Source organism: Nodularia sp. UHCC 0506 (assembly GCF_034931045.1).
Taxonomy (GTDB): domain Bacteria; phylum Cyanobacteriota; class Cyanobacteriia; order Cyanobacteriales; family Nostocaceae; genus Nodularia.
This window is the reverse complement of sequence record NZ_JAYGHH010000013.1, coordinates 32,379-81,005: the sequence shown is the minus strand read 5'-3', so window position 1 is coordinate 81,005 and position 48,627 is coordinate 32,379. Positions and strand designations below refer to the sequence as shown.

The following is a 48,627-nucleotide window of genomic DNA, read 5'->3' as shown; positions in this document are numbered from 1 at the left end:
CAACGTCATATTGTTAACCGCTATTTCCAATCTTTGGGCTGGGAGGAAATGGAGACAATTAATGTCTGTCAGAAAACTTGGGGTGATGGCCCTTATGGCAGGGAACGGGCATTTTATGGGGAAATGCTCGATAATCGCAATATGTTAACCACCAATGCGATCGCTAAGTTACTTCATAGTATTGTGGGTGGGGTGGCAGTGTCTAGCACGCGATCGCAAGCCATGATGAATTTGCTCAAACGTAGTCTCAACTCCGATGATTTACCCACTGATGTCGAAGAAGACCAAGTAACAGGTTTTTTGGGTGGTGGACTCAGCCAAGATGCTCAAATTTGGTCAAAAGCCGGATGGACAAGTCAAGTTCGCCATGACGCAGCGTATATTGAGTTACCAGAACAGCGTCCCTACATTTTAGTAGTATTTACTGAAGGTAAAGCCAACGCTAAAAGCCGAGATATCTTACCTTTTATTTCTCAGCAATTTGCCAAAGAAATGAGTAGCCTGTAATTCGTAATGCTCCCTTTCCTGCGGAACGCTACGCGAACGGGAGAGCTACGCTAACGTAATTCGTAATTCTCTCCTACTGATTTATCTATGGCGAATCAAAAAATTACAGAATTAATTAATGTGTTTTTAATTACGAATTACGATTTATTTTCACTGAGTCTTGCAAGCGCAAATGTGGGCAGAATGGCCAGTCCCCCAAGTCCTGTTTTCGCTATTACTTCATAATTTAAATTTATCATGCACCTTTAGATAGATTTAAGGATAATTCATTCAACAGTATATTTTAGATGTGTAACATATCATGATCATGTTCTACAAAGTTTTCATCTGAAGCAATTATTTGCATGGCAAAATACCAAATCCTGATTTAGTATTAATTAATTTGTTTTTAGGTTTCCTATGACATCCCCTGAGCCGCAAACTGATTTTGGAGACAATCTTTCACAAACCTCAGACGAGTCACCCTTTAAACAACGACGGTGGCTAAGATTATTGTTAGCTTTTATACTAATAATTGGGGGCGGAATGGCTACGATTTGGCGTGTATTAACTCCTACACATCAAGCACCATCTACTAATATTAAAACTCCAGGAGTAAGAGTCAAGATATCATCAGTAAAACTTGGTACAGTTGAAGAAAGTTCAGACTTTGTTGCTAGTTTAGAGCCTCAGCGTTCAATACAGATACCATCAAAAATTCCGGGGCAAGTTACTCAAATATTTATCAAATCGGGAGAGCCAGTTACAGCCGGAACAGCAATTATCCAAGTAGACTCTAGACAAGCAACAATCGACGAAACTAATGCTGTGAAACAGGCTGCCATCGCACAACGAGAAAATGCCCGTGCTAAACTTCAATCTTTGGAAGCAGCTCGCCAATCTCAAATTACTGATTTGCAATTGCAGCAACAAGACTATGAAAGGTATGCTAACTTAGCAGCGCAGGGAGCTGTATCTCGACGTGCTAGGGATGAGTATGCCAGCAAAGTTGCCACAGCCCAGGCTCATCTCAGTGCCATTAATGCCCAGATTCAAGGACAGCAAACAACCATATCACAGGCTGAAAAAGTTGTACAGCAAGCTGAGGAAGATATCAAAAACCAACAACTACAGCCGCAAAATTATAGAATTACAGCACCTTTTAGTGGCATAGTTAGCAAAATACCCGTACAAGTAGGTGATTTAGTTAATACTTCCACACCACTGGTTACTGTTTCTCAGAAGCAACCTTTAGAAGTCAAAATTTCTGTTCCACCAGAACAAAGTAACCAATTACGTCAGGGAATGCCTGTAGAGGTTTTGAATCCACAAGGTCAAATTCTTAGCACTAGTAAAATTTCTTTAATTGCTCCTGATACTAATAACGAAAAGCCATCAGTTCTGGTAAAAGCACTTTTTAATAATTCTGAAGGTCAGCTACAACCAGAAGGATTAGTGCGAGCTAGAGTGATTTTAAATCAGCGTTCTGGAGTATTAGTACCCACAAAAGCCGTATCTCGTTTAGGTGGAGAAACTTTTGTCTATGTCATCAAAACAGAAGAGTCATCACAAGGAATTTCTCAACTAATAGCTCGACAAAAACGAGTAAAGTTAGGCAATGTCAGAGATAATTATTACCAAGTTTTAGCAGGATTACAGCCAGAAGATCAAATTATTACTTCAGGACTATTGAATCTAAAAGATGGTGTGCCAATAGTCCCGAAATCTTGATATTCACTAAACTGGTAATTAGTAATGAATAATTAATTATTTTTTGACTAATTACCAGTTAAATTAAAATTTCTTCATCTTGGTTTCCATTCCTAAATCTTGATATAGGATTGGGTACATAATATAGCTCAAAATCATTCTGTATTTTTAATTTTTATTTCTGAGGTTAGAAACAATGTTCTTTCCTGCTATATAAATACTAGACAAAGCTAGACATTTACTTCTTACGTCAAAGGGAGCATGGGAGCGGTTATCCCTCGGTAAGCTTTCAAGGTTTAGCCAACCTCGATAAAACTACCGATGCCCCGATGGTGTTCTTTTTGCTGGTAATTTTCCAGAATTGTCCCATCTTTGTAGTGTTTTCACAGAAACTCCAATTTTCTCGGCAAATTCATGTGGTTTAAACATAAATATACTTATAGATTTGTCCATAAGTGTATAAGTATGTCTATTTAATTGTCAACTTAGGATAGCTCTTTCTTTTTTTTTAATTTTTTTTGCTTGTCTCCCTTTTTTGACCTGAAGCTCCTGAGTATTTGCACTTATTCGTCTCAGAAAGGAATTCTCACGCAGAGTCGCAGAGAATGAGTAGGTGAGGAGAAATATTTATGGTGTATATGGTGTATTAGTATTTTGGTGGAAAAATCTGTCAATATTACCACCGTAATACGCCAAAATTTTTATAGACCAGAACTCAGGAAAGTTAAAATGGATATCAAAAATGGATTTGTCGGCAGCATTGGGAACACCCCGCTAATTCGCTTAAACAGCTTTAGTGAAGAAACCGGTTGCGAAATCCTTGGTAAAGCAGAATTTCTTAATCCTGGGGGTTCCGTTAAAGACCGCGCCGCACTTTATATTATTGAAGATGCAGAAAAAAAGGGTCTACTCAAACCCGGTGGTACTGTCGTTGAAGGAACCGCAGGGAATACGGGGATTGGTTTAGCCCATATTTGCAACGCCAAAGGCTATAAATGCCTGATTATTATTCCCAATACCCAATCCCAAGAAAAAATAGATGCACTAACCACCCTGGGTGCAGAAGTGCGTCCTGTACCAGCTGTTCCCTACAAAGACCCTAATAACTATGTCAAACTATCAGGCAGAATAGCTGCTGAGTTAGATAATGCTATTTGGGCAAATCAATTTGATAATTTAGCCAACCGCCTTGCCCACTACGAAACTACAGGGCCGGAAATTTGGACACAGACCAACGGTAAAATTGATGGCTGGACAGCTGCAACTGGTACTGGCGGCACTTTTGCTGGTGTGTCTTTGTACCTGAAATCACAAAATCCAAATGTTAAGTGCGTGGTTGCTGACCCGATGGGTAGTGGACTCTATAGCTATATCAAAACTGGTCAAGTCAAGATAGAGGGCAATTCTATCACCGAAGGCATCGGTAATAGCCGCATCACTGCCAATATGGAAGGCGTACCCATTGATGATGCTATCCAGATAGATGACACAGAAGCTTTGCGAGTAGTCTATCAACTTTTGCGGAAAGATGGGCTATTGATGGGCGGTTCTACTGGTATTAATGTTGGTGCTGCTGTGGCTTTAGCAAAGCAGATGGGGCCAGGACATACTATTGCTACTATTTTATGTGATAGCGGTTCTCGGTATCAGTCACGCATTTTCAACAGTGAATGGCTAGCGTCAAAAGGATTAGTCATTAATTATTAGTTATGGGATAATCTCACTGTTTGAGCAATTTCATAAAATCTCACCCCAACCCCTTCCCGGCAAGGGCTACTGTGTACACACAAGTCTCAAAACCTTGATTGGGGTAGGGTGTACGATCAAAAGTGTGAATTTTGGGTTAAATAAATCAGAAAATTTGGGGATGACAGACAACTGAAACTGTTCCCTATTCCCTATCCTCACCAATAACTTTTATACCTAACGGCACGCTACGCGAACAGCAAGCCCTACTTAATTTAATCATTTGTGTGTACACCTGAGCCGCAAGTAAGGAGAGGGGTGGTAATCATCCCATTTTCCCAGGGACTCTACTACTGATTACAAAAATGTCAAATATAAGTCAATTATCTAACTCCTCTAAAAAAGACCCAAGTTCTGCTGCTAGATGTGTGCGGGTGTGCCAAAATCGCACTTGTAAAAAGCAAGGTGCCGCCGAGGTGTTAGCGGCTTTTACAGCTTTACCAGTCCCAGATGTCACGGTAATGGCTAGCGGTTGCTTGGGACAATGTGGTAACGGGCCAATGGTGCTGGTGTTACCGGATATGGTTTGGTATTGCGGCGTTAGACCTAATGAAGTATCTCTAGTGGTAGAACAACATTTGCTAGGTGGTCAAAGTGTTAAAAGAATGCTTTATTATCGATTTCATACTCAGGGTTAAGCAAATTAAAAATTTACATTATGAATATTCAGCAGCTACGTCAGTCTGTGAAAATTAAATGGCTGAGTTACTACGAGCAAAATCGTGCTTGGCTGGCTAAAATCAGGGTTTGGGGTACTTATAATGGTCTGCGTCGTCCTTCATCTGGGTTTATTTTGGCTACTTTGTCGGTGTTAGAGCCACAATTTGATCAGGCAATTTCTTTTATCCTGGATCTGAATAATAATCCCGATCAGATAGTTGCAGCTTTAGGTCTGAACTTCAATCCTGATGAAGAGTTACGTTTAATCAGTTCGGATGATTCTTTAATTACGACACAGTTTGAAACCGAATCTTTAGAAGAAAAGTGTACTGAAAGCAAATCTGAACCTTTGGTTGCAGTTACTCCTAAGATTTTTCCGGCTGCAACTCTACATTCTCAAACTGATGCGCTGCCACGGTTAAATAAACCTGTGTCAGCATATTCAGCATATACAGAAAATCCTGAGATTATTCCTACACAAAAACTTGTATCATCGGTTGCGGTGGCTACAAAGGCTATTTCCCCGACTGCTGCCAAGATGGTACATTCCGCTAAGTCATCCTCTAGTGTATTACCTCAAGATAAACCAGTGCGATCGCCTCTGGCAATTACTATCGACGTACTTAACAAAGCGAAAACTCTACCCTCCCGAAAACTGAAGGATTCCAGATTTTATCATTTACCCATCAAGTTTGGGACTCTGTTACTCAGGACAAATTGTTTAACAGGGATTTTATTTTTACGCGACTGCCTTAAACCAGCAATTTCAGGTAATTATAATCATGGAAAAATACCACCAACACCAAAAGATATCCCCCATAAAGTTAATCCATCACTCAACAATAATGCCTCTAGTTTGGCTTCTTGGGTAGATGAGTTTTGTCAGGGTAGCGGGTACGACCAAGAAACAGCTATTTCCGTTCGACTTTAAGCAATAACGCTCTTTTTGAGAAAAGAATTTTGACGAACCAGAAAGTTTCTACTGCTAATCTTGAAATGGCTGTTGCTGTCATTCGGCACAGCCACTTTTAATTAGGATTTGCTGTTCGCGTAGTGTGCCGTACTAATATAGCAAAGTGCTGAGTTCTGAGTATAAAGCCTGTTTGTTCAAGGTTTTGAACTATTAACACTGTTCTCGCTCTTATGAAAACCGCCATAACACCCATGCCCAGAGAAGAGCTTGCTACACCTATGAAGAAGTTGAACAACATAGGGCAGTGCAAGCACGGGTGAAACAGCTAGTTGAAGAAAAAATCGCGTGCTTCATGAATCAAAAATCTAAAATTATTCGTCACTTATATCAGTTCTCTAACCGATTTAGACTAGGCAATAATTTATGTCTTCACAACCTTTAAAGTTTATAGTTTTGAGCAGTCTGGGCTTATCTTTGTTCCTAAGTAATTCTGCGGCCTTTGCTCAATTTGATGATTCTACTTCCGGTGATGTTGTTGTACCAACAATACCTTCAGGCGGTACATCAACTTCAACAGATACACAAACAGGCATACCAACAGACGCACAAACTATAACGAGTGGGACTAGGTTTAGCTGTCAATTCCAAAATGGGCAGTACACTGTTATGTATCAACCCCAAAATTTACCAGGGCAATTCTTTCCTTGGGCAGCACCAGCAGCTTTAGGTGGTGGATGGAGTCCACAAAGACGCTGTGAAGCCATTGCGAGTCGTTTGGAATTATATCGCCCAGATGGTTTACAAGAACTTCAAACGGCTGTAGAAAATAATGAGAATATTGTCTGTGTAACGACTGAGGCTAACTCATTTTGTCGCATTGTGCTGACAGTACCCCGTGGACAAGATCCTTTTGTAGTTCGTAATAGTGTTTTCCAAAACTTGATTACTGCTGATGGTGGACAACAAACAACTGCTGTCAATACTTATGGCGATCGCAATCAAGGAGGAATAAACGAATTATACAACTTAGGCCGCACGCTTCTCGGTGGTGGTAACAATCGTGCTAGTACCTCTAGAGGTGGGATTAATTTGAAACCTTACCTTGCACCTCAAGATGGTGGTACTCTCAGACAAGGCGCAGCCAGTAATCCTCAGCCTCAAAACCCTGCTCGTTTGAATCCTGGTAATTTCCGTTAGTGCGGCTGATTGTGAAATTAATGATTTGCTTTCATTGCTTTGCAGCAGTGCTGAGTGCAAAGCACACGCTACGCGAACGCTATCGCCATACAAAATACCAGGACGAGTTCATTCTCTATTAGCCGATGCGATCGCGATAGTATCAAGCAGGACACTCTCAGGGCTAAAATTTTGGGGTGCAACCGATGAGTTGGCTTTAGCTGCTGCAAACAGTGGACAATTTTTTTAGCTAATCAATTTGTGTAGCCTTGCCTTTGTGTGAGATATACACTCGGTTGACTTCATTTTTGCTCTTCTAGTGTTTTAGCTGGTATTTCAATCGCTTTTACATCAATTGTGCCTTCTGGTGTGAAGCGCTGAAAATGACCTTGATTTACTGATAATTGCTCTCCACAATTAGGACACTGCAATTGAGTGTTATTTAAGCCTGTAAATTCATAATTGCAGACAGGACACTGATCATTAACTAAATTGCGTTGTAGCCACCAGCGAAACCCCAAGAAGGCGACAACGGGTGTCAAAAACAGCAAACCAAAGATAATTAACAACGAATTCACCAACCACCCTAAGCCTAATGATGCCAGCAACCAGAAAACTGCTAACACAGTGAGCCAAGGGCGAAGATTTTCAAGACTCAATTGCAAAGATTTTAGGCTCATTTTTTAAATAATTGTCTTGCTCTATCTCTAGGATAGCGAGTTTAATGGAGAGTCAAAAGCTTAAAGTCAACTCCCAAAAGTCAAGAAATATTAATTGCGTCTTGGGACTATCGACTTACAACTCAGGACAAAAGCAGTTCTTGTAAACGCTGTTTAAAGGCTGCCATGCCAAAAAGAGCGATCGCTTGTTCTCTTAACCATTCCCCATCACAACGCTGATCGTGACCTTGCAAAATTTCAATACAAGCTGTTGCTACCGCCTCTGAATCGCGGTGCGGTACTCGCCACCCCAGTTTCCCGTCTTGCAGAGGGTCAGCCGAACCATCATCATCACCGGATAGCACTGGGATACCGCAAGTCATGGCTTCTAGATAAACAATCCCAAAGCCTTCTTGAGAGGGCATAATATAAGCGTCAGCGAGGCGATAGTGGGCGATTAACTCTTCTGTCGGCACAAAACCCGCAAACACCACGCGATCGCTTACTCCTAAATCTGCTGCTAACTGGGCTAATCGTGGTTGGTCATCGCCCCGACCAATTACCAAATATTTTATTTCTGGGAAAACTGCCGCTATTTGGGGTAAGGCGCGAATAGTTACATCTACACCTTTATAAATATCTCCTGACCATAGTCGCGCCACAGTCATTAATACCTTAGTACCACCTAAGCCATACTTTTCCACTAATTCTGGTTGTTTTGAACCCGGAGTAAATTTCTCGCTATTAATGGCACAGGGCAGCATTTTAATTTTCTCAGGATTTAGACTATTGGCAGCACAAGCGCGATCGCGGCTATAACGGCTAATTGTCCAAATGTTATTTGCTGAGGCTAAAGCACTCTGTTCACTTTTGTTCAGGGGTTCCCAAACTTCTTTACCATAAGTGAGGACAGTATAAGGAATACCCAATGGTTGGCATAGGGTTTGAATTAGTACGGCTAGGTTAATATGACCGCAATAAACGTGTTGGGGTCGTTTTTGTAAAAAAAATTTCAACAAAGTCCCTGCCATTTTCAGCCTCCCCATTTGAGGCGACTTATTTTGAAAATAATGAAATTTTAAATTATCGAACTCTAAAGGATCTGATTTGTCCAAACTATCTCGCAATAGAAAAACGTCTGCTTGACAGCCAACATTCAATCCTGAATAAGTACGAAAAATATCCTTAACATAAGATTGAATCCCACCTTCACGGGCAAAAATCTCTAAAAACACAAACAGATGGTTAGCTGGTTTGTGAAGTTTCTGATCTAAACTTGGCTTTTTTTCGGCTGTATCAATCCGCATTTAAATTCCAATCTATTACGGAGAAAATCAACGAAAGTTAAATAATTTTATAACAAAACTATTTTATCCGTTTTATTTTGAATCTTCTCTAGCATACTTTAGGATCAGTAAACAATTTTTACCATCTGTACTGCGTTCGTAGACAACATGGTCGGCCAATCGTCGCAGCAGAAACCAGCCATATCCCCCTACTTGGAGAGTACCTGGCTGTGGTTCTGCGATCGCATCGGGATTGAAGGGTTTTCCTTGATCCCAAATTCTCACCTCTAATCTGTCAATCCACAGACTAACTTCAATCTCTATGGTCGTTTCTGGTGGTAAAGCACCATGAGCGTGACGAACTGCATTGGTAAAACCTTCAGCTAATGCTAAATTGAGGCGATAAAGTTGGCTTTCTGACCAGCCAAACTGAGACAAATATTTTAAACAGAATTGCTCAAACCATTGTTGTACGTAGTTTAGGAGCTTGAGTTCGCTCTTCACCGCTAGATGGTCGTGCTGCACTATGCTAAGCATTGACCTTGACTTGAATATAAAGTTTAGTAAAAAATGCTTGTATTCGTGGTTTTTTAGTGATTTTTGAGTTGGGAATCTAGTTTTTATCCAAAACTAAAAATTCTCCATCCTACCTAGCTCACTAAAATTGACACCTGTAGGTTTCAAAATAACATCGGCCAAAAGTAGGAGCAGCTTTCAAAGAACAATTCCTTACTGATTGCTTCAGCAGTTTTTAGCCTTTCTGCTATTAACTGCTAAATTTGGTGGATGATCTAGAAACTACAGGTGTCAAAGGCTATTTGCTATTTAGCTTAGAATAAACCCAATGTCAAGGATTTATCTAATGGTAAAGCAGCACCAATACCTAGCCACAGGGTAACAAGTGTACCAAAAAGGAACACTGTGGTTGCAACTGGACGACGGAAGGGATTTTGGAACTTGTTTACGTTCTCAATAAAAGGAACGAGGATTAGTCCCAGAGGCACAGCGGCCATTGCTAATACTCCTAAAAGTTTGTTAGGAAGCGATCGCAAAATCTGGAATACAGGATACAAATACCATTCTGGTAAAATTTCCAAAGGTGTAGCAAAAGGATTTGCTGGTTCACCTGTCATGGCTGGATCTAACACAGCTAGAGCCACAATACAAGCGAATGAACCCATAATCACAATGGGGAATACATAAAGTAAGTCATTAGGCCAAGCGGGTTCACCATAATAGTTGTGACCCATGCCCTTGGCGAGTTTAGCTCTTAACTGAGGATCGCTCAGATCGGGTTTTTTTTGCGTTGACATATTTTAATTCGCTCTCCTGCTCAAATTCAGTTAAAGCATTTGTGACAGCCATCAGCTATAAGGCAACCCCGATACAGCACGGCGTAAATAGCACAACCATCTCAAATCATTTTTGACTTTTGACCCCTCGACTTCGCTCAGGGTAGACTTTTGACTTTCGCCTTGCGGGGGGGGTTGACAGCTTTCAGCTTCAAATACAAGTCTTTGCTCTTATTGTCGCTTATAAGATATTAATTGCCGATTTCTCATAAGTTTAAAACAAACATTTGCATCTGGGAACTGAAAGCTGTGGCCTTTTTGCATCTTGGCTGAATTATTTAGATTACAAAGGACCAGAAATACCTTGCTTGCGGATCATCAAGAAGTGGAACAGCATGAACACTGCAATTAACCAAGGCAGCACAAAGGTGTGAGCGCTATAGTAGCGAGTCAGCGTTGCTTGACCAACACTAGAACCACCGCGTAACATATCAGAAATAAAAACACCAACTACGGGAATTGCTTCTGGTACGCCACTAACAATTTTTACAGCCCAGTAACCAACTTGATCCCAAGGTAGGGAGTAGCCTGTAACACCAAAAGAAACGGTGATTACAGCTAGGATGACACCACTTACCCAAGTCAATTCACGGGGCTTTTTGAAACCACCTGTGAGGTAAACCCGAAAGGTGTGCAGAATCATCATTAACACCATCATGCTGGCAGACCAGCGATGAATGGAGCGAATCAGCCAGCCAAAGCTGACATCATTCATGATGTACTCTACCGAAGAGTACGCTTCAGCCACTGTGGGCTTATAGTAGAAAGTCATCGCAAATCCAGTGGCGAACTGAATTAGGAAGCAAACTAGGGTAATTCCGCCCAAGCAATAAAAGATATTTACATGGGGTGGGACATACTTGCTAGTTACGTCCTCGGCGAGCGCTTCAATCTCTAAGCGCTCCTCAAACCAGTCGTAAACGTTGGCCATACAATCTCAAATTCCTAAAAATCGGTTGCGGTTGATCAATCTCCCAATTAACAAGTTTGGGATTTTCACAAAGGGGAGTTTGTTCGTTGGCTTTTGAGCCTTCAGAATGATAAGACTTTTCAGAAACTTAACACTCTGTAAATATGGAATATATTGCGTTCTCTTGGCAAGCCAACACCAAAAATGCTGTATACCAAGTGGATATTATCGTTTTCACCAGTGGAATCCACTTCATCGTTTTTTTGAACAAGTTGATGAGAGGAATGCACCACTTCTATAAAAAAAGTAACATAGTTGAGATATAGATTTCATTAATGGCGAGGGAACTAGTACGGGTCTGCGGAAATAAACTAACCATTCCAAGTCAATGAAAAGCCTATAGAATAAGCTTTTTGACTTTTGACTTTTGACCCCTTCGGGGTTCGCCAGTCGCTCATGAGGGAAACCTCTAAGACTGCGCTGGCTCACTTTTGACGAACGCCCTGCGGTGCTAGGCATTTTTCGTCAGTTTTTTCGGCAATTTGGGATCAGATGGAATTTGGAAATGGGGTTCATGCAAAAACAGGTTTTTCGGCTAGGATTTTCACTGCTATTGGCTTTTTGGTTGGCGCTGGGCGCTGTTATCCCACCGGCAGCAGCTTTAACGGATGAGCAAAAATTAGTTTCAGAAGTTTGGCGAATTGTCAACAGGACTTATTTAGATGAGACTTTTAATCATCAAAATTGGTCACAGGCGAGACAGAAGGCACTGGAGAAGCCGCTCAAAAATCATGAAGCAGCTTATGCCGCCATTCAAAAAATGCTCAATACTCTGGGTGATCCTTTTACCCGCTTTTTAAACCCGGAGCAGTACCGCAGTTTGCAGGTGAATACTTCTGGTGAACTGACTGGGGTGGGGTTACAAATTGCGCTCAATCCAGAAACTGGAAAGCTGGAAGTAGTGACTCCGATTATGGATTCACCAGCAGATGCAGCCGGGATTAAACCACGCGATCGCATTCTTAAAATTGAAGGTCTGCTCACAGAAAATTTGACTCTTGATGAAGCAGCTACCAAAATGCGGGGGCCTGTTGGCAGTACCGTCACACTTGTAATTGAACGAGATGGCATTGGAGAAAAAGAAGTCAGAATAGTGCGCGATCGCATTGAGCTTAACCCTGTGGTAGCAGACCTGCGTCTTTCTCCTCAAGGCACGCCCATCGGCTACCTGCGCCTGACTCAATTCAATGCTAACGCCGCAATGGAATTAGCACACGCTATTTCTAGTTTAGAGAAAAAAGGCGCAGCTGCATATATTTTAGATTTGCGAAATAATCCCGGTGGGCTATTACAATCAGGAATTGAAATTGCCCGGCTGTGGTTAAATTCCGGTACCATCGTCTACACGGTAAATCGGCAAGGGATTCAGGGCAGTTTTGAATCATTCGGCCCAGCTTTAACAGACGATCCTCTGGTAATTTTAGTCAATGAAGGAACCGCCAGCGCCAGTGAAATTCTCGCTGGAGCGCTGCAAGATAACGGTCGTGCGAAGTTGGTCGGAGAAACCACCTTTGGGAAAGGCTTAATTCAGTCCTTGTTTGAATTATCAGATGGTTCAGGTTTGGCAGTCACCATTGCTAAGTATGAAACACCTAACCATCAAGATATTAACAAATTAGGAATTAAACCAGATACATTAATTTCCCAAGCATCAATCACCCGCGCCCAAATTGCCACAGAAGCGGATCTGCAATATCAAGCCGCCCTGGAACTATTGAAAACAAATTCCGTATTAGCCGGAGTAGGGACTGGCGAGTAAGAGGCAGGGGTGCAGGGTGCAGGGTGCAGGGGAGAAGAGGCAGAGGGGCAGGGTGCAGGGTGCAGGGGAGAAGCAACTTAACTCTTAACTCTTAACTCTTAACTCTCCCCACTCAGCACTCAGCACTCAGCACTCTTAAGTAAGCATTATCTATAACTCGTTTACCTCTGAGGAAACCTGTGTTAGCACCGGGACAAATGTACTGGAGTGTTTTTGGTGTAAAACGTTCTAGTATTAATTTAAGACTTTTAATTTGTCTACGCCAGTGAAAGGTTTTAGCAGTGCGAAGTGGTACTGGTTCGCCTAACGGGTTGGGAAGCAAATGGCGGCCAGAAAATAGCACGCCTCCCAAATCACTGTAGTAAAGGCAAGATGAACCGGGAGAATGACCAGGTGTCCAAATCACTTGTGCTGTGGAGTTGAGTGTAAATTCCTGAGAAAAACTGGTGACGGTTAATCCAGGTAATAAATAAGCTTCTTGCTCTTGAATTAGCACTTCACAGCCAAAGTTTTGCTGAATTGCGGCTGTTTTACCAATAGCATCTCGATGGGTGAGAAATAACCAACGCACTCCACCATGCGATCGCAAAAAATCTTGATTTGTTGGGTCATCAGCAGGAGAATCTATGAGGATATTGCCTTCATTTCCTACAATAAGATAAGAGGTTCCCCCTAATGTGTCCCGATTTGGTGGAAAAGCAAAGACGCTATCTAGCACCGGACGAGGTTGCTTGGCTGTTTGACTTGGCTGTTGAGGTAAGGGGCGCATGAGCAAAAACCGAAACTGAGGAGTGGTAAAAATTGGTGACAGAGTTGAACTTCTTAAGAATTAACACTTGAGAATTAATAACTTCTGTTAATGGTTATAGACAAATGGGGGTTTAAAGTCTGTCTAGTAGTGCGGGTTGTGGTGCCGACACACTAGTGCAGCATGGCGTAAATAGCACAACTATCTAAAATCAATGAAAAGCTGATTATATAAGCTTTTCGACTCTTTTCCGGGCAGATTGCTGCCCCTCCTGACTTCCGCCCTGCGGTGCTAGTGAGACATTTTTTCCACACTACTAAAGATCACATGACATTTTGGTTTCTCCTCCTACTGGGACTAGCTACTTATCTAATAGTGCAGCGCAGCGTCGCTCAAATCACCCGCACACCAGTTTGGTTGCTATGGTTGGTGTTAATGACTCCAGCTTTGATATTGAGTGGATGGACACTGATATATGGGGCGCAACCACCTCCACCATCAGCACTGGTGATTTGGCCATCAATTATTTGCATTCTGTTATACTGGTTATTGTTTCAATGGGGTCGGAGAACGCCAAGAGATACGCCAGATCAACCCCAAGCTATTGAACAATCGGCTATTCATCCTACCGCAGAACCAGTACCAGTGCGTCCCATTGAACCAACGGAAGAAACTCAACTGAGAAATTGTTTTCCCTGGTCTGTGTACTACATTCACAACATTGAGTACAGACCCCAGGCTATTATCTGTCGGGGTCAGATCAGAACAACACCTACTCAGGCTTATCAGCAGATTAAGGCCAATATTGAAGCGCAATTTGGCGATCGCTTTCTCCTGATTTTTCAAGAAGGTTTCAATGGCAAACCTTTCTTTGTACTTGTCCCTAATACTCAAGCAGCTAAAAATACCAGCAGACCAGAACAAATTACACGTCCAGGATTAGCTTTATTCTTAGTATTAGCTACTTTGGCTACTACTACTCTGGTGGGCGCGACCATCACCGGGGCTGATCCAAAACAATTAGCATCTGATCCCAATATTTTGTTACAAGGATTACCTTATGCTTTAGGGCTGATGACTATTTTGGGTATCCACGAACTGGGTCACTATTTGACAGCGCGATACTACAAAATTCGGGTGACGCTGCCTTATTTTATTCCTCTGCCTTTCTTTTTAGGCACTTTTGGCGCATTTATTCAAATGCGTAGTCCCATTCCCAACCGAAAAGCCTTATTTGACGTGAGCATTGCTGGGCCACTGGCAGGTTTTGTGGTTACTTTACCCTTATTAATCTGGGGTTTGGTGAATTCAGAATTGGTTCCCATTACTGACCAAACGGGACTTTTAAACCCGGAAGCTCTCAACCCCAAGTCTTCAATTTTATTAGCATTGCTTTCTAAGTTAGCATTAGGAAGCGAATTAACGTCAAACTCAGCAATTAACCTTCATCCAATAGCGATCGCTGGTTTTCTGGGGCTAATCGTCACAGCGTTAAATTTAATGCCTGTAGGACAACTTGATGGAGGTCACATTGTCCATGCGATGTTCGGGCAGAAAACCGCCATAGTCATTGGTCAAATTTCCCGCTTATTACTACTACTACTTTCTTTAGTGCAGTCAGGATTTTTGATCTGGGCGATTATCTTATTATTTATCCCCTTGATTGATGAACCTGCGCTGAATGATGTCACGGAACTGGATAATAAACGTGACATTTTAGGATTGATGGCAATGGCATTGTTAATCATCATTGTGCTGCCATTACCACAGGCGATCGCTAACTTGCTGCAACTGAGTGCTGAGTAGAAATCAGTTGCTTCGACGCTTTGAGCAATCAATAATCAGTTATCAGTTATCAGTCAAGAGGCATAATTTGGTTGCAATCCCCTACTGGATGCCTAAATAACTGTTAACTGTTAACTGACTGAAACTAACTGGATGTGGAATCAGCTGTTTCTGATGCTTTGGCAGCTGATGAAGTACCACCCATACGAATTTCCGAAGTGAAGGAAGCCATACTAAAACCACCAAAACGCTTGAGAACACTAACCCGCATCCGTAAATTGGGACTAGCAAACCACAAGCGCTCTTCAGAAGACATTGTTTCGTACTCTGTAATTAGAGTCAAAGCACCATCGCTACCCATCTGATAGCTGCCAGCAACGGGGGCTTTTTCGGCATAACCCATTTCTCGCAGTAACTTACCTTCATGGGGATTAACTGCATCAGGTACAGTAACTAACACAGTAGAGCCAGTGTGCTTTTCTTCATCCCATTCCATCGTGCCATTCCAGGTGACTCTAGCCCCACAGGAGGCTGCACTGGGAGCAATTTCGTATTGTTCACAGAGTTTGATTACCTCTGGATGATCTGCTGGTAAACTCTCAATTACCAAGTCGGATTTGCCGTCTTCAGATTGTTTAAAAGCCAAATGGTGGCTAGTCCGATGGGAAAACCATTTACCAGCACTCAATTCAAAAAATTCTTCAATATTCATGAATAAAATTACCCTGAAACAAAATGTTAAACATCCTAATGGGGATAAAAAAGCAGCGAAACCTATTGAGATTAAGCTTGATTAGCTTTCTCTTCCAGCCGAACCAGAGAAATTTTCGCTGCTTCGGCAACGTTGGGATGCTGGTCTTTTTCTAAGTATTTTAGAGCTGAAACACTCTTAGTAGTAGGAAGATTTCCCAAGGCTTCTGCCAAACGTTGGCGAACTAACCAATCATCCGACTGAGCAAAACGCAGGATACTATCCACAGATTCAATATCTTGTATTTCCCCTAGTGCGGAAATTGCCGCTTCTTGTAGCACTGTTTCGTTGCTATCTAATGCCTGAATTAAAACATCATGGGCGCGTGGATCTTTAATATTACCCAAAGAAACAGCCGCACTAAAGCGTACTAGCCAATCAGTATCTTCATAAAATGTCCGTGCCAGTACCTCAAAGGCTCTAGCATCGCCCAAATATCCTAAAGCTCCAGCAGCGTCGGCACGAATGCCATAATCTGGATCATTTTCGAGAATTTTCACTAAAAGTGGATAAGATTCTGCTGTGGGCTTAACTCCTAGAGCAAATATAGCCATTGAGCGCAGTTGTAAAGATTCATCATCCAATACCTTTTTAATTAAAGGTACTGCTTCTTCAGGGGATAAATTACGCAAACTGGCCAGAGCTACCATGCGATCGCGCAGATTCGGACTTTCTAACTGAACAGATATTTCCTCTAAGGGTAGAGCAGCCATTTAATTTTCAGCACTTTCTTTACTTATCTTTACTTTAACTGATTCCCTTATAACGCTGTGACAACTCAGAACCCAACACTCAACACTCAACACTCAACACTCAGCACTCAACACTCAACACTCAACACTCAACACTCAGCACTCAGCACTCAGCACTCAGCACTCAGCACTCAGCACTCAGCACTCAATAAGCCCCACGGATAAATCCGGGGGCTTACAACCAAGATGCAACAAGTTTTTTGACGAATTTACTCAGCCAATGCCCTAGAGGTAACAGCTCGTTGTAACTGAGCCAAAGCACGATTGTAATCTAAGATAGCTGTGATGCGATTACCCTCGGATCTTGTTAAGTCGTTTTCAGAATTAATCACGTCAGTTTGAGTACCTACACCAGCTTGGAATCGCAACCGAGCCAAACGTAAAGCTTCCCTAGCCTGTTCTAAAGCCGCATTAGCAGTTTGAACATTTTCCAAATTAGATAACTGGGTAGAAAAAGCTTGTTCTACCTGAAAACGGATTTGGTTGCGCTGTTCACTAAATTGAGTTTCTGCGATCGCCACATTAGATTTTGCTTGGGCAGCTCTGGCTCTAGCAGCACCACCATCGTACAAATTCAAAGTAGCCCTGACTCCAACAGAATAGCCATCGGTAACACTCGTACCATCATCGAACTGATCTAGCAGGTTGTAGCTGGCAATTAAGCTAACCTGAGGACCTAAAGCTGAAAGTGCTTCTCGTCGCTGCTGTTCATTAATGTTACGCTGTGCCAATTGCTGTTGCAACTCTGGACGATTTTGAAAGGCTAACACAATGCTACTTTCTAAATCTTTGTTCCATAAACCAGCTAATTGCACAGGGTCGGCTGCACTAATATTTATTGATTGTGGCACACTTAACCGAGTTGCTAGGCGGCGACGGGCTATTTGCTGTTGAGATCGAGCATTAGTGAGTTCTTGCTGAGAATTAGCCAAATTTACTTGCGATTGTAAAACATCAAATCGCGTACCAACCCCAGCCCTTTCTAAAGCTTGTGCATCTCGTAAACTAGCCTGGGCATTCTCCACAGCCGATTGAGCAATACGTACTCGCTCATCAGCTTGTTGCAGGTCATAGTATTCCGTGGACACATCCAGGCGAATTTGTTCAGATTGTCGCTCTATATCCAACTCACGGAATCGTACCTGTTCTTCAGCCTGACCGATATTAGCTAACCTTCTACCAGAAGTATAAAGGTCATAAGTCAGTTGCGCTTGACCGCTAAAAGCTGTAGTAGCTTCAGCACCTGGCGCTGGTACATTCAATTCCTGGGCTTGTTGATTCAACCCTAACTGTTGTTCAGCAGAACGACTGCGAATCACATCAGCACTCAAACCCACATTGGGCAACAAAGCAGCTTGAGCCTCACGGAGTGCAGCTTGGGCGCGTTCTAGCTCCAATAACGACACCTGTAAATCTCGATTGTTCCGCTTTGCCAGTTCTAATGCCTGTGCTAACGTAATTGGCTGATTGCCTTCAAGTGCCACCTCTTCTGGCTTGGTAGGAAATTGCAGAGGATTGGCACTAGGAATCAGGTTCTCAGGAATTTGCACAGCGCGAGTAGCCGGAAATTCCACAGTTTCTGTTTGCACAGGAATTTGACCAATATTCGTAGGTGCAACATACTCAGTTTCTGGTTGTGAAGGAGTTAGATCCCAACCAGTATTTTCTAAATCTGAGGTGTTGTTGGGAGGAGACGGATAACTCTGGGCTATCAAATTCCTAGTTATATGCTGCGATTGGCAGTTACTGGTAGCTACCAATGTATTGTTTGTCTGTTTTGCCCGTGAACAGCTTTGCGCCCTCAACAACTTTGCTACCTCTGCACCTCTAACCGCAGTTGGTAAAACTGTCGATAACTGAGTTGCTGGTTGCCGTAAAGCAGACAGGGAAAAACTCGCTGGCTGGGCAGAACTTGGCAAAGACGTAACAGTAGAAACAACTGTTTTCTCTAATTTCTGCTCAGAGGTAGCGACATGACTCGGTGTTTGATTACTTTTTAAATCATGCGGCTCCGACTTTTGGGCAGCATTTAACAACTGCGTCAGATTGGAAAATTTACCTTCATCTTTTTGAGATAGCTCTTTTTTAATCGATATACCAGTATTTCCTGTCAAGATAACTGGGTTACTTTGACTACTTGAAGACTGTAAATCAAGTATAGTTAACTCAGATTCAGGTACTATATCTGGAAAAATCTGTTTCTTGCTCTGAGGCAGTTGGGTATTAATATTGTCTGCAATCCAGGTTCGACTATCCGTAGAAGTCAATACACTAGGAGAAGACGCAAGTTGTATGCCACTTACTGTCCCAGCCAAAGCCGGCTGGGTTGTCAATACCGCTGCTGTGACACCAGGTAAGAAACTATAAAATAAGTATTGTCCTTTCACCGCATCCCCTCACACGAAAATCAATACTAGCGGCAGAAAACCCTTCTTCCCCAAAAAATATAGCATGATCCTCAACTTAGATATGAATATACCATGACACTAAATTTGAGGATCGGAACTCGGTTTCTTTTCAAAACGTTGAACTATACGAGATAGTTCCGCTTTTTCATCGATACTAACGCGGGTAGGCGCACCACTAATAATTCGTTCGTAGTTACGGAAAGAATCTTTAATTTCTGGACCATCAGCAGTAATATTATACTCACGGATACCTTTATCGTGCCACGAACCTCGCATTTTAAATACATTAATTGCCCGTGACATTTCGCCCCGAATTTCCACGTATTGCAACATTAAAATTGTGTCCGTAATGGTGGAAATATGAGAGTCAGTAATTGAATGTGACCCCAGAAATTGGTCGGTTGTATTGGTAAAAAATCCAGTTATTTCTTCTTGCTTGGCATAACCAGTGACACCGATGACAAACTGGCGAAAAGCATTATTACTAACTCCTCTAGCCAGTGCAGAAAGGGAGTCAATGGCAATGCGAGATGGTTTAAAGACGGCAATTTCTGATTTAATAATTTGCAAATGGTCTTCTAAACCAGTTGATTCAGGATAAGTACAAATTATTTTAAGCAACCCTTGACGTTCTAATTCTTCAAAATCAATTCCCCAAGAGTAAGCATTACGAGATAATTGCGCGCGTGATTCTTCATAAGCAAACAATATTGCTTGTTCACCATTTATGCAACCGTCTTGTAAGAATTTACTAACCAATAAAGTTTTACCAGTACCAGTAGCTCCTGTTGCCAAAATAATAGAATCTTTAAAGAAACCGCCCCCACACATTTCATCCAAGGTTTTGACTCCAGATGATACTCTAACGTTAGAAGAGCGTTGGGTTAAGCGCATTGCTCCCAAGGGAAAAATGTTGACTCCTTCATTGGTAATAGTAAAGGGGTATTCGCCTTTCATGTGAGTTGTACCACGCAATTTGAGAATTTCAATTGTGCGGCGGCGACGTTCTCCTTCTAAAACATTACGCACAATTACCACGTTATCCGAAACAAATTCTTCTACTCCAAAGGAAGCAACGGAACCGTACTCTTCGCTACGTTCGGTGGTAATGATAGTGGTGACGTGCAGTTGCTTGAGACGGGCGACAAGGCGAAAAATCTCTCGCCGGACTACTCCCATCGCTTCATACTGCTGAAAGACTGCGGTGATTGAGTCAATAGATACTCTTTTAGCTTTATATTTGCGAATTGCATATTGCAAACGCTCAATTAGTGCCGATAGATCAAAGTTACCGACAATATCTTGACCTTCCGGATCAGGTGAAGCATCCAGAATAAATAACTTACCTTCGTCAATTAGGTGTTGTAAATTCCACCCAAAGATTTGGGCATTTTTAATAATATCACTAGGGGATTCTTCAAAGGTAACAAATACACCCGCTTCATCAAAGCGGTTAATTCCATTATAGAGAAACTGTAGTGATAATAAAGTTTTGCCTGTGCCAGATGTACCACTCACTAAGGTAGTTCTACCAATAGGCAAACCTCCGTGGCTAATATCATCAAAGCCCTCGATCATTGTGCAAATTTTTTCTACACCAGCAATTGGGGTGTTGTTTGGCGCTGTTTGGTCTTTTTCGCTCATTGCTTCATCCGGAATGGGTATTACGCCCGGTTTTTATATGACTAAACTAAACTTGTTAATTTGTGATCCAATTTGGATGATTAAAGTTTTTTCCTACTCTTCCCAATATTCTTCATTTAATTCTTCATAAAGTAAGTCTAATCCAATCAAGACTCTTTCTCTGTCTGATAGATCACCAATTATTTTGCGAACGGGCGGAGGCAAAATTTTAGATAATGTTGGTGTAGCTAATATTTTGTCTTCTTCTGCTAACTGTGGGTTTTTTAGAACATCAATTACTTTCAAAGCATAGACACCTTGAAATTCCTGTTCTAAGATGTTTTTAAGTATTTTTAAGGCTCTTACTGAGTTAGGTGTGTTCCCTGCTACATAAAGCTTGAGAACATAAGTCTTTCTGGCTTTATTCATTTGAAAATCAGAGTAAGCAAGGTACTTAGTCGGTGAACATCTGGGCTGGAAAGCCCCTAAGATATTGCTCTAAGCAACTTGTGTAATTTGTTGACTATCAATTAGTTTATCTTAGAAATCGAACACCTATAAAGTTCACACAAGTGAGCTAGGATATCGATGAGTGCTAAACGATAATCAAGTAATGCTTCATCACTCCTGCCTTCTAAGCGTAGTTGTATGGAAAAGTCTTCAATTAGTTCCATGTGAAATTCTATAATTTGAGGCACAGGAATATTAGCACAAAATACTGCATTGATAAATTTGTCAATTTCTGTTTTCAGAGTTGTGTCTGTAGTAAAGTAATTTATAAGAATCCGGCGATAATCTGATTTGAGTTGTTGTAACAATACCTGCCGATCAACTTGAGTCATCTGCTGAAAGAACTGCTGTGGTTTTTGGTTGTGGCATGGAAACACATAGAAATTTTTATTAATGAAATTTTTATTAAGATATGGTGTCTACCACTTCAGTAGGTAGTAAGTTTTAGCAGTAGTAGTGATTGTAGGCAAAAGCATAACTGTTAAGGTCTACACTGGCTCGATTAAACTGGGCTGTCTGGCTAATTTAACCGAATTTAGCCGATTTAACTCAATTTTTGCGGATGTTGAGGTAAAATTAATCAGATTCATCACATCTGTATATTTATATATCTTAATTAATTACCCCGACCAATATTGTTGAACTCTCTAGATGAAATGTAGATAACATTTCTCAGGTTATGTGTAGTTGTGTATTAACATTGCAAGTTTCCGGTGAAAGAATGCTCCATGTCAACATATAGTTGATATCTGGTTGTTCAATCACCAGATACAGTTTAATCAGTGCTAGAACTTAGTAAGCTGTCGATGAAGCGTCTGTTGTCAATGAATATACCTAATTTAATTGATGATTCACTTAGGCATATTTCTCCAAACATAGATTCTTTGATTTCATCCCTTGAATAGATTTCTTGATTTTATCCATTGATAAGATACTTAAACTAACTTAAAGTATCATCTCATTCTAAATCATTATAATTCCTCAAGGTTCTAAAGCGAATCTTTGACCCCATAATTGTTCTAGTTGTCACTATCGCAGAAGAGTTTCAACACCAGTAGGAGACTGAGAAGGATATTTCTCTAAAATTCCCAGTTGCAAAGACAAAGAGTAAATCCCATAAGTCTTGTCTCTTAAGAATCTAGCCATGAGCGTAGTCGAACGGCAAACTCATTATTTCAACGGCGTTGAAGCTGTAACAAGAATCGTTTAAATGATTCTTCTGCAAGAATATTGCTTTGCTGCTCAAACACGATTTGCCAAAAGTGCTGATGGTGAAGCTGCAAGCTTACACAAAGAAGAATGATCCCCAAGGTTCCTTATGTCAATGCTACAGTACCCGCTTTATGACTTTCTAGCAACCGTACCCCACTGCGTAGAAACAAGTACTCTGGCTCTCGTGCTGGAGATTTTTGAGCAAGAACAATGCGATCGCTTGGTAGTAGTAAATCAACAACAATGCCCCTGCGGATTGGTGCAATCTGCCCGTTTAACACAAAAATTATTGGCAACATCCCATAAAAATCAGGTTTTGGACTTGCAACAGCAACTGTCAAACTGGGATCAAGCCATCATTGAGCCACTCCAGACATTACCTGCGATTTATTCTGTAGAGCAATTTGAGCAAATTTTGCGTTCTGATGAACAGACACTAAACCAGGCGAAAACTAGGCTGAATTGGGCGCTGATTGATGGGGAGGGCAAATTTCTAGGGCTGTTGAATAGTGCGCGTCTGTTAAGCGCATTGGCTAAGGAAAAATTAGCAATCAAGACCACCAAAACTCAATACTCTCCTGCTGCTCAGAAAACTGCTAAAAATACTGTTCCAAAGCACCCTAACAACTCCGACAAAAGAGCCAAAAACCATTGGCGGAGTGAAAAATCAGGGGTGGCGCGTTCTGCACAGTCCTCGCGATCGCCAAGAAGAAATCAACGTCACCCAGCCCAGAAATCGCTGGTGCAGCTATTAGAACTCCTGCCTTGGCCTTTAATGCTGCAAACTGGAACAGGTGAAGTCGTAGCCAAAAATCCGGCTTGGTGGCAACAATTGGGAGCATTGAAAGATCCAGAAGGTATTCGACAACAAGTTGAAACAATACTAGCCCCAGCCGAAACCAAAACAGCTACAGAATATGCCAACCAACCAGCAACCAGATTTTATCCTCAGAGTAAAAGGAATCAGCATACTGGCGAAGGAAATACATTTGTGTCACCCAATGAACCTCCGCCCCCAGGGTCATTTTCCCCATCACCGTTACACAACTTGCCTGAGCAGCCACCAGCGACAAACACGACATCCAATCGCTGCTTTTTAGATAGTCAGATGGGTACTTGTACCTGTATTGTAGAAGTGCAGAATGGTCAGGAGCGAATTTGGCAGTTTGCTAAAATCCTCTTGGATAGTCCTAAGTCAGAACTTCTCTTCCAGGGAATGTTTCCCGGAGAATTTAGCTTTGAGCAAAGTGCCGCAACTCTTAGGACTGAACGAAGTCATGACCTATGGTTAATATTAGCGACTGATGTCACCGAACAGCAGCAGATATGTAAAGAACTAGCAGCAAAAAATGCTGACTTGATTCAATTAAATAGATTAAAAGATGAGTTTTTAGCTTGTATTAGTCATGAACTGAAGACCCCCCTCACTGCCGTTTTGGGATTATCACGGTTGTTGGTTGATCAGCAGTTGGGTGAACTCAACGAGCGTCAAGCCCGTTATGCTGGACTGATTCATCAAAGCGGACGACATTTAATGAGTGTGGTCAATGACATTTTAGATTTGACCCGCATGGAAACGGGACAGATGGATTTAGCCCTTGTACCCGTGACAATTCGCTCAGTGTGCGATCGCGCCCTCACAGAAGCAAAAGCAATCCATACACAAACCACCAAAGCTAACGCCACCCCAACAGCAAATTCATTTTGTGAATTTGTAATTTCCATTGAACCAGGCTTAGACCAAATAATCGCCGATGAACTGCGCTTGCGGCAGATGTTGGTACACCTACTTTCCAACGCCTTGAAATTTACAGAAAACTCTGGTGAAATTGGTTTGCGGGTCAATCGTTGGGAAGGCTGGGTTGCTTTTACAGTCTGGGATACAGGCATTGGCATTCCCGAACATCAGCAACATTTAATCTTTCAAAAATTCCAACAGTTGGAAAATCCCTTGACTCGTCAATTTGAAGGAACTGGTCTGGGGTTGGTTTTAACTAGAGCTTTAGCTCGTCTCCACGGAGGTGATGTCAGCTTCTTATCTCGTGAAGGCAAAGGTAGCCAGTTTACATTACTACTGCCACCTAGTCCGCCGACAACAGGCTTCACGGGAACAGAAATGGGAATCAGAGAAGATGGCAAGCTCCAAATTCCTGATACACGAGAAGTCACAACACCTCGACAAAGCGATCGCCGCACCTATTCAACACGTCAACACGCGCCTACAACTGCCCAACATCAGCCCACTAGTTCACAACGTTTAGTCCTGGTAGTTGAGGCAGTAGCTCGATATATCGAAGATTTGACCGATCAGCTCAAAGGTTTAGGTTATCGCGTCGTCATCGCTCGTTCCGGTACAGAAGCCGTAGAAAAAGCCCGCCGCTTACAACCAAAAGCTATCTTCCTAAACCCCTTACTACCTTTACTTTCGGGTTGGGATGTACTGACTTTATTGAAATCTGATGTAGCCACGAAACACATTCCCGTGATGGTGACAGCAACAGGTGCAGAAAAAGAACAAGCTTATGCGAATCGCGCCGATGGATTTCTGAATTTGCCAGTCCAACATCAGGCTTTAGCACCACTCTTAGAAAACTTAATTGTTCAACCAGCTGGGCATTTAGGGTTAGATAATCACAAAATTATCCCCAATACAACTCCATTAAGAATTCTCAGGTTGGTAGAACACAATTTACAATCAATTAACCCCCATCCTTCATTGCGAGAACATCGGGTAATTGAAGTAGATGACCTAGATCAAGCCGAACTCTTGGCGAGGGTTTGGGAGTTCGATGTCATTTTACTAGATGCAGAAGCTTCTCTGGCACAAACCTACCTACACCAGTTAGCTCAACATCCCATATTAGCTGATATTCCTCTAGTGACTTGCGATGTTGCAACTACCCTAACAGCTTCTCAGATACCTGGTTTAACAGTGTTTCCTTACTTGACAACATTATGTCGAGATCACGACAACCGCAACGATTCCACAGATCCGTTATTGTCTGTACTGCAAATTGCCTCTGGTATCTGCTGCCCACCCAGCATTTTAGTAGTAGATTTGACGATGCTGGATAATTTACCGCAGAGCAACAAAGAATCTTCACTCAATAACGACAATAATACACGGGGGTCTGAGTGGTTCCAAGCTTTAATTCAATATTTACAAACAGCTGGATTGAAAGCAGCAATGGGGCGTTGTTGGACAGAAGTTTTACAACAAATTCGCCACCAAAGCATTGATTTACTGCTGATTTATTTAGGAGATACCTCTGTCCATAAAGAGGTGATTCAAAATTTCCAAGTCTTGGCAGATTTACCCTTGGAATTGCCACCAATTTTGGTGATTGACCAGCGCTTAAATCACACTTTCACTTCTTCTCTGCCTGAAAGCAACCCAGATAAAATTCATCATTCCAGCCAGAGCAAATTGGATGAAGATGAAAATGTAATGAGTGAGTTAGCCCAGTTAGTTTTTAGCATTGCGTCTGCGAGAGAAAACATTGCTGCCCATATTTTGCCTCGTTCCATATCAATGGAAAATCTCTTAACTCAGATCAATCAATCTTTAGGTTTAACAGAGAAAAATAATTCTCTTTAAATAGGGTTTGCTGTTCGCGTACCTTGCCGTTAGGCATAAAAGTTTTGTTGTGGAGGCAGGGAACAGGGAATTCTGAGTTTTACATTTATTCAGCCCGCCCTAAATAATTCCCATCTGAATTGAAATTACCAATTTGATCAAGAAATTTTAAATGTTTCTTTGTTCATGTTTCGCAAATAAACTCGAATTAACTGATAAGTATCTGTTGTTTTCAAAATATCATAATTGCCAGGTTGCAAGTTCATTTTCACAATGGATTTTGGTTCAGCTATAACTAGTAAAGAATGAACCGCTTGCGTTAGCTGAGAAGTGCGATTTTTAATATAATCGACCGCATCCTGTGTCAGAAGAATATAATTTACTGGCTTTTGTGTATAAAAGACAACGCTAGGCTTTTTGAAACCAACCATAATTAATTCTTCATCTGATAGCTGGTTTGGACTAGTAATTTGTTGTGCTTCTACCACCACAGCCGCAGATAAATCCCTCAAGGGTTGCTGACGTTGCCGATCCATCAAAAACAAAGCTGGCATTAAAACGATTATCAAAAATGCTGTAAATATCAATAAATTTACGTTAATAATGTTGTGCCAAAGGCGACTGATGATTAACGCGGCAATAATGAGCGCACCCACAAACCAAATGAACCCTCCTAGAGTGGGTAAACCTGCGTTTTGAATTAGTCGGGGAAAGCCTGGTGCAACTGAGTTATTATTGATTAAATTAGTGATCTGAAACATTGCCACTGCTAGGACTGTGAAAAAGATCACATTTATCCAAGCACTGACTTTGAGAGATGAGGAAGCAGAGGGGATATTTTGGTGTGGTTCGGGGAAAAAGTCACTCCATAACAGCGCTACCAAAATGGCTACAGCTGGCATTAAGGGCAATAAATAGCTGGGAAGTTTAGTGACAGCAATACTAAAAAAGCCAAAAATACTAATAAACCAGATACAGACAAATAAACCCAATTGTTGGGAGCGTTCTTGGGATAGCCAGTGCGATCGCTGCCAAAATTTCATTTTAGCCATTGCTACGGGTAAATACACAGAGTATGGTGCAAAGCCCAGTAGTACTACTAAAAAATAGAAATACCAAGGTGCTGAATGTCCATTCACAACCTCTGTGAACCGTTCTATATTGTGATAACCAAAAAAAGAATTAATATAGTCCCAACCGTTACGCCAAGTTACTAGCAGATACCAAGGGGATGATAAACCGAAAATAATCAGCATACCCATGAAGGGGCGCATTTCGCTTAAGACTTCGCGAATTTTGCCGACATAAATCATAAATGCCGCCATAATCAACACAGGTAAAACAATTCCTACAGGCCCTTTGCTTAAAATTGCCCCAGAAATTAGGACATAACAAGCCAAATACCATTTGTTTGGGAATAGAGATGCAGCTGACTTTGGCTGAGTTTCGGCTGTTTGTGCGTACCCCAGAAAAAAACATAATAACGCTGAGGCCATACACCCAGTCAGCATCATATCTGACACACCAGTTCTTCCCCAGACAATCATCTCAGGATTCAGTGCCAGCATTGCTGCGGCTATGAAAGCTGTGAAGTTACGGCGAATCGGGCGAGAAACTTGCTCTAATTCGTCTTTTTGAGCAAAATACCACTGTACTGTGTAAAAGGTTAAACCGATGATTCCTACAGATGCGATCGCGGAAGGTAACCGCACTGACCACTCATTTACTCCCAGAATTGAGTATGCGATCGCTTGACACCAGTAAATTAAAGCTGGTTTATCAAAACGAGTTTCGCCATTAAAAACGGGAGTGATCCAATCTCCTGTAACCAACATTTGACGGGAAGCTTCAGCAAATAATGGCTCTGTTTCATCAATTAAGCCCACGCTGCCCAAATTCCAGCCATAAGCCAGCCAACTAATCACAATGAGTATAGTCACCGCAAATACTGGACTTTTGGCTAGATTGTTGCCCCACTCGTTAACCGTACCCGGAAGACTCAGTTTGATCCTCATTATTTACTAGTTATTATTCAACGCTTCAACATAACTAGTCCATAGTCGTTGATTAGCCATGTTTTGTTCTTGTCTAGAAGGAATCCCAGATCCGATTCATTAGGTTGCTACGTAGTTGTATCAAGGACTCAGTATTAATAACCATTCTCGATTCTTAGTGTTCCATTGAGGCATAGATGTTTCTCCAACTACGTAAGGCCCCCAATAGCGGCGAGAACCATCTTGTGCAAAGGCAACTATGATATCTCCAGGTTCCAATTTTAGATTCCCATGAGGTAGGGATAGAATCAACCCCTGTTCACTACCTTCTTGGGGATCAAAATCCCAATGAGCTGGAACATCATAGTTAGTTTGTTGATTACCAGAATCTTTCACCTGTGGCTGTCGGGCTAGTAAAGCCAGGCGCACAGGTTGGTCTGTTTGATTACTCATGCGTAAAGTCCCTTGATTCTTGGCTGTAGCAGTTGAGTATTGACGACCTGCCAAGATATGGGTTTCGTTGAGTCCAATTTTATTAGTTGGAGTAGTTTCTGGAATTAAGGTGATTCTTTGATCTGGCACAGGTGGTGCAGGTTTTAGATTCTGTTCTGATGTATCAGGAGATACTGTTGAGGGTGTATCTGAATCTAATGATTCAAAAGACACACTTATTTCCCAGCATCCCACCATGAATCCAATTAGCCCCAAAGCACAAGCTGCTATTGCCGCGTTACGATATATTGGAAGATTCATATTGATAGTGGTTAGCAATAATATTTTGTTTAGGCTTGACCAAATATTAGCCTATTATCTCAAACGGTAATTCAAAATATTTAGCTAGTACAGTACGGCGTAAATAAGACTACCATTCCCAGCTAACGAAAAGCCTACATAATCAGCTGTTTGATTTTTGACTTTTAATTTTTAACCTACGCTTTGCGGTAGGAGGTTTTTGTATTTTCAAGATGTACAATGTATCAAAAATATCACTGTTAACAGGAAAATTGGGCATAAATGATTACATTAGTTGTCAAATAAAAAGGTGAAACAGCCTGAAGATTTTTAACAGACATGATCATCAACGCCATAAACAGGCAAAATAGTGCTGAGTATAAACTCAGTTGCTTTATTTTTGTCCTCACGCAATTTCCTTTTCGCCCCTACCTCCTCTCCCTTCTATTCTTCTATAATTTATGCAAAACACTCGTCTCACGAATTTAGTCGATTCCATTGCCAGTCGTTTGGGGCAATGGTTTTTAAATCCTTGGCGACGTTTATCGCTACTGTTGATTAGTTTCTTTTTTGGTTTTTTTCTGGGAACAGCTATTTCTACTATAGCTGGACAAAGAGGTCTATTAGATATTGTGATTGCTGGTATTTTGGTGGTATTAACAGAGGTGACTAGCAGACTATTTTATAGTCGTAACTTTTTGGAAAAGCGATTCCTGCGGAGCGCTCCGCTAACGCTTTTGGTAGAATCGCTAAATGTTCTCAAAGTCGGTTTTATTTATAGTATGTTTGTCGAATCCTTTAAACTGGGTTCTTAATCATGAATTTGTGGGAACAGCCAGCATCAGCAGGTTTACTCAACTCTATTTTTCCAACTTTTAGCCAATTCTGCCAAACCAACCTCAATAAACCACCAGTAGAAATGTTAGGGGTATTGCAGGATTTATGGCTACCATTGGGTATAAAACTAGCATCGCAGCGTCAAGGATTGGGACGACCGCTAATTCAGGGGATTTTAGGTGGACAAGGTACGGGTAAGACGACAATGTGCCAAATTTTGGGGTTAATTCTCCAGCATTTGGGATATCGGACATTGTGTTTATCCTTAGACGATTTGTATAAAAGTTATAGCGATCGCTTGGTTTTAACTCAGCAAGATCCCCGGTTGATTTGGCGAGGGCCACCAGGAACCCACGATCTAGATTTAGGCTTAAACCTCTTAGATCAGATTCGCCAGGGTAAAAGTCCCGTGAGTGTTCCCCGTTTTGATAAATCTGCACATCATGGTGCAGGCGATCGCACTACTCCAGAAATTGTTAAGGATATTGATATTGTACTATTTGAAGGTTGGTTTGTCGGTGTGCGACCAGTTGATCCCGATGTACTTAATTATGCACCGCCACCGATTTTAACAGCAGAGGATCGGGTATTTGCTCGTGATATGAATCGGCGACTGAGTGAATATCTACCCCTTTGGCAACGATTAGACAGCTTAATAGTTTTATATCCCACTGATTACCGTTGTTCAATGGTATGGCGGCAACAAGCAGAACAACAAATGATCGCGGCGGGTAAATTGGGGATGTCAGATGCAGAAATTGAGGAATTTGTCAACTATTTTTGGCGATCGCTACATCCAGAATTATTCATTACGCCGTTAGTGACATCGCCCACAGCAGTGGATTTAGTGATTTCAATTAATTCTGATCACAGTATGAGTGCTGATTCCAGTTGGTTTAGGTGACAAATTAATACTTGCCAATAGAGATAGATTTGATGCGATCGCGTCCTGCCAATTTTGCTTGATACAATGCTTTATCGGCGAGAATAATCACTTCTTGATAATTAGAATTAGGTTTAGGGATAATTGTAGCTACTCCAGCGCTGATAGTTACAGAGGCACTAACTGGGGAACTACTGTGGGGGATCTTCAATTCCCTGACAGCAGAGCAAATGATTTCAGCGAGAATGATTGCACCTTCTATCTCCGTATTAGGTAAAATTACAGCAAATTCTTCCCCCCCATAACGGGCAACTACATCAGCCGGACGTTTAATACTATGATTAATACATTGCGCTACCTCTTGCAGACAGTAATCGCCGACCTGATGGCCATAAGTATCGTTATATAATTTGAAGTAATCAATATCGCTGAGAATCATGGAAATAGGCAATTGTTCTCGCGCCATACGTTGCCATTCTTGGGTTAAATATTCTTCAAACCGTCGGCGGTTAGAAACTTGAGTTAATTGATCAATAGTCACCAATCTTTGCAATTCTCGATGAGCAAGTTCCAGCTGTTTCTGAAGATGGGATTGCTCAATCAAAAATTTCACTCGTTGACGTAGAACTGGCCAGTGAACTGGTTTGGTGACAAAATCAACTGCTCCCACTTCAAAAGCCCGATCAACAGATTCTTGATCATCTAGTCCGGTAATCATTAAAACAGGAGTAGACCGACCACACTCCAAAGACTGTAGCTGAGTACAGCACTCAAATCCATCCATATCAGGCATAATTGCGTCCAAGAGGATGAGATCCGGGTGCAGTTGCTGAAAAACATTTAAAGCCTTTCTGCCATTTTCAGCTTCTGCTATTTGATACCCTTCCCGTTCCAGGGCTAGTCGCAGTTGCATTCGGATAAATTGTTCATCATCAACAATCAGAATTAGAGCCGGAGATTTGTTTTCTGCAAAAGTAGTGTTCAATGTTCTATCTTTTCCAGTTCTATTTGCAAAGCTGTTTTCACTAGGTCATATTCCTTGTAGAGTTGTGAGCAAATTTCTTCGCTGCCTTCTAAATCACTACTTCGTCCTTTTACTTCTAGCTGTTTGCAGATTTTTGCTAAGTTTGTCGCCCCAACAGATGCACTACTAGATTTAAGAGTGTGAGCGGCCTGCCATAAAGTTTGGGCATCTTTATTTACGTATGAAAATTTGATACTATGTATAAACTTGGGAGTTTCTTCTAGATAACAATTAAGTAGTTGTTTAAATGCTACCTTATCTCCTGACATCATATCTCGCAAAGAATTGAGAATTTTAGTATCAATTATAATCCTTTCTCTATTGGGAGTAAGAATCTTCCTAACTTTGGGGTTGGGGCAAAAATTCGGTTTTTGAGACGTGAATTCCGGACTGTTTCGGGGTTGGCATTTACTGAGTGCTAGGGCTAAATCTTGCATTTGCACTGGTTTGCTAATGTAATCATCCATCCCAGCTGCCAAACAGATGTCGCGATCGCCTTGAATAGCATTGGCAGTCATGGCGATAATCCGAGGGCGAGAACTACCTGGATATTGCTGGCAAATTATTTTAGTTGCTTCTAAGCCATCCATTTCGGGCATTTGTACATCCATCAATACCACATCATAGGAACCAAGTTGCAATGCTTGAAGAACTTCCATTCCATTGACAGCGACATCTGCCCGGTAGCCAATTTTTTCTAGCATCAAAAGGGCAACTTTTTGATTTATTGCCGTATCCTCTGCTAACAGAATTTGCAATGGGTTTTCCTCTGCTATATGCAAATCAGGCTCAGAAGTTTGATGTTGAAAGAACCTAGCTTTAATGGGCTGATTATCCAGAACATTAGTTAAGACGTTGTACAGTTGAGACTGTTTAACTGGTTTAGTCAAAAATGTAGTAAAGGGGACATCAATAAATTCTGCACTATTTGATTTTTGATGAACGGAAGTCAGAATCACCAAGGGCAGATGTTCATAACCACGTTGGTGGTGAATGTGATTTACGAAGGTTCGCCAATCTATATAAGACTTATGCGTATCTAAAATGGCAATGTCGAACTTTTTACCCTGGCTTAGTTGAACTAAAGCTTCTCTTCTGGAATTAGCTGTATAGGTTTGCATTTTCCAAGATTCTGCTTGCAAGCTGAGAATTTTACGGTAGTGGGGATTTTCATCTACAATCAATAACCGCTTTCCCAGAAGTTGAGCTATTGGAGTATTATATTCAGTTACATTTGTATTGGCAGGTATTTGAGTAGTAATACTGAAGTAAAAGGTAGAACCTACAGTAGAGTCAGTGGATGTAACTAGCTTGCTATTTTTCCATCCAGGACGAGGATTACCACCTATACAGCCTTGGCTTTCCATCCAAAGAGTGCCACCCATAACTTCACTTAACCGTTTGCTAATTACCAATCCTAATCCTGTCCCACCATATTTTCGATTCATGGAAGCATCTGCCTGAGCAAAGGGCTGAAATAAGCGGTTGATCTTCTCTGGCGCGATGCCAATACCTGTGTCTTGGATAGAAAATAGAATTTTATAAACGTTTTGGGATTTCTTGCTGATCAGTTTCCTCGCATCAACCGAGAGTATGACTTCGCCCTCCTCGGTAAACTTAATCGCATTATTCAGAAGATTCATCAAAACTTGGCGTAAACGAGGTAAATCGCCGATAATCACCACTGGAACATCAGGCTGGAGGATGTAAGCTAATTCAATATTTTTTTCCGTTGCTTTCAGGGCTAAAAAGTCGATAACTTCTTCTATACAAGTTCTTAAATCAAAAGGCCGTTGTTCTAGTTCTAGCTTGCCTGATTCAATTTTTGAGAAATCTAAAATGTCGTTGATGATGTTAAGTAAAGCGTCTCCGCTACTGCGAATTGTCTCTAGATAGTCTCGCTGTTGGGGAGTCAGGTTGGTAGATAGCAGTAGTCCTGTCATGCCGATAACACCGTTCATCGGGGTGCGAATTTCATGACTCATCATCGCTAAAAACTCACTTTTTGCGCGATTTGCAGCTTCTGCTTGATGTTTTGCTTGCTCCAGCGCCAAATTTTTTACAGTCAGTTCTTGACGTTGGCTGGTTTCTTGTTCGAGTAAATAAGCCTGTGCTAATGCCATGCCAAGTCTCTCTGCAACAGCCTCTAGGAGTTCAATTTCTTCTGTAGTCCACTGGCGAAAATCGCCACACTGATGTAAGGCAATGGCTCCGTTGGGTTTGCCTTGATAGGAGGTGCGGACTGTCAAAATTGACTTCAACTCCATTTGTCGGCAGATATGTACAGATGATTGGAGTAAGGGATCAAGGTAGACATTTGGGGAAGCGATCGCCTGATCCTGGTTGATCATTTGCTCTGCATGGGGATTGTCTGTCAGAGCCATTTCTATGTTCCGGATGGAGATGTAATCGGGGACTACATACTCTGCTACTAGGGGAATTTGAGGTATGGGATCGCTACGATAAGAATGAATTAAACAACGATGAACTCCGAAGGCTTTGCCAATTTGAATAGCAGCTGTTTCAAATATACTTTTGCTGTGGAGACTTTCACGAATTTTTTGCGTAATTTGTCCCAGTAATAATGTCCGATTAAATTGACGTTTCAGGGCTTCTTGTGCTTCCACTCGTTCAGTAATATCTTTGGTAGAACCAACCATTCGCAATGGATTACCCTGTGCATCCCATTGAGCTTTAGCATGGACTAGTACCCACTTATAGCTACCATCATTACAACGCAGACGAAACTCAGTTACGTAATTGGGAATTTTTCTATTTAAATAATTGCGCTGCGTCATCATCATCTGTTCGTAATCATCAGGATGAATACGGCTTACCCAATCATCATTACTACTGATAAACTGATGTTCTTCGTCCTGCAAAAGTTCACTCCACTTAGCAGAACGAAAAGTTTGATTTGTGATGATGTTCCAATCCCAAATTGCATCTTGGTTAGCTTCAATGACTAGTTGCCAACGTTCTTCTTTTTCTCGCAGGGCTGCTTCTACTTTTTGGCGATCGCTAATATCATTTTGAATACCCACGAAGTGAGTTAATTGTCCATTTTCATTATGAATAGGTGAAATACTCAATTCATTCCAAAAACTATGACCATCTTTATGGTAATTAAGGAGTATAACTTTACAACTCTTGCCAGATTTGATAGATGAATGCAGTTGAGCCAGTGTTGATGCTTCGGTATCTTTTCCTTGTAGAAATCTACAGTTCTTCCCAATTACCTCGGAAGCATCGTAGCCTGTAATTTGCTCAAAAGCTCTATTAACATAAATAACTGGATGGTCAGGCAGTCTGGCATCAGCAATAATAATTCCGTTACTGGTAGCGGCCAGTGCGCGTTCTCTCAATCTCAAGGTTGCTTCTACTAGCTTGAGATCAGTAATATCAAACATGAACCCCCGCAACCTCTGAGGTGAACCGTCTTTGGTGCTAACATTGACAATTCCACGTAGCCAAACAACTCGTCCATCGGCAGCTAACATCCGATATTCAAATTCGTAGTTCTCGCATCGGGACATTGCTTCATAGCAAAAACGCACAGTTTTTTCTCTGTCCTGCGGATGTATATGATTGACCCAAAAATCTTCTTGATACCATTCATCAATGGGATAGTCTAGTACAGCCTGGGCTTGAGGTCCAACATAGGTAAATTTACAAGAGTTTAAGTCTAATTCCCAGGGAATGACTTTCACTGTTTCTAATAACTGCCGTAAATTATTTTCACGTTCTGCCAGGGCAATGGCTATCTGTTTTTGCTGCTCAATGCGGTTATTTAGTTCTTGATTTATAGCTGCTATCTCATAATTTTTAAATTTTGCAGCCTGGAGTAAGTAGGTAGAAAATGCCAGCATCCCCGACAATGATAGGCCTGCCAGCAATACAATGGTTGGTAGAGGTGATTGTAAGTCTATTAATAATTCTGGAATTGGGTAAACTTGGACTCGCCAATTGATACCGTACAAGTCTATATTTATTTCTTGTTGCCCATCTAATGGTACTAAAAATTGTGGGTTATTATGGTAAATTAGCTGCTCATCTTCCCAAATTTTAATCTTGTAACCTGGTGGTATTTGTAAAACTGAATCTAGCAGGGGGCGAATTTGAAAAACTCCTAATATAAATCCATCGAACTTATTTTGTACAAATAGTGGTACAGCTACTAAAAATCCCTTACCGCCCTGAACAAGATTGACTGTGCGACTCACCGTTATTTGTTGTCTGTCACGTGCGGTTTCTAGGGTGACGCGTCCTCGCAACTTCTGGCTGATATCAAGGTTTTGGGCATTTTCATTGCCCAATTCAGGTACAATCCAGCGTACCCGAAATGATGGATCAACCCATTGAATAGCCTGATATCCTCCAAAGTCTTTGACGCAATTAGCCGCATCTGCTTCCCATTCTGAGCGAGGGATACCGCCGCGTATTTGCCAACGGTTTTTCATGCGTTCTAAAGCCAGAATGCGAGTTTTGAGTTCACTAGTCAATTCAGTTTGAATTGCGATCGCTTGCTGTTGTACAAGTTGTGATATGTGGCTCTGCTCTCCAATTAGTAGATTTTGCCATAATATGCATACTGCAATTGCAACGACAAATCCCACAATTAGCGGCAGCAATACTCGTTTGCTGACAATTTTCACAGATTTAAAGGAATCATATCTGTGATGCCTACCCACTTATTTTTCCTCCAGAGCTTTTACCACAAACTTTAACGTTAAATTTGTTAAAATCTGAATATTAACGAAACAATAGCAATTTTTTGTCCAGATAGACTCATATTTTAAACTATTAATTCTTTTATTTTTCAGGATAATTAATCTTTGTCAGCGTTTTAAAGATTTTTTATCTAAAATCAGAATTAGTATTTTTCTAAATTATCAATCACATTAATTGCTGGTATTCCAATTTAGTGAAAAGTGATGTTAATATCAAGCCAATTAGAGCTTGCTGTTCGCGTAGCGTGCCGTTAGGTATAAAAGTTATTTATGAGAATAGGGAACAGGGTTTTAAGGATTTATATTGGTGAAAATATCTCGAATATGCAATCAATCAATGTATAATTTTTCATCTTCACAAGTCTGATTCCTTGTACTTTTTTAACTTTTCAGATTCCTGAAACCCTTGATGGATAAAGATTACACTTTTATTCAGCCAGCCCTAATTATGCGTAATGCAAACCAATATTGAAGGTTAGTCCGCACAGGTGACTTTCCAAAGGGAAAGCCACTACGGATCTTGGTTGTGTAGCTGTAAATTCTAGTACAAGTTGACGAAAATCAACAAACCATTCAAAATCAATGAAAAGCTTAGAAAATAAGACTTTTGACTTTTGCCCTGGGTACTAGTACAAGTCGGCGTAAATAAACAGACCATTTAAAATCCTTGAAAAGCCTGTTTGATGAGCTTTTTGACTTTTGACTTTTGACTTTTGACTTCCGCGTAGCGGTACTAATCCCTTCAATAGTTTTAACTCTTTGACTGAATTCTTTGGACTAAATCATTAAATGGTTGCCAATTATCTTCTTGGGCAATAGGTTCCCAAACCGATTCAATTATTGGTCTTAATAAGGCCGTTTGGGGATTATTATGAACAAGATTTTGGGTGATTACATCCATGTGTTCATGTTCAAAATAATTAAGTATTTTATGGTACATCATACACCAATTGTTGAAAATATTTGATGTTTCTGATGTAGGTATAATGGCAGCATCTTGCATCACCATTTCTCGCTGATCGCGCCATTTATTTGTAAAGGTACGCGCTATTTCATAGAAAAACTGGTGATAACCAACTTGGCTCTCTTGTAAGAATTGAATAGTTAAATTTAACAATTCATTGGCTTCTGGCAAGTGCAATTTCTCAAAACCTAGTTTTTTCAACATTAACGAGCGATATTCAGCCTGATAATACTGATTAAATTTTGTTAATTCTGACTCCATTGCGGCTTTGTCAATAATTGCCTTTAAAGGTTCTTGGAGCATTTCTAAATTCAACTGACAAATACTTGGTTGATGGCTATAACAATAGCGTCTATAGTAGTCGAAATAGGCAGCAGTAAAGTATGGGTCATAAGTGGGAATGAATGCATAAGGGCCATAATCAAAGCTTTCTCCTGTAATTGACATATTGTCAGTATTCAGAACTGCATGACAAAATCCAGCCGCCATCCACTGCGCTGCTAGTTTCGCTACCCGTTTGACTAATTCTGCATAAAATAAAACATATTGATCTTTTTCGGCCATTAAATGAGGGTAATAATACTGAATTACATGATCTAAAAGTTTCTGGCTTAAATCTGGTCGCTGCAAATAATGCAAGCGTTCAAAAGTGCCAAAACGGATATGAGAACTGTTCACCCTCACCATGACAGATGAGCGAGTAGGTGAGGGTTCATCACCCCGCCACAGAGATAAACCAGTTTCAATCATTGTTAAACAGCGAGAGGTGCGTACTCCTAATTGGTGTAATGCTTCTGCGGCTAGAACTTCTCGGACTCCACCTTTCAGGGTCAGCATTCCATCACCACCACGAGAGTAGGGTGTTCTACCAGTACCTTTTGTGCCAAAGTCGTACAGTTCGCCATCAGTAGCGCGGACTTGTCCGTAGAGAAAGCCTCTACCATCACCCAAGTTAGGATTATATGTACCAAACTGATAGCCGTGGTAACGCAATGCTAGTAATGGTTTGCGTCCCTGAAATTTACCAAAGGCGTTGCTAAAGTCTTCGTCGGTAACGGTTTGGGGATTTAGTCCCAAAAGAGGTAGCAGTGCATCATTACGCCAACGTAAAATATGTTGAGGAAAATCCTCTGCACTTACTTCGTCGTAGTAATCATCACCCAAAGATGCCAATGCTGGTTCATAGTTGAGGGTGAGAAAAGGATTGTGAAAATTTTCGTTATTGGGAGTTTCAGCCAAATTCATTACGGGCAAAGCTAATGGATTCTACCTTTTATCCTACCGTCGGTAGCAGACAGTGGGCGAGTCAACATCACGAATAAACTTTAAGAACAGGACTGGGATGAAATTCGTTGCCTGAATGCAGCCAGAATTTGATTTTTTTCCAGGCTGTTACTGTTAACTTAGGCTAAAAACAGTAGTATAAATTGAAGATGACCTTGCAATCTCCACAAGAATCTCTGCCAATGCCTCCGACTAAAAAAGTTACCGGATCTACTCGCGTTATCGGTTTAATTAGCGGCACTTCCGTAGATGGTATAGATGCTGCTTTAGTAGAGATTTCTGGTAGCGATTTGGATTTGAAAATTGAGTTGCTGGCAGGAGAAACATATCTCTATGCTGCTGAATTAAGAGAAAAAATTTTAGCTGTTGGTGCAGGCGTTGCTATCTCAATGGCAGAATTAGCAGAAATAGATGATGCGATCGCTCTTGCTTTTGCTCAAGCTGCTCAAAATATCCAAATCGGTCACAAACCAGCAACTTTGATTGGTTCCCACGGTCAAACTGTCTATCATCGACCGCCCCAAGGGGGAAGTCACAAATCCAACTCCTTGGGTTATAGCTTGCAATTAGGTCGGGGTGCTTTGATTGCCCATCTGACGGGAATTACCACTGTGAGTAATTTTCGCTTGGCAGATATTAATATTGGTGGTCATGGTGCGCCTCTTGTGCCGAGAGTAGATGCTTTTTTGCTGAGTGATTCCGTACAAGGACGTTGCATTCAAAATATTGGTGGAATTGGCAATGTTGCTTACATTCCGCCTCGTGGTGGTGATTGGCTGTCAAAAATTCGCGGTTGGGATACTGGCCCCGGAAATAGTTTATTGGATTTGGCTGTACAACATTTAACTGATGGTGCTAAGTCATTCGATGAAAACGGCAATTGGGCAGCCACTGGTGTTCCTTGCAATTCATTAGTAGAACAATGGCTGAAGCAAGATTATTTTCATCTCCCTCCACCTAAATCTACAGGTCGTGAGTTATTCGGTGTGGCTTACCTGCATCAATGTCTAAAAGATGCTGAACCATACCAACTTAATGCTGCTGACCTACTGGCAACACTTACAGAACTAACTGTTGCTACAATTGCTCACAGTTATGAAACTTTTTTACCCCAAATGCCTGAGCAGGTGTTATTGTGCGGTGGCGGTAGTCGTAATTTGTATTTAAAACAAAGGTTACAGTTATTGCTGCCTTCAGTACCAGTTTTAACGACAGATGAAGTCGGCTTGAATGCGGATTTTAAAGAAGCGATCGCCTTTGCTGTTTTAGCTTACTGGCGATATCTGGGGCTTCCTGGTAACTTACCTGCTGCCACTGGCGCACCTGATGAAGTCCTTTTAGGAGAAATTCATTTAGAGGACGGTAATTATAAAAAGGAGTTAATGAATAGCACAACAGTATTACCATAGTATTTGTATTTACGTCATGCTGTACGAGGGATATTGGATCAAGACAAGGAACATACAAGGTGGCTCACACTTTTTTATTGGAACCAGGACGCTGGATGATGGAAGGCAATTGGCTAGAGCGTCATGGTATGCCAATCAGCGTTAAAGGTATGACCTTGGTAGCTTGGAATCGAGGTAATTGGTTCACTATGGCGACAAAGCTGATATTTCCAGGTAGCGATCGCTCGGAAATCTCTTTGCAATATAGAGGACGCTTGGATAAAGGAGAACGTCAGTATAGTTTTTTACTGCAACATAATCTGTTAGGACAAATTGAAGGTGAGGGTTGGATTGGTGTAGATACTATTGTGCAGCGTTATTGGGTGCTAGGCGATCGCCAACGTCGTAGTGGTTTTGAAACCATTCACCGCATTTCCGAACAGACATATTATCTCAGTAGTGGCGTGATGGCAGGTCATGTCCTCACCAACACAATAGAAGCTAGTTTAGAGCGTCAGTCAATTTGACCGAAGAGAGGCAGAAGGCAGAAATACAATTTTTGCCCTCTCCTATCAGGATCACAAACCCCTAAATTTATTTCTGGGGAGTTCTCAATCCGGCTTGGTACAATATCAAAGTCACCACTTTAATGTATTTTGTAACAGAAGATATTTAGTTAACCAAAATTGGGCAAGCTAGAATCATAGCAAAGTACTGAGTGCTGTCAAGCTTTGCGGGTATGACGGCGCTGAGTATAAACCCCATTTTTCCAGGACTTCAAGCAATTAACAATGCCTTAGTCTCCTTGGGGGTAGCTATAGATCAATCTCAAAGTCCGGCAGATTATCAAATATCACGATAAATCTACCATCTACTATATAAATATTAATTACGTTGATTGAATATTGGAGTCGAATTTTCTATGTCAGACCCCAACATTGGTCGCTTAGTCGGCAAACGCTACCAGCTTCAAGAGTTAATTGGTACTGGAGCTATGGGAAAGGTTTATCGTGCTAAGGATACTTTGTTGGGAGGCGTACCTGTAGCCATCAAGTTTTTAGCTTTATCTATACAAAATAAAAAGATGCGGTTGCAAGACCGCTTTGAGCGAGAAGCGAAAACCTGTGCCTTGCTAGGGCAAAAAAGCATCCATATTGTCCGAGTCATGGACTACGGTGTAGACGAAAATCATACGCCGTTCTATGTGATGGAATACTTACAGGGAAACAGCCTTAACCAGATCATCCGCCACAAAAGTCTAACGTTCCCTCGATTTTTGAGTATGGTGCGTCAAATCAGTTTGGGGTTGAAGTGCGCTCATGATGGGATTTCAGTTGATGGCAAAGTTTACCCGATTATTCATCGTGATATCAAGCCCAGCAATATGCTGGTAATTCAAGACCCTAGTTTTGGAGAATTAGTCAAGGTTCTAGATTTTGGGATAGCTAAGTTACTAGAAGCAAATAGCGACCAGACAAAATACTATTTAGGAACAATGGCTTATTCCTCTCCCGAACAAATGGAGGGGAAAAAATTAGACAATCGCGCCGATATTTATAGTCTGGGCGTGATGATGTTCGAGATGCTCACAGGCAAAATGCCCTTAGTCGCCCCAACTCATTCTTTTGGGTCATGGTATAAAACACATCAGAATAAAGAGCCACGTTCCTTTACTGAGGTTGCTCCCACCTTGCAAATTCCTCAGTCAGCCAAAAATTTAGTGATGAGTTGTTTGGCTAAAGCAGCAAGCGATCGCCCCAACAGCATTAATGAGATCCTTCAGGTGATAGAATCTCTGGAGCAGGATGAACGCCAACCATCAAATTTACCTGATGATTTTGATGCAACTACTGCCCTGGCTATTAAGAATAAAATAGAGCTAAAAACAGAAGCTAATTTGCCCGAATCTTTATCAAACGATGAATTTGCTTTTGTTCGTGAAGTTTCCTGGCCTAAAAATAAACCAATTGCCGATATTGTTTTCCCAAAAAACATCAGCCAACCCAATGGGGAGATCCTCCCCGCCCTATGGGTGATGTTACCGCAGCAAGAAATTATCAAACGCTTAATCTGCAATATTTATAATCAATTTTTGTTTATTACTGTTCCCCACCCGATGATACTCTGGATTACTGTGATTTACAATCGCCAACATGGAGCCAAATTTTTACCGTATTATCTGGATATGAAAACTAGCCTGGGTCAAGAAATTGCCAGCTTACTGGCACATACGGGTTCCTATCGTTTGTTGTTATTTGCACGGGAAATACCAACTCGCTGTTCTCATGTCTTACTATCCAGTATTGACCCAGCCCAACCCCAAAGACTGCAACAGTGGATAGCCATGAGTAAAACCTTTGTGTCATCTTCCCATCCTGATTTGAGTAAAAATTTACTTAAAAACGAGTACGAAAAGATGAAGCCCAAAATTTTGGCAAAGTTGGAAAAAGTAACCACAGGTTTCTCTGTTAATACTCCCATCTCGTAATATCAGGCGTTCTTCAGAAGGCAAAAGTACGAAGGCAGAGGGCAGAAGAGAATCCCCGGTTAAAATTCCAAGTAGACAATATTAATCTTTGTTAAGAAAAATATATGCTTAGTTGTCAGCTGTGTTTATAAAAAATATAATAAGTATCAATGGCAATTAGTTCATTAAAGACATGGGGTTTGCTGTTCGCGTAGCGTGCCGTTAGGCATAAAAGTTTTGCCGTGGAGTTAGGGAACAGGGAATAGTATCAACTATCTGTCATTCCCAAATTTTCTGATTTATTCAACCCAAAATTCACACTTTTGATGGTACACCCTTCAAAAGCCTTGCACCTAATTTCGGGTTTGTCAGCCTCCAACCTTTGATTGATCCGGGCTTTACATTTATTCAGCCAGCCTGACATGGAGAAATCCTCTGTGACTTGTTGTTAATAGTCTCATCCTCTGTAGACAGACCAGAAATCAATTCCGCACCAACAATCATCTGTATATACAGCAGTTTGCAGGTAGATGAGGTACAGATATTAATACTAAAACTCTTGTGGGGTTAGGCATCCTCTCCATCTTAGTGTGCCTCTAGAAAATTAAATATGCTGTATAAATGACAGACAGATGAGGGGTAACTTGCGAAATGTTCAGAATAGCAAAATTGCCGTTAAAGTTGGTCAAGCGAGATTTTTTATGTAACCCCAAAATTACAGTAGACAGTCAAACTGTATCAAGCTTATAGCTGAATGCTGAGTATAAAGCCAGTTACTTTAAGGCTTTGAGCCATTAATACTGTTCTCGCTCTTATGAAAACTGCTATATAAATTTACTCAGTCAAGCTTTAAGTCTCAAATTATCAGTATTTAGTTGTTTATTTGAGTTGACGCCCCAGCATCCCCAGCTCTTTTCCTCCGTGGAACTAAGCAAGAGAAGGAGGTCGCCCACTGCGACACACATACTACCCTATGCCATAGTGGAACCTGAATCCAAGCCCCATTGATGCTTGAGCAACTCTTGATAGGTTGCTTCTCGCACCATCATTTGCTCATAAAGCTTGACCAAAAAATCTTTAGCTTGGTCGTTACTCATGTGCTGTACTTGGCTAGCAAAGGATCGGATGCTAAATTGCTGTTCCAAAGATAATTCGATGGGTTGGCTCATAATAAACTCCGAGAAAAACAACGCGTAAAATTTATGTCGATTACAGCAATCTCAAAGGTATAAAAAGTGATTAAGTACACTTTATACATTTGTACTCTGTATTAAGAAAGATAACAATTGTTTGACGAATTGCCCACATCCTTATGGATAAAATTCCCGTTTTGTGATTTTGCACCTCAGCCAACTGATGTATAACCTGGGTTTACCAAAGCAAATCTGAGGCAGAATTTGGTTTTTGGATACCATCGGTAAGTTAGTTGGAATTGAAATACCTTCATTTATTTTTGACTCATTTCAACGTCTCCTGTACGGAGGTGCTGATGGAGGTGTAGCAAAAGGTATTAAGCGTTAATTATATTCGCTTTATATCATTAGGTGCAAAAAGTCAATGTACCAGATTGTGCAATATAAGTCTCCAATAGGTAAATTTGGAGGTTAAAAGTATTTGTATCAAGTTGTAAATATGAAAAATGCTCAGGCTGAACAAATCGCTGAGTATATCTACTAAAAAAATGATTTATTTGCAATTTTGGATTTTAATAGTCATTAGGCACGAGTTTTTACACTCACTAGGGGCGGGGCTTTGTCCAGGATGTCCACTCCAAAAAAGAAGCAGGTATCACTTAATTCATCCGCCTTATTAGCCCTATGAGCTTGTGGATGGGAAAATCCAAAATTGCAAATCTCAACTATTCTGAAGCGTTTTCTTCCAGTGAAACCATGATAATTGTGATATTATCATGCCCTCCTTGCGCTTTGGCGGCTTCAATGAGAGCCAAGGAAGCTTTTTCTAATATGGGAGAGTTACGGAGGTGGTCAGCAATACTCTGATTGTTCAGTTCTTCGGTCAGACCGTCACTGCATAGCAGTAGGCGATCGCCTAATTTCACATCTAACTCCTGCACATCAACTTGATGCAAGTCTTCCCTACCCAAACACCTAGATAATATATGGCGATAGGGGTGATTCCGAGCTTCATTTTCAGTAATATCACCCAGCTTGATGGCTCTAGCTACCCAAGTATGATCTTCAGTGATTAATTGTAATTGTGACTTCCGAAACCGATATAATCTAGAGTCACCAACATGAGCGCACCAAGGCGAATCAGGTGAGCGAAAGATCACGACGACGACTGTAGTCCCCATATCGGCGCGTTCGGGATGGTGTTTCTGATCTTGAATGATGGCTTGATTTGCTTGCCATAGGGCTTTTTCTAGCAGCTTTGCGGTCGGTTCAGTAGTATCCCAGTGAGACACCAAAAAATTTTGAATTTCCTGCGTGGCGATGCGACTTGCTTGTTCACCCCCTGCATGACCACCCATACCATCAGCAACAATAAAAAATCGCCCTTCAGGGTCGATATAGTAAGCATCCTGGTTACTAGAACGAATAAGTCCCGGATCGCTAGAACCCGTGAAGTTAAGTTTCATAATTTTTGAGAACAATTAATAGGTGCGGTCATAACGGTCGAGGCGTGATAGCAAGCGAATCAGAATGACTGACACTGCTACGGCAATTAAACCAGTTAATACAGCCAGCCATACATAACGATTAACCAATAAAATTGTAGCGGAAAGAGTAAATCCACTGATAATTAAAGCGTAGGTTGTGCCTAATTGAATGTTACTTTGCCTGCGTAGCAGACGCTCTGTTTCTATAGAGCGAACACGCACACGCATATCACCGCGTTCTAACTTCTCTAATGTATCCTCTAATCTCCGAGGCAAACCGAATGCAGTTGTACTGACTTGCACTGCTTGGCGACTTAATTCATTGATAAAGCTATTATTATCAGAACCATTCATATTTGTTATTAGTTGCATTGCATAAGGTTGGGCAACTTCCATAAAGTTAAATTCTGGATCTAAACCTTTGCCTACCCCTTCTAGAGTAGAAAAAGCTCGCATCACAAAAGTGAAGGTTGCGGGAAATCTAAATGGCTGATTATAAGCTAATTCATACAAATCGTCACTGATTGCGGCCACAGACTGATTTTCAAAAGGTTGATCCATGAAATGGTCTAGCATATATTGGACAGAACGCCGCACTGGCCCCATATCATCCGTAGGGGCGATCGCGCCTAAATCGATCAGAGACTGCACAACGCGATCGCCATCTTTTTGAGCAATGCCAAATAGCGTTTCCATTAACCCTTCACGCACATTAGACTTAATTTGTCCCATCATGCCGAAGTCGTAGAAAATTAAATCACCCTTGGGACTAACGGCAATATTACCTGGGTGAGGGTCAGCATGGAAAAAGCCATTATTTAGTAATTGCAACAAGTAAGCTTGAGCGCCTTGACGTGCTAACACCTTACGATCTAAACCTGCGGCTTCTAGAGCTTCATATTGACTAATTTTAATTCCGGGGACATATTCTAAAGTCAATACTTTTGGTGAAGCATAACGCCAGTAAACTCTTGGGACTTTTACCCATTCATAACCGCGAAAGTTCCGGCGAAAAGTATCAGCATTGCGACCTTCGTTGAGATAATCAATTTCTTCCCAAAGAATGCGACAACACTCTTCATAAATTCCTAGCCAATCGCGCCCCCGTCCCCATTTCGGATGGTTTTGAAAATAGTAAGTGATGCTCTTGAGAATCTGTAAATCGATTTCAAATAGCTTCTTGAGTCCAGGACGTTGTATTTTCACTACAACTGCTTCCCCGGTGTGCAGCACAGCTTTGTGTACTTGCCCTAAACTAGCCGCCGCGAGGGGAATAGGTTCAAAATTTTGGAATAACTCCGGAATTTTCTTCCCTAGTTCTTCCTCAATACTTGTTTCTACTTGCTCATAACTAAAAGCAGGCACTTTGTCCTGTAACTTTGCCAATTCTTCGACATATTCACCGGGAAATATATCAGCACGGGTAGAAAACAACTGCCCAACTTTAATAAAAGTTGGCCCTAAGTCCAACAGGGTATTACGAATCCAAACCGCTTGGGCTTTGCGTCTGGCAACTTGCTTGGCCTCAGTCATACGCCAACCATAACTCCAAGATTTGTTGTAACGCCAAAGCTTGAACATTAAGGTCAAGACAAAAGACCAAATGTGTATAAAGCGCCATGTACTAGTGTAGTTTTCCCGATTCCAACGGTATGCCTGATCTGAATAACCTGTTTCCATATTTTTTGTGTACCGTTGGTTGTTAACCAAATCCCTTGGATGAAAAGACACTCTGATTTCTGAATTATTTACGAGCAAGTGTCATGTAATCATGACTAATGACTAATGACTAATAGCCAAATTTATACAGAACTGCTGCGATAACGTTGCAATTCATTTCGCAGGAGGGCAATTTCGGCTCTGAGTTCATCGATTGTTGCTTGTAAGTCAACAGAATCAGAACCAGAGTAGCTACCACCGGGGGTACTTTGACCAGAATTAGCCGCTTCAGCCGCCCGATTTGCCCGTTCTAAGACCTCTTCTGTGAACTGGCGCATTTGTTCTCTAGCTTCGGCATCAAATTTGCCTAAATCACTCAAAGCGTCGGTTACAGCTACCTCTAGGCGTTCATTAATAACTTCGGCCACAGCTCTGCCTACAAAAAAGGCTTGTACAAAGGGGTTACTCATAAATTTTTGTTACGTTGCTCCGCAAGAGAATTATAACTTGCTTACCTGCTTTGCGGCTTCTGCTAAAGAGCGAGAAATTTGAAGTCAGAGACGACTATCATATTGTGGGGTCATTGCTGTACAATAGCGTATGTATTTTCAAAAAAAACATGGTATTTTTATACATTAATTAGCGCAGCTTAGAAGTTCTTGATAGTATCTTTATGATAGATAATTAATTTCATCGTAAGTGTGATTTGTAACATATTAGTTTGTGTGAAATTACTATAAATTATATTTCGGTCTGTAAACCTTATTTTTAAAGAAAATTCTAGGTTTAGATGGAAAATTCAGCATAACAAGTACGAATAACCATAAAATTACCTCAGTCTTAAATTAAGTTTTAGCGATGGCTTCGCGCCACAGGTATGCTGGTTTTTGACATTAAACTCAGCAAATCGCGTTGCGCCCTCTCAAAGTTGTAGGCGATTAGGTATTACCAAAATAATCAGGTGAATTTTGCGTAAGTCCTGTTCCAGAATTCCCCAAGCTGTACAAGATTCTTTAGAATATTAAGTAAGGTAAAGAAATTTATGAGAAATCAGAGTTAAAAACTATGGGACTATTTGGATTTGGTAAAAAGCTGACTATCCCCACTCCTGAAGAAGCTTTGCCAGGAAGAGCAAAGTCGATGCCAGTACCCAATGAACATTATGTCAATAAAAATCCTTTAAAAGCACCTTTTCCCGAAGGATTAGAGCAAGCAGTATTTGGCTTAGGTTGCTTTTGGGGTGCAGAACGCAAATTCTGGCAACTTGAAGGAGTATATACAACTGCGGTGGGTTACGCTGCTGGTAGTACCCCCAACCCCAGTTATGATGAAGTCTGTACCGGAATGACTGGTCATAACGAGGTAGTTTTAGTTGTGTTTGACCCCAAAGTGATTAGTTATTCTCAACTACTGAAAGTATTTTGGGAAAGCCATAACCCCACCCAAGGAATGCGCCAAGGTAATGACGCAGGCACTCAATATCGTTCAGGAATTTATGTTTATTCCGAACAGCAAAAACAGTTAGCCGAAGCATCACGGGATGCATATCAGGAACCTCTAAGCAAAGCAGGCTATGGCAAAATTACCACAGAAATTTTAGATGCGCCTGAATTCTATTACGCAGAAGCCTATCATCAGCAATATTTAGCCAAAAACCCCAACGGTTATTGTGGGTTAGGAGGAACAAAAGTTGCTTGTCCTATCGGTGTAGTTGAATCTCAAGTTAGTGGTTAGCTTGTAATTCGTAATTGATAATATTTCCTATAGCTACGCCACGCTGCGCTATCGGAAACGCTACGCGAACGTAATTCGTAGTTGCAATCAGTGGTTGCTCCATATCGTATATCTGGGTGGGGCTTGTACACTCTTAATTAGGGCTTGCTGTTCGCGTAGCGTGTGAGGATAGGGAACAGGGAAAAGTTATCTGTCAGCCCCAATTACGAATTACGAATTACGAATTAT

General features: G+C 41.3%; 38 protein-coding genes and 1 pseudogene. 17 read left to right on the top strand and 22 right to left on the bottom strand.

What is annotated here, in order from left to right:
- Positions 1-507, top strand: a 507-nt coding sequence (locus tag VB654_RS10715; protein ID WP_323213702.1) for a serine hydrolase, incomplete at its 5' end; no start/stop codon positions are given.
- Between the two features lie 399 nt (positions 508-906).
- A complete protein-coding gene (locus VB654_RS10710) occupies positions 907-2,217 on the top strand; it encodes an efflux RND transporter periplasmic adaptor subunit (protein WP_323213701.1) in 1,311 nt (436 codons plus the stop codon).
- Positions 2,218-2,514: 297 nt separating this feature from the next.
- On the opposite strand, the pseudogene VB654_RS10705 reads toward VB654_RS10710, so the two are convergent.
- Positions 2,515-2,625: pseudogene (locus VB654_RS10705) on the bottom strand (MerR family DNA-binding transcriptional regulator); the annotation flags it as partial.
- 300 nt (positions 2,626-2,925) lie between these two features.
- Here VB654_RS10705 and VB654_RS10700 point away from each other — a divergent pair.
- The 4 genes from VB654_RS10700 to VB654_RS10685 all read left to right on the top strand — a co-directional run bounded on the left by VB654_RS10700 (position 2,926) and on the right by VB654_RS10685 (position 6,712).
- Positions 2,926-3,903 carry a cysteine synthase A gene (locus VB654_RS10700; protein ID WP_323213700.1) on the top strand — a complete coding sequence of 326 codons (978 nt, stop codon included), beginning with the start codon at positions 2,926-2,928 and terminating at the stop codon, positions 3,901-3,903.
- Positions 3,904-4,247: 344 nt separating this feature from the next.
- Positions 4,248-4,580 (top strand): (2Fe-2S) ferredoxin domain-containing protein, encoded by a 333-nt coding sequence (locus tag VB654_RS10695; RefSeq protein ID WP_323213699.1) that lies wholly within the window; start codon positions 4,248-4,250, stop codon positions 4,578-4,580.
- Between the two features lie 20 nt (positions 4,581-4,600).
- Positions 4,601-5,533, top strand: coding sequence for a DUF5331 domain-containing protein (locus VB654_RS10690; RefSeq protein WP_323213698.1), 933 nt, complete (start codon positions 4,601-4,603; stop codon positions 5,531-5,533).
- A 405-nt stretch (positions 5,534-5,938) separates the two neighbouring features.
- Positions 5,939-6,712 (top strand): COP23 domain-containing protein, encoded by a 774-nt coding sequence (locus tag VB654_RS10685; protein ID WP_323213697.1) that lies wholly within the window; start codon positions 5,939-5,941, stop codon positions 6,710-6,712.
- A 281-nt stretch (positions 6,713-6,993) separates the two neighbouring features.
- Here VB654_RS10685 and VB654_RS10680 read toward each other — a convergent pair whose 3' ends face one another.
- The 5 genes from VB654_RS10680 to petB all read right to left on the bottom strand — a co-directional run bounded on the left by VB654_RS10680 (position 6,994) and on the right by petB (position 10,919).
- Complete coding sequence (locus VB654_RS10680; RefSeq protein WP_323213696.1) at positions 6,994-7,371, bottom strand: hypothetical protein; 378 nt, start codon at positions 7,369-7,371, stop codon at positions 6,994-6,996.
- 122 nt (positions 7,372-7,493) lie between these two features.
- Positions 7,494-8,657 carry a glycosyltransferase gene (locus tag VB654_RS10675; RefSeq protein ID WP_323213695.1) on the bottom strand — a complete coding sequence of 388 codons (1,164 nt, stop codon included), beginning with the start codon at positions 8,655-8,657 and terminating at the stop codon, positions 7,494-7,496.
- Between the two features lie 72 nt (positions 8,658-8,729).
- Positions 8,730-9,173 (bottom strand): anti-sigma regulatory factor, encoded by a 444-nt coding sequence (locus tag VB654_RS10670; RefSeq protein ID WP_323213694.1) that lies wholly within the window; start codon positions 9,171-9,173, stop codon positions 8,730-8,732.
- A 293-nt stretch (positions 9,174-9,466) separates the two neighbouring features.
- On the bottom strand, positions 9,467-9,949 hold the full coding sequence (gene petD, locus VB654_RS10665) for a cytochrome b6-f complex subunit IV (RefSeq protein ID WP_006198248.1): 483 nt from the start codon (positions 9,947-9,949) through the stop codon (positions 9,467-9,469).
- Positions 9,950-10,271: 322 nt separating this feature from the next.
- Positions 10,272-10,919 carry a cytochrome b6 gene (gene petB, locus VB654_RS10660; RefSeq protein ID WP_194002347.1) on the bottom strand — a complete coding sequence of 216 codons (648 nt, stop codon included), beginning with the start codon at positions 10,917-10,919 and terminating at the stop codon, positions 10,272-10,274.
- 544 nt (positions 10,920-11,463) lie between these two features.
- Here petB and ctpA point away from each other — a divergent pair.
- Positions 11,464-12,717, top strand: a complete 1,254-nt coding sequence (ctpA, locus tag VB654_RS10655; protein WP_323213724.1) for a carboxyl-terminal processing protease CtpA — start codon at positions 11,464-11,466, stop codon at positions 12,715-12,717.
- A gap of 112 nt (positions 12,718-12,829) precedes the next feature.
- Here the strand turns inward: ctpA and VB654_RS10650 are convergent, their stop codons facing one another.
- On the bottom strand, positions 12,830-13,486 hold the full coding sequence (locus VB654_RS10650; protein ID WP_323213693.1) for an MBL fold metallo-hydrolase: 657 nt from the start codon (positions 13,484-13,486) through the stop codon (positions 12,830-12,832).
- 306 nt (positions 13,487-13,792) lie between these two features.
- Here VB654_RS10650 and VB654_RS10645 point away from each other — a divergent pair, with 306 nt between their 5' ends.
- Positions 13,793-15,271 (top strand): site-2 protease family protein, encoded by a 1,479-nt coding sequence (locus VB654_RS10645; protein ID WP_323213692.1) that lies wholly within the window; start codon positions 13,793-13,795, stop codon positions 15,269-15,271.
- A 124-nt stretch (positions 15,272-15,395) separates the two neighbouring features.
- Here VB654_RS10645 and VB654_RS10640 read toward each other — a convergent pair whose 3' ends face one another.
- On the bottom strand, positions 15,396-15,962 hold the full coding sequence (locus tag VB654_RS10640; RefSeq protein WP_323213691.1) for a phycobiliprotein lyase: 567 nt from the start codon (positions 15,960-15,962) through the stop codon (positions 15,396-15,398).
- 71 nt (positions 15,963-16,033) lie between these two features.
- On the bottom strand, positions 16,034-16,714 hold the full coding sequence (locus VB654_RS10635) for a HEAT repeat domain-containing protein (protein WP_323213690.1): 681 nt from the start codon (positions 16,712-16,714) through the stop codon (positions 16,034-16,036).
- A 57-nt stretch (positions 16,715-16,771) separates the two neighbouring features.
- On the opposite strand from VB654_RS10635, the gene VB654_RS10630 reads away from it, so the two are divergent.
- Positions 16,772-16,918 carry a hypothetical protein gene (locus VB654_RS10630; RefSeq protein ID WP_323213689.1) on the top strand — a complete coding sequence of 49 codons (147 nt, stop codon included), beginning with the start codon at positions 16,772-16,774 and terminating at the stop codon, positions 16,916-16,918.
- A 44-nt stretch (positions 16,919-16,962) separates the two neighbouring features.
- Here the strand turns inward: VB654_RS10630 and VB654_RS10625 are convergent, their stop codons facing one another.
- From VB654_RS10625 to VB654_RS10610, 4 genes are all read right to left on the bottom strand, one after another.
- Entirely contained in the window at positions 16,963-19,140 is a 2,178-nt protein-coding gene (locus tag VB654_RS10625; RefSeq protein ID WP_323213688.1) for a TolC family protein, read from the bottom strand.
- Positions 19,141-19,239: 99 nt separating this feature from the next.
- Positions 19,240-20,805: a circadian clock protein KaiC gene (gene kaiC / locus VB654_RS10620; RefSeq protein WP_323213687.1), complete on the bottom strand. Its 1,566-nt coding sequence runs from the start codon at positions 20,803-20,805 to the stop codon at positions 19,240-19,242.
- 93 nt (positions 20,806-20,898) lie between these two features.
- Complete coding sequence (gene kaiB / locus VB654_RS10615) at positions 20,899-21,213, bottom strand: circadian clock protein KaiB (RefSeq protein WP_323213686.1); 315 nt, start codon at positions 21,211-21,213, stop codon at positions 20,899-20,901.
- Between the two features lie 101 nt (positions 21,214-21,314).
- Positions 21,315-21,671 (bottom strand): circadian clock protein KaiA, encoded by a 357-nt coding sequence (locus VB654_RS10610; protein ID WP_323213685.1) that lies wholly within the window; start codon positions 21,669-21,671, stop codon positions 21,315-21,317.
- A 941-nt stretch (positions 21,672-22,612) separates the two neighbouring features.
- Here VB654_RS10610 and VB654_RS10605 point away from each other — a divergent pair.
- Entirely contained in the window at positions 22,613-26,104 is a 3,492-nt protein-coding gene (locus VB654_RS10605; RefSeq protein ID WP_323213684.1) for a hybrid sensor histidine kinase/response regulator, read from the top strand.
- A gap of 137 nt (positions 26,105-26,241) precedes the next feature.
- Here the strand turns inward: VB654_RS10605 and VB654_RS10600 are convergent, their stop codons facing one another.
- Together VB654_RS10600 and VB654_RS10595 are read right to left on the bottom strand one after the other, a co-directional pair.
- Positions 26,242-28,098, bottom strand: a complete 1,857-nt coding sequence (locus tag VB654_RS10600) for a glycosyltransferase family 39 protein (protein ID WP_323213683.1) — start codon at positions 28,096-28,098, stop codon at positions 26,242-26,244.
- 120 nt (positions 28,099-28,218) lie between these two features.
- Positions 28,219-28,830: a hypothetical protein gene (locus VB654_RS10595; RefSeq protein ID WP_323213682.1), complete on the bottom strand. Its 612-nt coding sequence runs from the start codon at positions 28,828-28,830 to the stop codon at positions 28,219-28,221.
- Between the two features lie 440 nt (positions 28,831-29,270).
- Between VB654_RS10595 and VB654_RS10590 the strand changes: the two genes are divergently transcribed.
- Both VB654_RS10590 and VB654_RS10585 read left to right on the top strand, forming a co-directional pair.
- Positions 29,271-29,624 (top strand): DUF565 domain-containing protein, encoded by a 354-nt coding sequence (locus VB654_RS10590; protein ID WP_323213681.1) that lies wholly within the window; start codon positions 29,271-29,273, stop codon positions 29,622-29,624.
- Between the two features lie 2 nt (positions 29,625-29,626).
- Positions 29,627-30,550, top strand: coding sequence for a glycerate kinase (locus VB654_RS10585; RefSeq protein WP_323213680.1), 924 nt, complete (start codon positions 29,627-29,629; stop codon positions 30,548-30,550).
- 4 nt (positions 30,551-30,554) lie between these two features.
- Here VB654_RS10585 and VB654_RS10580 read toward each other — a convergent pair whose 3' ends face one another.
- The 3 genes from VB654_RS10580 to VB654_RS10570 all read right to left on the bottom strand — a co-directional run bounded on the left by VB654_RS10580 (position 30,555) and on the right by VB654_RS10570 (position 38,492).
- A complete protein-coding gene (locus VB654_RS10580; protein ID WP_323213679.1) occupies positions 30,555-31,514 on the bottom strand; it encodes a PleD family two-component system response regulator in 960 nt (319 codons plus the stop codon).
- Positions 31,511-36,244, bottom strand: a complete 4,734-nt coding sequence (locus VB654_RS10575) for a PAS domain S-box protein (RefSeq protein ID WP_323213678.1) — start codon at positions 36,242-36,244, stop codon at positions 31,511-31,513. The genes VB654_RS10580 and VB654_RS10575 overlap by 4 nt, the downstream gene beginning before the upstream one ends.
- A gap of 790 nt (positions 36,245-37,034) precedes the next feature.
- Positions 37,035-38,492 (bottom strand): protein adenylyltransferase SelO, encoded by a 1,458-nt coding sequence (locus tag VB654_RS10570; protein WP_323213677.1) that lies wholly within the window; start codon positions 38,490-38,492, stop codon positions 37,035-37,037.
- A 221-nt stretch (positions 38,493-38,713) separates the two neighbouring features.
- On the opposite strand from VB654_RS10570, the gene VB654_RS10565 reads away from it, so the two are divergent.
- The 4 genes from VB654_RS10565 to VB654_RS10550 all read left to right on the top strand — a co-directional run bounded on the left by VB654_RS10565 (position 38,714) and on the right by VB654_RS10550 (position 42,407).
- Positions 38,714-39,940: an anhydro-N-acetylmuramic acid kinase gene (locus VB654_RS10565; protein ID WP_323213723.1), complete on the top strand. Its 1,227-nt coding sequence runs from the start codon at positions 38,714-38,716 to the stop codon at positions 39,938-39,940.
- A 59-nt stretch (positions 39,941-39,999) separates the two neighbouring features.
- A complete protein-coding gene (locus VB654_RS10560) occupies positions 40,000-40,446 on the top strand; it encodes a hypothetical protein (RefSeq protein ID WP_323213676.1) in 447 nt (148 codons plus the stop codon).
- 191 nt (positions 40,447-40,637) lie between these two features.
- The gene (locus VB654_RS10555; protein ID WP_323213675.1) at positions 40,638-40,781 is read left to right on the top strand and encodes a hypothetical protein; all 144 of its coding nucleotides are present in this window, start codon (positions 40,638-40,640) and stop codon (positions 40,779-40,781) included.
- 60 nt (positions 40,782-40,841) lie between these two features.
- The gene (locus VB654_RS10550; RefSeq protein ID WP_323213674.1) at positions 40,842-42,407 is read left to right on the top strand and encodes a serine/threonine-protein kinase; all 1,566 of its coding nucleotides are present in this window, start codon (positions 40,842-40,844) and stop codon (positions 42,405-42,407) included.
- Positions 42,408-43,357: 950 nt separating this feature from the next.
- Here the strand turns inward: VB654_RS10550 and VB654_RS10545 are convergent.
- The 4 genes from VB654_RS10545 to VB654_RS10530 all read right to left on the bottom strand — a co-directional run bounded on the left by VB654_RS10545 (position 43,358) and on the right by VB654_RS10530 (position 47,135).
- Complete coding sequence (locus VB654_RS10545) at positions 43,358-43,555, bottom strand: NblA/ycf18 family protein (RefSeq protein WP_089090660.1); 198 nt, start codon at positions 43,553-43,555, stop codon at positions 43,358-43,360.
- A 689-nt stretch (positions 43,556-44,244) separates the two neighbouring features.
- Positions 44,245-44,985, bottom strand: a complete 741-nt coding sequence (locus tag VB654_RS10540) for a Stp1/IreP family PP2C-type Ser/Thr phosphatase (protein ID WP_323213673.1) — start codon at positions 44,983-44,985, stop codon at positions 44,245-44,247.
- Positions 44,986-45,000: 15 nt separating this feature from the next.
- Positions 45,001-46,686, bottom strand: coding sequence for an AarF/ABC1/UbiB kinase family protein (locus VB654_RS10535; RefSeq protein WP_323213672.1), 1,686 nt, complete (start codon positions 46,684-46,686; stop codon positions 45,001-45,003).
- Positions 46,687-46,808: 122 nt separating this feature from the next.
- Positions 46,809-47,135: a DUF6825 family protein gene (locus VB654_RS10530; RefSeq protein WP_323213671.1), complete on the bottom strand. Its 327-nt coding sequence runs from the start codon at positions 47,133-47,135 to the stop codon at positions 46,809-46,811.
- 595 nt (positions 47,136-47,730) lie between these two features.
- Here VB654_RS10530 and msrA point away from each other — a divergent pair.
- Positions 47,731-48,399, top strand: a complete 669-nt coding sequence (gene msrA / locus VB654_RS10525) for a peptide-methionine (S)-S-oxide reductase MsrA (protein ID WP_323213670.1) — start codon at positions 47,731-47,733, stop codon at positions 48,397-48,399.
- Positions 48,400-48,627 lie beyond the last annotated feature (228 nt).

Coding starts and splice junctions, on each gene's coding strand:
- VB654_RS10710 (WP_323213701.1), top strand. CDS start 907: ATGACATCCCCTGAGCCGCAAACTGATTTTGGAGACAATCTTTCACAA.
- VB654_RS10700 (WP_323213700.1), top strand. CDS start 2,926: ATGGATATCAAAAATGGATTTGTCGGCAGCATTGGGAACACCCCGCTA.
- VB654_RS10695 (WP_323213699.1), top strand. CDS start 4,248: ATGTCAAATATAAGTCAATTATCTAACTCCTCTAAAAAAGACCCAAGT.
- VB654_RS10690 (WP_323213698.1), top strand. CDS start 4,601: ATGAATATTCAGCAGCTACGTCAGTCTGTGAAAATTAAATGGCTGAGT.
- VB654_RS10685 (WP_323213697.1), top strand. CDS start 5,939: ATGTCTTCACAACCTTTAAAGTTTATAGTTTTGAGCAGTCTGGGCTTA.
- VB654_RS10680 (WP_323213696.1), bottom strand. CDS start 7,371: ATGAGCCTAAAATCTTTGCAATTGAGTCTTGAAAATCTTCGCCCTTGG.
- VB654_RS10675 (WP_323213695.1), bottom strand. CDS start 8,657: ATGCGGATTGATACAGCCGAAAAAAAGCCAAGTTTAGATCAGAAACTT.
- VB654_RS10670 (WP_323213694.1), bottom strand. CDS start 9,173: ATGCTTAGCATAGTGCAGCACGACCATCTAGCGGTGAAGAGCGAACTC.
- petD (WP_006198248.1), bottom strand. CDS start 9,949: ATGTCAACGCAAAAAAAACCCGATCTGAGCGATCCTCAGTTAAGAGCT.
- petB (WP_194002347.1), bottom strand. CDS start 10,919: ATGGCCAACGTTTACGACTGGTTTGAGGAGCGCTTAGAGATTGAAGCG.
- ctpA (WP_323213724.1), top strand. CDS start 11,464: ATGGGGTTCATGCAAAAACAGGTTTTTCGGCTAGGATTTTCACTGCTA.
- VB654_RS10650 (WP_323213693.1), bottom strand. CDS start 13,486: ATGCGCCCCTTACCTCAACAGCCAAGTCAAACAGCCAAGCAACCTCGT.
- VB654_RS10645 (WP_323213692.1), top strand. CDS start 13,793: ATGACATTTTGGTTTCTCCTCCTACTGGGACTAGCTACTTATCTAATA.
- VB654_RS10640 (WP_323213691.1), bottom strand. CDS start 15,962: ATGAATATTGAAGAATTTTTTGAATTGAGTGCTGGTAAATGGTTTTCC.
- VB654_RS10635 (WP_323213690.1), bottom strand. CDS start 16,714: ATGGCTGCTCTACCCTTAGAGGAAATATCTGTTCAGTTAGAAAGTCCG.
- kaiC (WP_323213687.1), bottom strand. CDS start 20,805: ATGAGCGAAAAAGACCAAACAGCGCCAAACAACACCCCAATTGCTGGT.
- kaiB (WP_323213686.1), bottom strand. CDS start 21,213: ATGAATAAAGCCAGAAAGACTTATGTTCTCAAGCTTTATGTAGCAGGG.
- VB654_RS10605 (WP_323213684.1), top strand. CDS start 22,613: ATGTCAATGCTACAGTACCCGCTTTATGACTTTCTAGCAACCGTACCC.
- VB654_RS10600 (WP_323213683.1), bottom strand. CDS start 28,098: ATGAGGATCAAACTGAGTCTTCCGGGTACGGTTAACGAGTGGGGCAAC.
- VB654_RS10595 (WP_323213682.1), bottom strand. CDS start 28,830: ATGAATCTTCCAATATATCGTAACGCGGCAATAGCAGCTTGTGCTTTG.
- VB654_RS10590 (WP_323213681.1), top strand. CDS start 29,271: ATGCAAAACACTCGTCTCACGAATTTAGTCGATTCCATTGCCAGTCGT.
- VB654_RS10585 (WP_323213680.1), top strand. CDS start 29,627: ATGAATTTGTGGGAACAGCCAGCATCAGCAGGTTTACTCAACTCTATT.
- VB654_RS10570 (WP_323213677.1), bottom strand. CDS start 38,492: ATGAATTTGGCTGAAACTCCCAATAACGAAAATTTTCACAATCCTTTT.
- VB654_RS10565 (WP_323213723.1), top strand. CDS start 38,714: ATGCCTCCGACTAAAAAAGTTACCGGATCTACTCGCGTTATCGGTTTA.
- VB654_RS10550 (WP_323213674.1), top strand. CDS start 40,842: ATGTCAGACCCCAACATTGGTCGCTTAGTCGGCAAACGCTACCAGCTT.
- VB654_RS10545 (WP_089090660.1), bottom strand. CDS start 43,555: ATGAGCCAACCCATCGAATTATCTTTGGAACAGCAATTTAGCATCCGA.
- VB654_RS10540 (WP_323213673.1), bottom strand. CDS start 44,985: ATGAAACTTAACTTCACGGGTTCTAGCGATCCGGGACTTATTCGTTCT.
- VB654_RS10535 (WP_323213672.1), bottom strand. CDS start 46,686: ATGGAAACAGGTTATTCAGATCAGGCATACCGTTGGAATCGGGAAAAC.
- VB654_RS10530 (WP_323213671.1), bottom strand. CDS start 47,135: ATGAGTAACCCCTTTGTACAAGCCTTTTTTGTAGGCAGAGCTGTGGCC.
- msrA (WP_323213670.1), top strand. CDS start 47,731: ATGGGACTATTTGGATTTGGTAAAAAGCTGACTATCCCCACTCCTGAA.